Genomic DNA, 57,671 nt, shown 5'->3' with positions numbered 1-57,671 from the left:
GACACACTCCTATTAAATTTTGACAAATAAAAAAATATCCGTCCCTTTACCTACCAGTCTACTGATAAATAAAGGGACGAATATTTTCGCGTTACCACCCTTATTCGTATTACCCTTTCAGATAATACCTCAACGGTACTTACATACCCGGCGAAGTAACGGTCGCTTTCCGTTCAATTTGCGTGAACAAACTGAATGCTCAGAGCTCATCTTCATTAACTTTCCACGATCCCTCTTTTCACCAGCCGAGGGTCTCTTTAATCGTTTCGTGATTAATTACTCTTCTCTTCAATGCATACGTATAGATTGGAATTAGTCTAATACAAATCATTCCAAATTGCAATCAAAATATTATCAAATAAATAAATTATATACGCAAGTCCTTTTATTTGGACTTATGAAAGGCACTATTCGACCATAAACGGGTTATTGATAGTCCTACTCAATAACTTCTAATTCGTTTAAATTGATAAAGTCTACATCGTCTTCCGCTACAACTTGTCCAATTGCTTTTTCAATATCCAATTTATTCTGCAATTCCTTTTTCTTGCTCTCTTTATTGATCATCTTTATCAGTATTTTTTCGGGAAAACTCAATTCTTTATATGACAATCGTCCTCTCATATAGAAAATCTCTGCCTCCGGAAAAGTTTCAATAATTCCTTTACGAATTTCAACCATTTTTTCTTGGTCATTTTTTGAAGATAAACCGACTGGTACTACTGTGATTTCTATTCCTTCTCTGCATTTTTCTTTCAACTTGTTTAACTGAAAAACTCTACCAGCGTATACACTGCCAAAATAGTATAATTTTTTTGAACCCGCGAAGTCTTCTGAAGGCACCCTCCCTTGTTCATAAATCGGATAGCCATGCTTTTGTGCAAATACCTCCGCATATTTTTTAGAACTTCCTCTTTTCGTGGCATAAATAACAAGCTTTTCCATTTTATTCATCTTCTCCTTCTTATTCAGTGATTTCCAATTTCTCGACACCTTGGTACAATTTCATAAAAATATCAAAAAAGTTCGATAACTCCTTATCAGAATACCCATTGAAAATGGTTGCCAAAGCATGGCTGTGCAATGTTTCAACCGAATGAAAATAGTGTTCCCCTTTCTTTGTTAAGACGAGAATCGTCTTTCGCTTATCCTTTTCACTTCGATTCATTGCGATCAATTCCTTTGCTTCTAATGCAATCGCTAATTTTTTGATATTTTGCCTTGAACAGCCTAGCAATTTTCCGCAACTTGTTAAATCAATAGCTCTTTCAGACGATTGCCTTATCATAACTAAAACCATAAACTGCTTCATTGTCACAGACGGATCAATTTTATCGAAAGAGGTTTGAAGCCGATTTCCTAAAATGTATAGACTAGCGAAAATAGCGCGCTGCTGTTTATCTCTACTTGTTTGAAAGTCTTCAATTAACTGTTCGATATCCACTTTATTTTCTCCAGTCATTCAATATACGTAACTTGTTACCTATATTATAAATTTTTTTCTACTTTTTCGAAATAGGTCCTTAGTCGGATAATCTAATGTTCGAGTTGACATACTAAGCGACTGTTAAACAAAGTGCCGAAATGGATTCTTTTTTTATGTTCTATTTTGACTTAGCAAGTAAAATGAATCGATAAACTGATTCATATACATGCAATTAAAGACACTAAAAGACCTGGTCGCCATTAAGAAGCGATCAGGTCTTTGAAAAGTAAATAGATAAAAAACTTTCCATTTGTAAAGTAAAAATCGATTTGGCTTTTCATTTGTAAAGTTAAATAAAAAAATCCTTTCTCTCTTTGCTCAAATACACATTTGCTCCAGCAACCATACCAGCTAATATATCGCTAGCAGAGGACTCGCCTAGATTTTTTAATTCTTCAATTTTTACTTTCCAATTGCCATCGTTACCGACCAATCCATCGATTGCCGAATTGACGAAACTGCCAAATGTTCTTTTGCATGCATAATTTAGATAGGTATTCGATAGCGCTGTCGTCCATTTTTTTTGAACAAGAAAACTTCTTAGTAATAGATAGAAGTCGTTTGTAAAAATTGATACTACTTGATCAACCGCCATTAAGCCAATTAAGAAACAATCGCCAGAAGGAAAAATGCCTTCTCCTCTCCCTAAATAATATAAAATCCCTTTTGCACGGTTTGTTGGACTTAAAGAAAGCAATTTTTGAAAAGCCGGAACCGTTCCTTCTCTTTCACCTTTGAATTCAGAGCCAAGAAGTAGCTCCTCTCGCTCTAATTGGAAAATTTTTTGCTTTAATTGTACTGAATTTACAGTCATTGGTTTTGGTGTTCCATGATAAAAAATTTTTTCTGAAATCATAACTTCAAAGAATGAATCAATTAAATATAATTGATCCTTCTGCCTTTCAAACTGACAATTTCGTATTTTTTTCGCACAAATTGCCTGGTAATCTGAATGATTCAGATGAATCCCGAAAGGAAGCACCCCTTTTTTATCATTCCCCACATAGAGCAACTGCTCCTTATTAGTCAACGTAAACCCATTTTCAAATTGGCGATCTACACTAAAGCTTTTCGAGGAATTGGTTGAAACAATATTTTCTACTTCAGCGCCAGCTGCTATTGCTCGATATATCATTTAATTCCCCCCTTTTAAAATTTGCCCCTCAATGTAAACGCTAACATTTTTGTGTTTATTTTTCAATCAAAAACCTTATTTATCTTTTATCCTTTTTTTTAAGCACCTACGGCGAATCATCTTAAGCGTCACTATTTTTTAAACGATCATAGTATAATTGTGAACGAATTCGTAAGTTATTAATAAAAGACTATTTTTAACAGTTCTTTTATTGCTAAAATAGAGGAAGAAGGTATTTGGAGGAGGAAATTATGAGAGGAACAATTTCTAATGATTATCGAGTTTACCACTATGAATCACCTTTTTTAATGCAAGGCGAAAATGGACTTTCTTTAAGTCAGCTGCGAGCTCTTTTTATTACAACCTTGTTAAATAATTCTCGCGCAAAGTATACTTCTGAAAATTATGCGCTTGAAAAGGAACAAAGACATATTCGTATTTGGCGAAAGGATGGAAAGACTCTCACTGAGGGTGAAGTACTAAAAATTGATGCCATCATTCCTCGGATTTTTGAAACAAATTGAGACACTCAATCAATTGTCTTAATCCTCGATCTACTCGTCTAAATGAGTATAAAAAAATAGAATAGCCGACCGCAACAATTGAAAAAGTAACTAAAAGGAGAGAAAATAATTTCTCTCCTTTTTGTACTCCTTACATTGCTAACAATAGTTAGACCATCATTTTTGTAGGTCTCAAAATAATTTCATTAATAGCTACTTGCTCTGGTTGCTGCAAGGCATAAAGCAAGGCATCTGTGATGGCTTCAGGTGTTAGAATTTGATACTCATCCGTTGTTTGATCCAATTTTCTTCCCATGTCAGTAGCCACGTTTCCAGGAGAAATTGATGTAAATCGTATTTTGGTATCTGCTTCTTCTTGTCGAGCCCCTTCCATAATTTTTAATACTGCTGTTTTTGATGCTGCGTATGTGCTCATTGCTGGTCCAACTACATGTGCGCCAATTGAAACCATGGTGACAACATGACCTTTATCGACTTTTCTAAATTCAGGCAAAACCGCTGATAAACCATTCAAAACACCTAAAACATTTACTTCGATCACTTGCGTGTATTCTTTGCTAGGCATTTCTCGATTCAACCCTATATTTAGCACACCCGCACTATTAAAGAAAACATCAATTTTTCCATACTTTTCCTTCGTAAAAGCGACTAATTTCTTCATATCTTCACTTTTCGTCACATCGACTTTAAAGTATTCCACAGCACCTCCTTCCGCTCTCAATTCTCCAGCTAAGCTACGTAAGTGCTCCTCATCGATATCAGCCAAGACTACTTTAGCGCCTAAAGAAGAAACTTTTTTTGCGGCATTTATTCCAATACCACCACCTGCTCCAGTAATGACGACCACTTCATTTTCTAAATTCATACTAAAACCTTCCTTTCGTTTAAATACGTCATCACCTTACCAGAGGAAGAATCCTTTTTTGCTAATCTTGCTCATCACTTTTTTACAAACTAAAAATACTTTTCCTTTTAGATTGAAGATAATACATGGTTAAATTATTTTTATTTCCATTCATGTTATTTAAATTCAACTAATTGGATGTAAGAATCCATACTAAAACAACGCATTATTGGCAAATCGTTATTTATTTTTTAATTGATTTTATCCAATACATCCTTACTGCTTTACAATCAATTTTGTTTTAGTGATTCCAAAAAAATACTTCTCAGCCTTATTTCAGTCACGATATAAGCGGTACCCTTTTTTGAAATCTCACAGATTTTTTGATCACAAAAAAAGTACGCAGAGAGTACTTACTCCGCATACTTGACTATCTTTTATTCAGTGTTGTTTGAACATTACCTTTTTTTAAGCGCTATTCTTTTTGAGTCGTGATTGGCTGCTTTAAATAGTACTAGTTTTCTAGTTTTATTGACTACATGTCTCTTTCCAAATACATCATAGTTTCCTTCACGTATCACAGACAAAATCTCTCTATAAAGATAAATTGCTGTCAGTAGAGGAATCCTGCATTCTTCATCAATTTCAGCGATCATTTCCAATCCCTTTTTGTAACTTTCCTCTGCACGATGCGCTTCAAACTCCCATAAGTCAATAAATGCTTGACTCATATGATGTGTTCTAATCGCTTTTTCCGTCACACCATATTGATCCATCAGTTCTTTTGGAAGGTAGATTCTACCTTCATTCAAGTCTTCGCCGATGTCACGCAAGATGTTCGTAATCTGCATTGCCCGACCTAAATCCTTGGCTTCCTCTATAATACTTTGCCAATTTGCCGAGAGAATGGGCAACAACATTAATCCAACAGATCCTGCAACATAATAACTATATTCCTCTAATTCTTTTTGCGTCTGAGGTTGTTCAAAATGAGCATCTCGACGTTGCCCCTCCAACATATCATAGAAGAACTTGATGTCTAAAGGATAATGATCAAAAACCACTGCTAATGTTCGCCACATCGGCTCTTCTGGACAATTTCCCTTTTGAAACTCATCCAATTGGTCACGCATTACCTCTAATTTCTCAGGTTTTTTTTCCACATCAATGATATCATCCGCCCTTCGGCAAAAAGCATAGATCGCATAGACACTCATCGCTTTTTGTTCCGGTAATTGAGAAAAGGCCGCATAGAAGCTTTTTGAATGATGTTTGATGATCTTTTTACAGTAATCAAAATCGTCTTGATAATGAACAAAATCGTTAGAAAGCTTATTGGTCATCGCGAATCAGCTCCTCTACAGCCAACTTAGCACTTTGCATGACAATTGGAACTCCCGCTCCTGGATGCGTGCTGCTCCCGCAGAAATAGAGATTGTCAGCATAATCAAATTTATTATGTGGTCGATAATAATTACTTTGCTTCAACGTCGGTTTTAACCCGAAAGTTGCTCCTCGATAAGCATTGAAGTTTTCACTAAAATCTCTTGGTGTGTAGTGTTCTTCAAAAACGATATGCTCTTCAATATCAGTGAATACTGTTTCTTGCTTGATTTTCTGCAGCACATGGTCGCGGTATTTTTGAATGGTCTCTTCATTCCAATCAGAGAATTTTGATAATTCTGGTACAGGCACTAACGCATATAATGCTTCGTGCCCCTCTTTTGCCATGTCAGGATCTAAGAATGATGGCACGTATAAATAATACGAGGGGTCATCTGGAAGTACACCTTGATCGAAAATATCTGTAATATTCTTTTCAAAATCCTTTGCGAAGTGAATTGAATGCAACGCCTCTACTTCATATTTTTTGTCTAAACCTAGATAGAGCAAAAAACAAGAACATGAATAGTCCATTTTATCAATTTTCTTATCCGTATATTTCCCACGATCTTTTTCGTTTGGCACTAAATGCTTCATAGCATAAGGAAAGTCCGCTCCGCACACCACTGCATCAGCCAAAACATTCTTTCCGTCAACTTTTATTCCTACGGCTTCCTTATTCTCAATCAGTATTTCCTGCACCTCCGTATTACAGAAAACTTCCCCGCCTAATTCGATAAATAATCGCTCTAGACCTTGTGCTAAGGTATACATTCCACCTTTCATAAAATGAATGCCATAAAGCAGCTCGATCATGGGAATGATCGTATACAATGACGGGCCCTGATAAGGAGAAATGCCAATGTAAAGTGTTTGAAACGCCAATGATTTACGAAGGCGATCATCTTTAACAAATTTTGAGATGGAGCTGTACGCATCACCAAAAGTCTTCAACTTTAGTCCATTCAACAATGATTTTGGATTGTAAAAATCCCAAAAAGATCGAAATGAGCGCATAATGAATGCTTCTTTTGCAACTAAGTAACGCTTATAAATATCTGCTAAGAATGCGAAATAGCCTTGAGCATCTTCCTCAGATATTCCTTCTAATGTTTTCGTTAGTTCGACCAAATCGGATGAAAAGATCAAGGGATCATCGTCAGAAAAATACAATTTCAACATCGGATCAATCTTCTCCATCGGAATATAATCATCGGGATTCTTCCCACAAAACTCAAAGACTTCTTTATAAATATCCGGCATCATGACAATCGTCGGTCCTACATCAAAAGTAAAGCCTTCTTTTTTGATCTGGTTCATTTTGCCGCCTACTTGACTAGCCTTTTCATAGAGTTGAACAGCATAACCTAGTTTTTGTAATCTTACTGCTGCAGTAAGCCCTGCGACTCCTGCACCTATTACTATTACCTTCTTCATAGTCACTCTCCTCATACTATAATTCTATTATTTATCAGTTGATAAGTAAAAAAATAAGTCTGCGAGCCTGCAATCGTTGCTTTTTAGGATAAAAAAAATAGTGATCAAGGAATTAATTTTTGATCACTATTTCTCTGCTCTATTTCTCATTATTTCAAATTTAAAAATTAATAATTGGAAATCATTTTAGTTTTCTTTTTTTAATAGAGTTAAGAACTGTTCCCCATAATTATCAAGCTTACTTTTTCCCACACCTTTTATTTGTAAAAATTCTATAGATGTTTGAGGCAGTTTCTCAGCTAATTCTGTCAACGTCTTATCTGAAAAAATGACGTAAGGCGGCAAATTCTTTTCTTGTGCAATCTGAGAGCGTAAGCTTCTCATTTTTTCAAATAGTTCATCATCTGCTACTAACTGTTTCACCGGCGCTTGCTTCCGATAGACTTCTTGTTTGCCCATTAAAACTAAGATGCCTTGCTCAGATACAGACAATAAAGGGTATTGCCCTTCAGAGGGAATTAAATAATGTTCAGCTATCAGGTAGTCGATCAAATTAGCAATTTCCTTCTGAGAGTAGTCTTTCATCAATCCATAGGTTGGTAATGTTTCAAAATTCCATTGCTTTATCTTTTGATCATTTGATCCGGCTAATACTTTTGCTACTAATGCCTTTCCAAATTTTTCGCCCATACGTTTTACACAAGACAGTACCTTTTGTGTGTCAGTCGTAATATTCACCTGTTCCCGGTCATCTAAACAATTGCTGCATTTCCCGCAATCCGCCTGATCTTCACCAAAATAATTCAGAATGTAACGCTGCAAACACATTTGTGTATGGGCATATTGGTTCATTTCCCTTAACTTTGTATATTCATTTTGCTGATAGGCTAATTCAGATTGAGACTGCTCCACAAAGAATTTTTGAATTTGAATATCTTTGGGCGAGTAAAACAAAACAGCCTCACTTGGTAATCCATCTCTTCCAGCACGTCCTGCCTCTTGGTAATAAGATTCTAAATTACCAGGAATCTGTGCATGTATCACAAAGCGGACATTGCTTTTGTTGATTCCCATACCGAAGGCGTTCGTAGCAACCATTACTTCAGTCCGATCAAATAGAAAGTCTTCTTGGTTTTGTAGCCGTTCCGTGTCTTTTAATCCGCCATGATACATACCAACTGAGAATTGATGATGCTTCAATAGATGATACAATCGTTCAACTTCCTTACGCGTAGAAGCATAGATGATTCCAGATTGTCCATGGTTTAGTTTCAGATATTCCAACAAATAAAGATCCTTTTGATCCTTTACAACTTGAAAAGCTAAATTTTCGCGAGCAAAACCCGTTTTGACTTCATTTTCCTTTGAAATATGTAATAAGTTAGAAATATCCTCAGCTACTTGAGGGGTCGCAGTGGCTGTTAAAGCTATAACCGTCGGCTGTTGATTAAAATTTTGAATCGTTTCTGCCAGTTTCAAATAGCTAGGGCGAAAATCGTGTCCCCACTGGGAAATACAGTGTGCTTCGTCAACGGCTAAAAGCTCAATCGGTACGTATCTCAATAACTCACGAAAATCTGAGGACTCTAACCGCTCTGGTGCGACATACAATAATTTTATTTCCCCACGCGCAGCTCGTCGTACACGATCATTCATCTCTACATTAGACAACGTACTATTGATAAATGCTGCCGGAATTCCTAATTCATTCAAACTGTCAACTTGATCTTTCATCAAGGAAATTAACGGAGAAATAACTAAGGTTAAACCTTCTAAAACTAGCGCGGGCAATTGATAACAAATAGACTTTCCTCCGCCAGTTGGCATGATCCCTAAGACATTTTTCTTTTGTAGAACTCGTTGGATAATGTCCTCCTGTCCGTTTCGAAATTGCGTAAAACCAAATTTTTCTGCTAATAAGTGTTTCATTTGTTCCATAGTGAGACTCCTTCTTGCAACTGCTGTTAATTATACTAAACTTTTCTATTTTCAATGATAAGTATTGAAAAACTTTAGCTCTTACATATTGAATCTTAAAGAACATGGGTTATCAATGTTCTCTATTGCATTTTAAAAAAATAAGGCGAAGGACTTTCTTATCCAACGCCTTATGAACTATTCGCAATATGAAAGAATTGCTCTTTATTTTTTCTTAGGTTCATCCTCGTCCATTTTCAGAACAGCCATGAACGCTTCTTGAGGTACTTCTACGGAGCCAATTTGTTTCATCCGCTTTTTCCCTTCTTTTTGTTTTTCAAGCAGTTTACGTTTTCGTGAAACATCGCCGCCATAACATTTTGCTAACACATTCTTGCGTAATGCTTTGATATCCGTACGTGCAACGATTTTTGTTCCAATAGTGGCTTGAATAGGTACTTCAAACTGCTGGCGCGGAATCAATGTTTTTAGCTTGTCAACAATTGCCCGTCCACGTTCCTGAGCAAATTCACGGTGAACGATAAAGCTTAACGCATCGACTTTTTCAGCATTTAACAGAATATCCATCTTAACTAAACGACTTTCACGGTAATCAGCCATCTCGTAATCCAAAGAAGCGTACCCTTTGGTGCTTGACTTTAACTTATCGAAAAAGTCAAAAACAATCTCAGATAACGGAATATGGTAAACAACATTTACGCGATAATCATCTAAATAATCCATTGTGATAAATTCACCGCGTTTCCGTTGAGAAAGCTCCATTACAGCACCCACGTATTCATTTGGCACCATAATATTTGCTTTAACAAAAGGCTCTTCGACGTTCTGAATTTTTGATGGATCAGGAAAATCTGATGGATTGTCTACAATTAATTGTGTGTCGTCAGTCAAATTCACATGGTAAATAACTGACGGCGCTGTAGTGATCAATTCTAAATTAAATTCACGCTCTAGGCGTTCTTGTACGACATCCATATGCAGCAACCCTAAAAATCCGCAACGGAAACCAAATCCTAATGCTTGGGAAGTTTCTGGTTCAAATTGAAGTGCCGCATCGTTCAATTGTAATTTTTCCAATGCTTCTCGTAAATCGTTGTATCTTGATGTATCAATTGGGTACAACCCGCAGAACACCATTGGATTCATTTTTCGATAACCTGATAATGCTTCTCCTGCTGGATTGTTAGCAAGTGTTACCGTATCCCCAACACGTGTATCTTGGACAGACTTGATGCTAGCTGTAATATAGCCCACATCTCCCACCATTAAGTAATCACGTTGAACGGCTTTCGGTGAAAATACACCCACTTCAGTAACATCAAAGGTTTTTCCATTGCTCATTAACTGAATTTTATCTCCAGGACGCACAACGCCGTCTGTGATTCGAACATTCAAGACGACACCACGATAGCTGTCGTAAACCGAATCAAAAATCAGTGCCTTTAATGGCGCCTCCAAGTCACCGCTTGGTGCAGGTACATTCGTTACGATTTGTTCCAAAATATCCCCAATACCAATACCGGTCTTAGCACTGGCAAGAACCGCATCCTCTGCATCAATTCCGATTACGTCTTCGATTTCTTTACGAACGCGCTCCGGATCTGCTGCTGGCAAGTCGATCTTATTGATCACTGGTAAAATTTCCAAATCGTTATCAAGTGCCAGATAAACGTTTGCTAAGGTCTGAGCCTCGATCCCCTGGGCCGCATCTACTACTAAGACTGCTCCTTCGCAGGCAGCTAAGCTCCGCGAAACCTCATAGGTGAAATCCACGTGCCCTGGTGTATCAATCAAATGGAAAATATATGTTTGTCCATCGATTGCGGTATAGTGTAATTCAACGGCATTCAATTTAATAGTAATCCCGCGTTCACGTTCAAGATCCATTGAATCTAATAGCTGTTCTTGCATTTCTCGGGAACTTACAGTATTTGTTTGTTCTAAGATTCGGTCCGCCAAAGTGGACTTCCCGTGATCAATATGCGCAATGATTGAAAAGTTTCGAATCATTTCTTGGCGTTTCTTCATTTCTTCTAAATTCATTAAAGTTCCTCATTTCTTTTAGTCAGCACTGTCAATTATACCAACGTTTCCGGTAGAAAAAAAGTCTTTTCCCCTATTTCCAATGTCTGTAAGAGAAAAATAAACCTGCTTTTGCTATACTAAGGTTGTAAACTAAAAATGGAGATGAAAGAATGGAAAATGACTTTAAGCAACAATTAGTCTTGAAGCCAGTCGGTGAAGAATATTTAGCTCAATACGACGAACTACTCAGCTATGTTTTTCAAGTCACCGAAAGTGATATTGAAAATAGCGGGTACGAAAACAAACGTGAAATGGTTCGGGCAAAAAAGCCTGTTTTGGAACAATCAAAAGTTTTTGGCTGGTTTCATGACGAAAATCTCATTTCACAAATCGCGATCTATCCTTGTGAAGTAAATATTCACGGAAAGCTTTTTGACATGGGAGGGATTACTGGAGTTGGGACTTATCCTGAATATGCGAACCACGGGCTTATGAAAGATTTGATCGAAAAAGCGCTGATTCAAATGCGTCAGGACCAACAGTGGATTTCCTATCTATATCCTTACAATATTCCTTATTATCGACGTAAAGGTTGGGAAATTATGTCCGATAAATTAAGCTTCAAAATAAAAGACACGCAATTACCCAAACAAGTTGATCTACCTGGAATTGTTGAACGGAAAGAGGTTGACGATCCAGATGTTTATAAGGTATACGATGAGTTTGCTTTAAATAATCACGGGGCTATGATTCGGAAAGAATTAAATTGGGAAGAATACTGGCGCTTTGAAAATGAAGAAGAACGGATTGCGGCGGTTTACTATGATGAGCATAAGAAACCAACCGGTGTTCTCTTCTACTGGATCTCTGATGAAGTTTTTCATATCAAAGAAATGTTCTACTTAAATCAAGAAGCACGAAACGGATTGTGGAATTTCATCAGTGCACACTTTTCAATGATTTATTGGGTAGAAGGTGATATTTACAAAAATGAACCTTTATCTTTTTTACTCGATGATAGCGAAATAACCGAAACGATTGCCCCTTTTTTTATGGCACGCATTGTTGATGTAAAACAATTTTTATTGGAATACCCGTTTGAAAAATCTGTGGAGCCCTTCTACTTTGAAGTGACTGATCCAGTTGCAAAATGGAATAACAGCATCTTTGCTTTGAGTTGGGACGACAAGGGTGCTTTGGATATCTCAGATCAACCAAAAGGGAAACGTATTCGTTTGACCATTCAAACTTTGACTTGTTTATTAATGAATTACAGACGTGCGACCTATCTTGCCCGGATCGAGCGAATTGAGGCGGATAAAAAAGCCGTTGAATTATTAGAATCAATCATACCGGATATGGAGGCTTATTTCAGTGACTACTTCTAAACATATATATTTTGCTGCTCCTTTATTTGCGCAGAGTGACTTATTCTACAATGATTATTTAGTTAAAAAAATTCGCGAAATTGATAAAGAGTTAACAATCTATTTACCGCAGGAAAATGCGGGAATCAATGACAAATCAGCATATGCCGATAGTAAGATGATCGCCTTGGCTGATACTGAGGAAGTTTTAAAAAGTGATTTGATGGTCGCTTTATTAGATGGCCTGACGATTGATGCTGGTGTTGCCTCAGAAATCGGTGTTGCCTATGCTAAAGGAATTCCAATCATCGCGCTATACACAGATTCGCGTCAACAAGGCGCCGACAACCAGCAGAAAATAGCGGCATTACAAACACCCGCAGAAAATCAATTTCATTATTTGAACCTTTATACAGTCGGGCTTATTAAATTGAATGGTGTCATTGTCAGCAATGAACCTGCCCTGCTGGAGAACATCAAATCGTTTTTAGAAGGTAGTGATTGGCGTGACTTATAAAAAATATAGAACAGCATTAGTAGTTTTTGGTATTCTCTGTCTTGCGTATAATATCTTTGAATTTGTTATTGGCAAATATTCGACAAAGCAAGGAGTGATTTTTGTTATCGAATGTTTGGCAGGTATTGGTCTCATCTTTTTACCTGAACTCATTTCTAAGTTATTCAAACTTTTCATACCAGAAAAAATCATTTATTTTTATTGGTTTTTCTTAGTGATTTCTGTTTTCTTGGGTACTTCATTACACATGATTTCAATTGTATCTTTTTGGGATAAAATTTTGCACACTGTGAGTCCTATGGTATTAACTGCCTTAGGATACGGATTGATTGGATACCTCATGAAGGATGCGAATATCAGCAAAACCTCCCCGTGGCTTTTCCTATTGTTTGGTTTTGCCTTTGCAGGAGTGTGCGGCGTTTTTTGGGAGTTTTGGGAATTTCTATGCGATACAGTGGCGGATATGAACCTACAGCGTTATGCCACCTCAGCAGGAAAATTATTAGTCGGTCGTGCTGCATTAATGGATACCATGGGTGATTTACTAACGAATACAATTGGTGCTGTTCTGATGGGTATTTATGCTAGAGTCCAAAGCCGAGGTAATGCTTCTTACTTTGAAGAATATCGATTAAAAAAACTGCATAAATAGAAAAGGCCCCAAATCTCTCTAAGAGGTTTGAGGCCTTTTTTTATATATTATTTTTCATCTGGATGGATATTTTCCTTCATTGTATAGGAAGCTAGCGTTATTTTGATAATGCCCGTACGTTTCAACATAGCTTCTGGTATTTCGTCAAAACTGGCCCCTTTTGCTGCATGATCCATTAAAACATGAAGTGCCTGTCTTTTCTCTTCCAAATCCTCTAAAAAGCTTGCATGGCCAAAACCAATAAAACTCTGATATGCATAAGAATAAGTAGCCGCATTACTAGTTCCTTCGATCAGTCTATGATGACCATCCATTTCTACTGCAACATGGGGATCATTTTTAATCATGTTTACCTTTTTTCCTTCGGCAGCACCATGAATAAAAAGCGTTAGCTCTTCCTCGTTCCATTCATATCCAAAATTTACTGGTACAACGTAAGGATATTTTTCTCCATTCAATGCAATTCGTACAACTTGTGTTTTTTCTACAAATTTCTTGATTAATTCTAAATCAGTAACCTGTCTTTTTTTTCTACGCATCTCTTTTCCACCTATCCGTTTTTATATCTTAATCATAATAGATTAGAATTTAAAAAGAAATCTTTTTTTGAGTCTCAGTTACTGAAAATTGATAATATGCGGTTTGTCTTTTTTAGTATCAAAAACCTTTTCTAATCAACGATTTACACTTTTTTTGTGTAATTTTTTATACTAAAATAGCTACTGTAATTAACAGAAAATTTGCTGAAAAATGAAAGGCGTGTCGAATTTGATTGAAACTGTCGTATTTGATATCGATGATACAATTTACGATCAACAAGAACCATTTCGAAAAGCAGTCCAAAAATTGTTTCCTTTAGTTACTGAAGAAGATATGCTCCCGCTTTATACCCGTTTTCGTGTGCATAGTGATGCAAACTTTAACAAAGTCATTACTCAAGAATGGACACTGGAGTATATGCGTTCTCATCGTATCAGTCAATCATTAAAAGATTTGGATTATCCGCATATTACTGATGACGAAGCGCTGCATTTCCAAGAGGTTTATGAGGCTGAATTAGATGCTATCACCATGCATCGAGAAGTTGAAAAAACACTGGATTTTTTAAAAAGAAAAAAAGTACCCGTTAGTATCATCACCAACGGTCCAACGGATCATCAATACAAAAAGATTTTACAATTAGGTCTGTTGAATTGGGTTAATGAGGAAAACATCATCATCTCTCAAGCGACCGGCTATGAAAAACCAGACGTTGAAATTTTCGATTTAGGCAAGAAGCAGTTCTCCTTAAATCCTGAAAATTCTTTATATGTCGGAGACAATTTCAACAACGACGTGATTGGTTCTAAACGTGCTGGCTGGCAATCGCTTTGGCTCAACCATAGAAATCGACAATTACCAAAAGGAACAACCCAAATTCAAGACATAGAACTTAAATCATTTGATCAATTATTACCAACGTTTAAAACTATTTTTGCATCGTAGTTTCCCTCAAAACATTAGCTAATAGATAAAAAAAGGATGCCGAAATCGTTTATGATTTCGACATCCTTTTCCTTTTTATTGATGGTCTTCGTCGTATTCCATCTTACGGTATTTCTCCATCTTCTTGCTAAACAAGACTCCGTTTGATGGTGGCGTGTAGGTGATTGCATTCGCTCCAGCTGTAATCGTTGCTTCGATTGTCTCTTCATCAGGACCTCCAGTAGCAATGATTGGAAGATCTGGGTACATTTGACGAAAATGCCTCACTGCTTCGACTGTTTCTTTCCCAGCACTGATATTGATAATATCAACGCCAGCCGCCAATTTTTCTTCAATCTTAGAGTACTTTGATGTTACCGTAGCAATAACGGGGATATCCACTACATCATTCACTGCTTCAATTGTTTCTACTGGCGTTGGACCATTTACGACAACCCCTAAGCTTCCTTGAGACTCTGCGAACATCCCCATATATGCAGATCGGGCGCCATGAGTCAATCCTCCTGCTACACCAGAGAAGACAGGAATATCTGCTGCTTCAATAATACTCTTAGTAATAGCCGGATGCGGCGTAAAAGGATAGACGGCAATCACCGCGTCCGCATCTGTATTTCGAATGATTGCAATATCCGTGGTAAAAATAATTGAACGGATTTTCTTACCGAAAATGATTATTCCGGAAGCTTTCTTGATTACTTTGGGTACACGTACGATATCTTGCCGTAATTCTGTCATAATTTCAGGCACATTGTTTTCTGACATTAAACCATCTCCCTAACGTATTTCTTAAATTAATTTTACTATGAATGATCGTATCTATCCAAGCTATACGTTTCAATCACGGATATAATTTTATTTGCATAATCGGGATCTGTCGCATACCCAGCAGTTTGCAATGCTTGAGCCGCCTGTTTATAATCCGTCGCTGTTAAAACACCCGCGTAAAGTTGAGGATTCCAATTTGTCCCATTTACAAAAAGCATGGTATGGTCATCTAAGGATTCTTCCCATGTAGAATAAACTTTAAAATCTCCTTGGATAGTAATCCACTGCTCATTCATATATTCCTTTGTTTCAAGGCTGATTTTTGGTTGATTTCCAGAGGCTTTAATACCAAATAGATTTTTGTATTCACTTGCCAATTGTGATTGTCCCCAATTAGATTCTAGAATAGCTTGACCTAAGATGATACTTGGCAGGACACCATAGCCTTGTTGCAATTCCTTCGCATGTGGTGCCAGCTTTTCAACAAATTCTTGCCGAGACAAATTTTCTTCCTTTTGAGTATCCTCTACGCCAAAATCTGATAGTGAATGTAAAGAAAAAACGAAAGCTACCCCAATAATCAAGATTCCCGCAAAAATCAGCGGGATCGATAGATTGGACTTCCGTTTTTTATAATTTTTCTTAGGCATAATGCCTCCTTATTTAGCTGATAACTGTTTCAAAAATTCTTCTAAAGTTAAATGATGTTCCGTGATATATTCCGCATTTTCCTTGCCTACATATCGAATATGCCACGGCTCATACGTGATACCAGTGATGTCTTGGCGATCTTTTGGATAGCGAATGATAAATCCATATTTTGGTGCGTTCTCAGCGATCCATTTTGCTCCAGGTTGATCCCCGTAAGAAGCATCTAATACTTGAGTTGAATAGGAGTTATACCAATTTTGATCGACGATATCTACTGCAAGACCCGTATGGTGCTCACTATAGCCAGGTTCGGTAATGGTTTCCTTGGTTTTCGCAGTTGCTTCTTCTTCGCTCATCCCATTACCACTCACCAATCCATTGACATTTGTCTCAAAAACCTCTTTTTGAGACTCCACAGAACGAAATGCTGAGACGATGACTAAAGGGAATCCTGCTTTTGTTGCCGCTTCGGAAAAAGCTTCATAATCTTTCGCGATACGACTGTCGACTTGATGACTGTTATCTGATAATGTAGCCAACTGACTTTCAGGAACTTCCTTCTCTATTTTATTTTTTGGGCCTACTAACACAAGATTCCAATCTTTTGAATTAGAATCAGGCAGCGCTTTTTGCACAGCATTCTTCTTAGCAGCCGTTTTCTTTTCGAATGAATAGGTCGTTGCCGTCGCTTTTTGAGCATCTGTCTCAGCAGGTGCACTATAAAAAAGTGAATACGCGGTCATTCCGATCATAATTATGACTGAAAGTAGTCCTACTGTTTTTTTCAATTTAAAAATCCTCTCGTTAATCGTCTAATGACGTGTATGTTTCCGTTAACTTTTCGTTTACCCAGTCAAGCAGTGCAGTTTTCTTGTGTGCACTGGCAATTTGATTTTGAATATGTGCCGGCAAACGAAAACTCAGTATATCACTATAGCCCCAATTGTCATAATCGATCGTTATACGTAAATCGATATAATCATGATTCTCTTCTTCATTTTTGTTTTTGAATGGGATCATTTCGACTTGAGCCAATCCGCTGGCAATCCACTGCTGCGCAATAATCGTCTTCATCTCACGATATTCAGCAACTGCCGTCGGGCGCTTTTCGGGGAACAAAAACGTTTGTCGAATGACTTTTTGACTTAACATCCATTCATAATCACTGAATAAGTTTTTGATTTTTTGATTTGCTTCCGGTGATAAATTGTTCTGACCAGCCTTCCACTGTTGCCATTGAACGTCATTGACTCCTAAGTAATCTTGATAAAAATCTTGTTCTGAATGAAATTGTTCAAAAATCGCACTCATTACTAAATCCAAATAAATTTGATTCACGAAAAATCCCTCCTTATCTATTCTACTGATTTTTCAGAAAAAATACACCACTTTGGCAAATGGATTGAACTATTTTAATATTTACTGCTATAATTTGAGAAAAGCTTCAATCTTTTTTCTATTTTTATACACACTTCATCAAAAAATAAGTTGAACACGGCTTTATTTAATTGATAGTTCAACTTGCAAAATTAAAAAGAGACTATCTTAGGAGGACCAATATGACAGAATTACAATGGGGAATCGTTGGACTTGGCGATATCGCACACGATTTTGCTGAGAATTTTAATCAAACTACGAGCAGCTTGACTGCTTGTGCTTCACGGACGCTTGAAAAAGCAGAAAAATTTGCGAAAGAATATGGCATCGCGAAAGCTTATGGTAGTTATCAAGAAATGTTGGCTGATGAAGCTATCTCTATTATATATATAGCTGTGCCAAATCGCCAACATCATCAACATATTATTCAAGCTTTAGAGGCTGGAAAACATGTATTATGCGAAAAGGCGATCACTATGACCCTTGCTGAACTACAAGAAGCGATTGCGTTAGCCGAAAAGAATCAATTGATTTTGGCAGAGGCAATGACAATCTTTAACATGCCTTTGTACCAAGAACTTCATACGTTAATGGACAGCGGGAAATTAGGAAAATTAAAAATGATTCAGGCTCCTTTTGGAAGCTATAAAGATCCTGATCCTACCACCCGCTTTTTCAATCCAGAATTAGCCGGCGGAGCATTACTGGACATTGGGACCTATGCCGTTTCATTTGCACGTTGGTTCATGTCTGAGCAGCCAACCGTGATCGCCTCAACGATGGTTCCTTTTTCCACGGGTGTAGATGAACAATCGGTAACGATTTTACAAAATGAGAAACAAGAGCTTGCCTCGATCAGCTTAACCTTCCAAGCGAAAATGCCTAAAAAAGGAATCGTTGCTTTTGAAAATGGCTACCTCACTGTCGAAGATTATCCACGCGCTGATAAAGCGGAACTAGTTTTTAACGATGGAACAAAAGAATGGATTGAATCTGGCTTTACCAGTAATGCCATGAACTATGAAATTGAGAACATGGTTCAAATGATTCACGGGGAAAGACCAAATAAGTCCCTCTTTTTTACGAAAGATGTGATTGACATTCTAGATCAGATGCACCAAAAATGGCAAATAGAGAAATAATTTCGAACAAAAGGCATTGATTAGTCGATGCCTTTTGTTTTTTTGCCAAATTTCGGCTAAACTATTAGATATAAAGAAAAGAAAGTGGGAGGAAAAATTGCATATTGGTCGTTTTCGTTTAGGAATGCGAACGATGAAAACTGCATTAGCTGTTATGCTGTGCATTCTATTATTCCACGTAACAGATCGTGGATCACCGTTGATCGCCGCGTTAGCTGCTGTTTTTTCTCTGCGTCAAGATTTGACTACCAGCATATCATTTGGCCGTTCACGCGTTTTAGGAAATTCGTTAGGAGGATTATTGGCGTTAATTTTCTACTACGTACAAGCCTTTTTTAACAATGAATTTTTCGTAGAATTATTTGTCTTACCACTATTTGTTATCTTAGTCATCGTAGTTTCTGACGGAATCAATAATAACTCAGGAATCATTTCAGCGATCGCTACCATGCTGTTGATCGCTTTGAGTATTCCTCAAGGGGAATCCTTTCTTTACGCGCTAAATCGCGTTTTGGATACATTTATTGGAACAATCATAGGCATTTCCTTGAATGGTGCAATCACACCCCAATCAAATGAGAAGGAAAAACAAATAAAAGAAGATTTAGTGGAGCTGAGAAAAAAAGAAGCAGACTTGAATAAAATGCTCTATGATGTACGAAAACAAATAAAGGACCATTCTCTTAAATGAGTCTGGTCCTTTATTTTATCCACTTAAGTGGATGGTCCGGATAAAAAGCGAATTTGTTGTTCGAGTACAGAATACATGTTTTTGAAAAATTACCATTGAATATCTTCAATTGATTGAGGGGCATCATTTAATTCCTCACTGCGTACACGTGCATCATTGATCCGAATGACACGATCTGCCATTGGAGCGATCGCTGAATTATGCGTTATGATCACAACTGTTGTTCCATTGTCCCGAGCCGTGTCTTGAAGAATCTTTAAAATTTGTTTTCCTGTTTCAAAATCTAACGCTCCTGTCGGCTCATCACATAATAATAGTTTTGGTCGCTTCGCTAATGCTCGCGCAATGGTTACCCTCTGCTGTTCACCGCCAGATAATTGGGCAGGAAAATTATCCATCCGTTCCCCCAGTCCAACTGAATGCAACACTGACTCAGGCTCTAATGCATCGGTAACGATCTGAGAAGCCAGTTCGACATTTTCTTTAGCCGTCAAATTCGGAACTAAATTGTAGAATTGAAAAACAAATCCCACATCATTTCTCCTATACGTGGTCAATTCTTTATCGCTAAAAGCAGCAATGTCTGTCCCATCGACAATGACTTGCCCTTCATCACAATTATCCATTCCACCTAATATATTAAGCACAGTCGATTTTCCTGCACCACTTGGGCCGAGAATGACTGCTACCTCACCTCGTTCAATTGAAAAATTTATTTTTTCATTGGCCTTGATGACGGTTTCGCCCATTTTGTAATGTTTACTCTCATCAATCACATGAATATATGACACACAGCGTTCCTCCTCATTTTTCCACGCTAATCTAAATAGCGGCTTCTTTTCCATTTTAGTTTAACATAACCCGAACAAAAGCCAACCAAGGATGCCATAAGCCAGCAAAAATAATCGCCCAATTTTAATAAGTAAAATTGAGTTGTTGTTTAGGAATGCTTTCTTTCACAGGCTTCAAAAAAAGCTTTCATTATCGCTTGATTTACCGATGTTGTTGCTGAAAAGAATTCAGGATGCCATTGGACCCCTAAAGCAAAACTTGCTTTAGGAAGGAACACTCCTTCTGCTAGTCCGTCAGGGGATAACGCAGTTACCTTCAATTCCTTTCCCAATTTCTTTATAGCTTGATGATGATAACTATTTACTCCTAAATAATGTCTCTCTAAAATTTTATGAAGCAGACTGTTCTCAATTAATTCCACTTGATGCTGTGTTCGATTATAAGGAGCTTTCATATGGTGATCCAGATTCATCGTTTGAGGATTATCGCTCATTAAATCTTGGTAGAGAGTTCCGCCAAGGAAGACGTTCAGCAACTGCGCCCCTCTGCAAATAGCCAAAAAAGGCTTGTCACGCACAATCACTTCTTCCATAAGTTGGAATTCCATTTTATCTCTTAGCTGATTTACTTCGCCACAAGCATCTGTTGTTTTTTCATTATATCTTGCAGGTGCGATGTCTTGTCCGCCAGTAAAAATAAACCCATCGCATAGGGACAAAAAAGGTTGCCATGTTTCTTTGTTCGCGGTAAGTGGCAATACTAACGGAATACCTCCATTTTCTTCAACGAGATTGAGATATCCTGGAAGCATCCAAATACTTTCATGTACTTCGTCATATAAGGGCAACACACCGATTATTGGTTTCATAAAATTCCTCCTATGATGTTTTTCATTCAAGTTACCTTCAAACAGTAAAAGACTTTGATAAAAATTTTACCATAAAAAAACTCGATCATCAGATGACGATCGAGTAAGGGAATTATTTTTTAAGCATGGTAACGTTCTTTACCATCTAAGTATGTCGCTGCAAGTTCCATATTAGGTTCTAAAACAATAAAGTCTGCTGCACGGCCTTCGGAGATCATGCCGCATTTATCATCAATTTTACAGCTTACTGCTGGAACATAAGAGGCCATCATAATCGCTTGTTCTGGAGTGGCAATATCCCAATCCACAACATTTTTGATTGCTTCTTTCAATTTCAAAATACTACCAGCCAAATTACCAGATTCAAGACGAGCAGTTCCTTCTTTTACAACTACTGGAAATTCACCTAAATTGTAGTTACCGTCTGGCATGCCGCCTGCCATCATACAATCAGTAATCAACGCCACATGATCATGCCCTGCCTTTTCCATTAACACTTCGGCAGCTTGCGGATGAACATGATGACCGTCACAGATCAACTCTGAAAAGACATGCTCCAAGGTCAATAACGCACCAACCATCCCAGGTTCGCGATGATTTAAACCGCGCATGCCATTGTATGCATGAACGAAAACACTTGCTCCCGCTTCAACAGCCTCTTGCGCTTCTTCCAATGTCGCATTTGAGTGTCCTAATGAAACAACTACGCCTTCATCAGTCACTGTTTTTACGAATTCTTTGACGCCTTTACGTTCAGGAGCTAAAGCGATTTTTTTGATCAAGCCGCCTGAAGCTTCCTGCCATTCGTGAAAGGTATCCAAATCTGGATCACCAAAATAGCTAGGGTTTTGCGCGCCCTTGTGTTCTTCTGTAAAGAAAGGTCCTTCAAAATAAATACCTTGTATTTTTGCACCTTCGACATCTTGATAAACATTGCCGATTGTTTCAGCAACATCCTTCAACCGCTCTTTTGTAGAAGTTAATGTTGTTGGCAAGAAACTTGTCACACCGCAAGATAGAAGTGCTTCAGACATCACTTTGATTCCTTCAGCATCATTGTCCATCACATCGTGGTTTTTATACCCATGAATATGTGTGTCTACAAGTCCAGGAGCGATCCATTTTCCACTTTGGTCAATGATCTCTGCGCCTTCTGGTTTTTCCTTCGTATATGTTCCAAAAATGCCATCAGTGACATCTAAATAGCCTGTGCCCTTCACACCAGAGTTTAAAAAGAATTTGTCAGCATAAATAAATGTTTTCATTGTGAATTCTCCCTTTTTTCATAGTAACTTAAAGTTACTCCTGAATCCTCAATAAGTCAAGAATGGTGTAGACCATTTTACAGATCTTTTATTTTTTCCAAAGCGCGTAGCATTTTTCTATAATTGATTACCGTATGAAGGTCATCTCGTGCCTCCAGCATAAGAATTTTTAATTCGACCAATTCTTTTAATTTATAATAGCTGCATTGCTGACGATTCCATTTCAACCCAATATCCACGACCTTCTCAGCCAAGTCAAACCGTTCCTGTTTAACTAAAAACGTTCCATAATTAACAAAAAGATTGCTTAATTCACTTCGCTCCGAATAATCCGCCATCATCGTTTGGAATAGTTCAAAGCTTTGATTGTAATAGCCTTGCGCCTCATTCATTTGACCCAAAACGGAACACATTTTCCCAGCAAAACTCAACAGTAAGATTCGACTATCAAAATAGCCATCATATTTTTTGGATACACAAATTGAAAGGCCAAGATTTATTTTCTCCAAAGCAGTATGTGGGTCACCATCAATAAAATAGGCACAAACCCCTTTAAAAAAGCAAGCCAATTGACGGTCCTTATCAAGATGAGTGATTTGGCGTTCATCTAAATAATCTAATGTTGTTCGAATCTCAAGATATTTCCCAACGCGCAAATACATAAACATCTTGTTAAAATATTTTCGCAAAAATAATTCCTCAGGTAAAAAATCAAGCATCAACTGGTCAATGGTGATTCCAAGACGGTGACAAAGCTGCTGGATTACAATAATATTGGGAATTTCTTCATCGTTCTCAATTCGACTCAAAACACTCTGGGAACAGATTCCTTGAGAAAGATCTTTTTGTGTCATGCCGTGTTCTTTTCTGAACTCCTTTAAGACTTGACCGATCGCTACCATTGCCGCATCCTCCAAAATATGCAAATTCACATTTTTAATAATTTAATTTTATACGATGACTTCTTTACAAGCAACTTCTATGTTCGAAATCCATAAACAGAGTGAATCAAAATGATCTTAAATTAGCTATCCATCCTTTTTTAGATAAATTAATTCATCATGTATATAGCCTATACAAATTTGGAAACAAAAAAAGACAACAAACACTGTAAAAAACAATGTTTGTTGCCTTTTATGCGGCGAATGGGACTCGAACCCACACGAGATTGCTCTCACATGATCCTTAGTCATGCTTGTCTGCCAATTCCAACACCACCGCATAGAGCCTTTCTTATGATAGCGAGTCAGCATAAAAAAGTCAATAGTCTAAACAATCGTTGTATCGTATACATATATGATCATTCCTTTAAGTCCGGCAATTCCTCGAAAAAATTTTTTATCTTCTTGTTTAAGCCAAACTTCTCGGAATAGGAAAAAGTCTTCCCGGGAAACTTCAAATCTCTCAATTTCTCCCGCCCGCAATTGACGAATTTTTTCTTCAAATGGATTCATGTTTCCTTCTCTCCCATCATCGTAAAACAACAGAAGAATGCCTGAAGGCACCTTCTGTCTTAATCATGAAAATATTTGCTGTTCTCAATTTGTGAATTGTCCTCTTGCATAATGCCTCGTAAAGAACGATCTAAACGTTGTCTAGAATTCTTTCTTTCAATCACTGGCTGCTTTTCGTCATTTTCAGATGCAAATAGTAGATACGACTGTTTTGCCTTTTCCATTCGCTGCATGAGTTCCCTTGGGTGAACTGCATTTTCCGGTTCATCAGGGATCAATGAAGAAGGGACATATTTAGGAGCAAAGGGTGTTGCGCTGCGTCCGTTTCGAGAATTGAACGTAGCTTTAGGCTTGACTGTTTCTTTTGGCTTCCGTTCTTCAAATAGATTCACTTTTTTAGATTCTCTATGTTCATTCTCATACATCGGCAAATTCGCTTTATGATGATCGAGTTCTCTGCGTGGTTCTTCATCTAAGTTCACACGCCGTACACGTTTTACTTTCGAAATTGGACGTTCAAAGATATCTTTTGCTTCTAATCGATAACTCGTGATTAAGTCATCCTGACCATCAAACAATACCCGCTGATTGGTTTGAACTAATTTGACCCCTGCCTCATCATCAAATGCAGGAAAACGACTCTTTTTTCTGCTATACGTTTGCATAAAATCATCCTTATTGTTCTGATATAGCATAGTTTAGCACAAATACTAAAAAAATGCTTTTAAATTATGACTAACAAGAACTTGTACCTATCAGATTGAACCGGAGACAAATAAACTTCCATTTGGTGCCAATACTTCGTCCTCTAGAATACGATCGAGCACTTCATAATCTCCTTGATACGCAAGAGGACTTGATAATTCTCCTATTTTGATGTGTTGCTCATGCTCGGATAAGTTAAGTGCATAAATTACATACGAATGATCCAAATAGCGAATGATCCCAAAAATTTGCTGCGCTTGAGAATAGAACGGGAAGAAATGCCCCTTTTTCAAAACATCATATTTTTTTCTTCTTTCTACCCATTTTTGACAGTTTTTAAATAGATTTGAGTCTATCGATTGCCAAGGGAAAAACTTACGATTGTCTGGGTCTTTTCCTCCTGTCAAACCAGCTTCGTCTCCATAGTAAACACAAGGGATACCTGGCATCATAAACATTAGTCCCCAAGCCTGATCCATTGCTTCAACAGAACCGTTCAGCATGGTTAAAATACGCTCAGTATCATGTGTGCCAATATTGTTTAATTGATTGTAGTAGAAATCAACGGGATAATTTTCTTGGTAACGCACCATTTCTTCGCAAATATCTTTCAATGATCGCGAATGTTTTAGTAAATCTAAAATTTGCTGACGTAACGGGTAGTTCATGACTCCTTGCAAATGATCACCAAAAACATATTTTCTCCGCGTATCATAAGCAACCTTATTCGACGCATCCTCCCAAACTTCACCTATTAGAACTTTTTCTTGATATGCCAAGAGATTTTTACGAATGCCTGCAATGAAATCATCTGTTAATTCATCCGCCACATCTAAACGCCAGCCATCCACGCCCATTGATGTCCATTTAGACAGGACGCTGTCATAATCACCATAGATGAATTCTTGAAAATGAGGATTCTCTTTTTTCACCTCTGGAAGATCAGCCACCCCCCACCATGCTTTGTAATCGTCTGGATAATGGTTAAAAGTGAACCAATCAAAGTATTTACTGTCGGGATTTTTAGCAGCTCCTACAGTCTCGCCATAAAAACCAGACTTGTTAAAATACACACTGTCCTTTCCTACATGGGAAAAAACACCGTCCAACAAGATCGCAATCCCTGCTGTATGCAGAGCAGCTATTAAACTACGAAAATCTTCCTCTGTCCCCAAAACACTGTCTACTTTGAAATAATCATTTGTGTCGTAGCGATGATTCGACGTTGCTTCAAATATTGGATTTAAATATACCGCTGTGATTCCCAATTCTTTTAAGTAAGGTATTTTCTTTTCAATTCCTTTAAAATTACCGCCAAAAAAGTCCCATCGCACGATCTCATTTTTTTCATTTCTAATGTAATAGGGCGTATCTTCTTCTGTTCCATAAATGAATGAATTTTTTTTTGGCTGATTGATTTTCCGATCTGCGTTCCCATTTGCAAAACGATCGGGAAAAATTTGATAGAAAACAGCGTCGCGATACCAGTTAGGAGCTGTCTCTGGTTTTTGATAACAAGTCAACTGGTAAGGAATAACCTCATTCTCCGCCCCATAAATTTGCCCTTCACCACCGTTACCATTGAATCCATAATACTGAACAGTTTCGTACCCTTCAGATTCATGAATGATTTTAAAGTAGTAAAAATACAGTCCCCAGCCTTGGTCCATTGTTGTTTGAAAGTGAAATCGATCCTCAGGAACAGCCTCCATAGGGAAAATTTTCTGTCCTGCAGAACTTCCTTCTTTACGGACGATCAAAAAAACTTTTGCTTGTTTTTGTTCTGGGACGGATATCCAAATATCGACTTTTGTCCCTTCCTGAACAGCCCCAAAAGGTCGTTTATATCTTTCTAGCCAAGAATTAAAGTAAATATGAGTCATGTTGGATCACTCCTCGATCATCTTCGTGAGCAAAAACGGGTTCAATTTGCCAAATGTCTTCAGCATAACGCTGGACAGTACTGTCTGAAGAAAAACGTCCGGCATGAGCAATGTTATTTAGACTTATTTTTTGCCAGCGGCGTTTATCTTTATACGCCTCATTAATCGATTCTTGTGCCAGACAGTAATCTTCAAAATCGCGTAGTACAAAGAATTCGTCGTTGTATTTAATGAGTGAATCAAATATCTCTTGACCCTCTGCGAAAATATTTGGAATTGTTCCATCGATTAATGCCTTCACTACTTTGTGTACATTGGCATTTTCTTTGTAAATATTCGTCGCTGAATAATTCTTATTTTCATAGTATTGATAAACTTCCGATTCCGTCAATCCAAAAATAGCGATATTTTCATCGCCCACTGCATCACGAATCTCGACATTTGCGCCATCCAGCGTAGCAATTGTCACTGCGCCATTGAGCATCAATTTCATATTTGAGGTTCCTGAAGCTTCTTTTGAAGCCAATGAAATCTGCTCACTCACATCCGCTGCCGGAATAATTCGCTCAGCTAAGCTGACGTTATAATTTTCTAAAAAGACTATTTTTAGTTTATCTTTAATCGTAGTATCCTGATTAATCAAACTAGCGGCCTCATTGATGACCTTGATAACAGACTTCGCATAATGGTAGCTAGGTGCTGCCTTTGCTCCGAAAATAAAGACCCGAGGTTCAATCGCTTGCTCAGGATCTTCTTTAAGATCCAAATATAGTTTTATGATGTGGAGTAAATTCAACAATTGTCGCTTATACGCATGCAATCGTTTAATTTGGACATCAAAAATCGCATGAGGATTCACTTCAATATTACAGTGTTCCTGAATATAGCTGGCCAGGCGTTTTTTATTCTTTAATTTTGCTGATGCTAGAGCTTCGAGAACTTGATCATCTTCTTCATAATTCAAAAGTAAGCGTAGATTCTTTGGCTGTTCTCGCCAAGAATCTCCAATTGTATCGTCTAACACTTTGCTCATCGTCGGATTAGCAAGCTGTGTCCAGCGGCGCATAGCGATACCATTTGTTTTGTTATTAAAACGAGCTGGATAAATACGGTAGAAATCGTGCAAAACCACTGACTTCAATAAATCTGAATGCAATTTGGCTACACCATTTGTTGAGTGAGAACCGATGATTGCAAGGTGGGCCATGTGTACCTGATCGCATTGAATGATTCTGGTTCGCTGAATTAAATCAAAGTCATGAACCCCCGTCATTTCTTCCACAAAGCGTCGATCAATTTCTTCGATGATTTGATAAATTCTAGGACAAACACTTTTCATCATACCGATTGACCATTTCTCTAAGGCTTCTGCCATGATTGTATGGTTGGTGTAACTCATTACTTCCTGGGTTAAGTTCCAAGCGCGTTCCCAACCTAGTTTTTCATCATCAATCAAAAGCCGCATAAACTCAGCTACACACATCGCTGGATGGGTATCATTAATATGGATCGCAATATATTGATTGATTTTATCCATTGGTTTTTTCAGTTGCTTGTAATAACGCAAGATACTTTGAACACCGGCTGATACAAAGAAATACTCTTGTGATAAGCGTAGTTTTCTCCCTGCTTCACTAGAATCATCCGGGTATAAAACAGAAGTGAGGTCCTCTACTGCACGCCGATCTTCAATACTACGATAGCGATCCTCTTCTTCTGGCGGAATTTCAACCGACCATAAGCGCATTGTATTCACAATGTCATTCTTATAACCAACCATTCCGGTATCGTAAGGAACGGCTCTTAAAAGCATGCCATCTTGATAAATAGGTGTCAGATTGCCGTATTCATCTGGACTTAAGTAAACATCTCCGCCAATTCGCACATCTACTGCTTTGCTCTCTTTTCGAACTTCCCATAAGTTTCCTTTTTGAAGCCACTCATCTGGCAATTCAACCTGATAATTATCAACAAAACGCTGCTTGAATAGACCATACTCATAGCGAATACCGTTCCCATTTCCAGGTAATCCAGTTGACGCGATGGAATCCATAAAACATGAAGCCAAACGACCTAAACCGCCGTTTCCGAGGGCCATGTCAGGCTCTACTTCCGCCAAATCATTTAAATGAATGCCTAATTCTGCTAATCCTTCGCTCACCATCTCTAACCAGCCCATATTTAAAAGGTTGCTTTTTAGCATCTTCCCTGGTAAGAACTCAATCGAAAAGTAGTACGCTTGCTTCTGTTCCGCTTCACGATAATCTTTCCATGTTTGCTGCCAGCTTTGGGAATACTCTGAAGTCATCAATGAGCCTAGGGTCTGATATAGTTCATCTGGTGATGCATCTGCGACATCCATGGCGAATTTTTCTGCCAAACGACGACTGAATTTCTTTTTAAATTCTATTTTATTCATTTTCTCATCTCCAACCTATGATTTCATAAAAATTGAGTAATAATTACTATCTACAATATATCATTTCAACGAAACAATGATAGAAAAAGCCAAAATCCATAGCCTAAGGCTTTAGATTCTGGCTTTTTCGAATCCTACATTTGCTTGTATAGTTCTAAATATTTTTTACTGGATTCATTCCAGCTAAAATCTCGAGTCATCGCTTCTTCCATCAACTCTTTCCAAATATCTTGGTGTTCTTGGTAAAGAGTAATGGCTTGTTTCATCGCATTCATCAGATAGAAGGATTCAAAATCATTAAATCCAAAGCCCGTTCCCTCATTTGTTAGAGGATTGTACGGCTGGACTGTATCCTTTAATCCACCGATCTCATGTACGATTGGCAAAGTTCCGTAGCGCATAGAGATCATTTGAGATAATCCGCAAGGTTCAAATGCTGACGGCATTAAGAACATATCCACCCCTGCATACACTTTTTGAGCCAACGTGACATCAAAGGCTATATGAATACTTGTTTTTTGAGGATATCTCTCACTGAAATGAACAAACTGATTTTCAAAATCTGGATCTCCCGTCCCGATCAGCACTAATTGCACATCGAACTGCATAAGATTTTCCATTTCTTGCAATAACAGATGAAACCCTTTTTGATACGTTAAACGACTCACGATACCTATCACAGGAACCTCTGGTCGAACAGGCAATTCTAACAGCTTTTGCAGTTGTACTTTGTTTTCGATCTTTTTATCCAAATGATTTTTATCATAATTAGCAAAAAGGGCTGGATCAGTTGCTGGGTCAAATGCTTCGTAATCAATACCGTTCAATATTCCGTGCAGCTTCTCGCTTTCCATACGTAAAATCACATCTAAACCCGCTCCGAATTCAGGTGTTTTAATTTCTTCAGCATAAGAAGGGCTAACTGTCGTTACGCGATCCGCATAAAGAATCCCTGCCTTCATAAAATTCACGCAATTATTAAAACGTATGGTTCCATCGTCGTACCGCTCGCCTCCCATATCAAATAAATCATACAAGACTTCGCGGCCATATTGACCTTGAAACTCAATATTGTGAATTGTTAAGACTGTTCGTATGTCACTGAACTTCTGTATCCAGCGATACTTTTCCTTCAATAAAAAAGGAATGAATGAGGTGTGATAATCATTTACGTGCATCACATCAGGAATAAAGTCGATTTTTTCCATTAATTCAATAACCGCCTGCTGATAGAAAGCAAAGCGCTCTCCGTCATCAAAATACCCGTATAATTCTGGACGGTCGAAATAATAAAGGTTGTCTAGAAAATAATAATCGATCTCATTCAAGCGAAGATATTTCACACCACAATATTGTTTGCGCCAACCAACGTGTACATCAAATGAAAACAAGTCTTGCACCTGTTCTTTATACCGTTGGGCCATCTTTGTAAAAAATGGCAGAACAACTTTTATATCTGTTCCTTTTTCTTTCAGCGCCTTTGGCAAAGCCCCTGCAACGTCACCCAATCCCCCTGTTTTGAAAAAAGGAGCACATTCAGCTGCTACAAATAATGTTTTCAAGCTTATTCGCCTCCGTATACATCGCTTAATACGTGTGTATTTTTCTTAATTACTACAGGTTTTTCAGCTGAACCGATGATTTTTACGCCTGACTCTACTACGACATTTTTATCTAAAATTGCGTGCTTGATGAACGCATTTTCACGAATAGTACAACTGGCCATAACTATTGAATCTGAAATATCAGCACCTTTTTCAATTACCACACTTCTAGAAAAAAGAGAGCTGTGGGCTTTCCCATCAACAATACATCCTGTTGCAAATTGGCTATTCGTCACTTCTGATGAAGGTGAATAATACGTTGCAACCTCATTTTTTAATTTTGTATAGATTTTTTGTTTTGAATAAAGCAATGAAGTGAATTTTTTAGGATCAAGCATTGACATATTCGCATCATAATAAGATTTAATATCAAAAATATTACTTAAATAACCCGTATATTCATAAGCAGAGGTTTTCACTTTACTCATAATCATTGTCAAAAAGTCTAAAATAGCGACTGGACCACCATTTTTTTGCCCTTCATTCAATGCATCAATCATCCAATCCGTCCGACAGACAAATATCTTCATGCCAAGATTCAGCATTTCGTCCCCAGTCGTGTCTTCCAAGAAATTATGATGTCCTTGGACAATCCCATGATTATCTACTTCGATGATTTCATCTTGTCGATAAATATGATCTTTGGACATTTTTTTATAGACGACGGTCATAACGCTATCGCTTTGTTGATGAATTTTCAGAACTGCTTCTAAGTCGATGTTGCAGAGCATACGATTCCCCATAAAGACGGTATATTCTGATTTTGACTTATTCAAATAGTCGATTACAGATTCAAAGTACGGACGACCTTCTGCTTTCTTTTTTAAAAAATCCTGATAAAAATGGATAAAATAGCGACTATCAACACTATCCAAATGCCATTCACGGCCACCGCCAATATGATCGAAAACAGATTTTGTTGTTCCTTGATTAAAGACCATATAGACAGATTTAATATTGGCATTAATTGCATTCGACAGATTGAAGTCGATCAGACGATACTTGCAATCGAAAGGCAGCGTTGCTAGTGGTCTTTTTTCAGTTAAAGGTAATAATTCTGGGCATTCGTATACATTACCCATAATGGCACACATTTTATTCGCTCTCACTTGTCAACACTCCAATCACTTCTGAATATCCCACAACCGCGATTTCATCTGATCCATCAACGACAGCATCGTCTCCGATAATTGCATTTTCTCCGATGATCGCTTTCGTAATTTGTACATTTTTGCCAATTGTTGCACCAGGCATGATGACACTATCAATGACTTTTGCACCTTCTTTGACTTGAACATCGTTCGACAAAATACTATGCTCCACTTTACCAGCAACATAACAGCCATCAACAACTAATGAGTTCTTTACATCTGCGTTTTCCGTCAAGAAATGTGGTGGAGAAATTGTATTTTTTGCTAGAATACGCCAGTTTTTATCGCGAATATTTAGGCTATGACCCGGATCGATAAATTCCATACTTGCTTCCCAAAGCGAATCAATGGTACCGACATCTTTCCAGTAACCGTCAAAACGATAGGCAAAAACATTTTCGCCGCTTTCAAGATACGCCGGAATAACATGTTTACCGAAATCCAACATTTGATCATCTTTTTTGTAGCTGTTTAACAGGACACTCCGTAAACGACTCCAGTTAAAGATATAAATACCCATCGAAGCTAAGTCACTCTTAGGCTCCTCCGGTTTTTCTTCAAACTCAATAATCCGATCGTTATCATCCGTATTCATGATACCGAAACGCGAAGCCTCATCAATAGGGACTTCGATCACAGCAACTGTCAATGAAGCATTGTTTGCTTTATGATCCTCCAACATAGACTCATAATCCATTTTGTAAATATGATCCCCTGATAATACCAGAACGTATTGCGGGTCCATTTGATCGATATAATCCATATTTTGATAGATAGCGTGCGCTGTTCCTTCAAACCATTTACTTCCATCATTGCTTGAATACGGCTGTAGGATAGTGACGCCAGAATTAAGTCCATCAAACCCCCAGCTGGAACCATTGCCAATATGATTGTTTAGTGCGAGTGGTTGATACTGTGTTACTACACCGACATTGTTGATCCCTGAATTGATACAATTACTTAATGTAAAATCGATAATCCGATAGCGACCGCCAAAAGGGACAGCAGGTTTTGCAATTTTTTGTGTAAGTTTGCCTAAGCGAGAACCTTTCCCACCGGCTAAAATCATTGCTAATATCTCTGTTTTCATTTTATTTGATGAAGGACTTTCCTTCATCGACCTCCCCTCTATTTCTTACGTATATTGATTGACTCTGGTTTTAAAATAATTGCTCCTAAGGCAGGGACTGTCGTTTTAATCGACTGTCCGTACTCTTTAAATTCAATTGATTCACTTTGACAATCTGCGTTGTGTTTTGTCCATGTTCCGCCAAATTCTTCCATTTCTGTATTCCAAACTTCAGTATAAGCTCCTGGGTATGGAACACCGATACGAAAATCTCTACGTTCAATTGGGGTCATATTCAAAATGACAATCAAGAAATCTTTCTTTCGTTTTCCTTTGCGAATGAATGACAAAACGGACTCCTCGGTATTATCTGCATCAATAATTTCAATTGTTTCATAGGAATCTTCCATTTCCCATAAAGCCGTTTGTTTTTTGTAAAAATGATTTAGTTCTGAAGTGAACTGCAACATTGAATGATTCTTCGCATCCTTCAAATCGTCCCACTCTAAACCTTCGTCAAACTTCCACTCTAGAAACTGCCCCCATTCACCACCCATAAACATTAATTTTTTCCCTGGGTGGGTCATGAAGTACGTGTACATATTTCTTAACTGGGCAAATTGCTTGTACCGATCTCCCCACATTTTATGCATCAGGCTCTTTTTACCATGAACCACTTCGTCATGTGACAGCGGCAATATAAAATTCTCCTGCATCATGTACATGAATGAAAAAGTAATCAAGTTAAAATTGTCTTTTCGGTATACTGGGTCCATCTCGTAAAAACGCAAAATATCGTTCATCCATCCCATATTCCATTTGAAATCAAAGCCTAAAGAACCGCTTTCGATCATGCCAGTCACTGGAGTTTCAGAAGAGCTTTCTTCCGCGATCATCACTACGTTGGGATGTGCTAATTTAATTACAGCATTCAATTTTTGTAGAAAATAATAGCCTTCAAAATTACGATTTCCGCCCTCATGATTCGGCGTCCATGGACCGTCATCATAGTCCCGATAGATCATACTGGAGACCGCATCCACACGAAAGCCGTCAATATGAAACATCTCGATCCAAAACATTGCACTGGAAATCAGAAAGCTTTGAACTTGTGGTTTCCCGAGATCAAAGTTAATCGAACCCCAACGATTGTTTTTCGCCCGATCAGAATCCGTATATTCAAATTGAGGGGTGCCATCGTAATAAGGCAACGTGTCATCGTTGATACAATAGTGACCAGGTACCCAGTCAACGAATACACCAATGTTATTTAGATGACAAGCTTCGACAAAATCTTGAAATTCTGCTGGTGAACCATAATATGAACTAAACGCAAAATACCCAATCAATTGATATCCCCAAGATCTGCCTAACGGATGCTCCATTAGCGGCATAAATTCAATGTGAGTATAATTCATGCTAACTAAATATGGGATGAGCTCCTCTTTTAACTCCGTGAAACTATAAGGGGTGCCGTCTTCGTGATGCTTCCAAGAACTCGCATGAACCTCATAAATACTCATAGGTCGTTTAAAAGCATTGGAACGCTTACTGCGCCCTCGCCAAAGACCATCTTTCCATTTTTTTTCAGGGAAAGTATATAGTTCTGCGGCATCTCCAGGCCTTTCCTCAAATCGAACAGCAAAAGGATCAATCTTTAAAATTTCTCGACCATTTGCCTGTTGCACTTTGAATTTGTACAATTCTCCTTCTTTCGCACTGTTCGTGAACACTTCCCAAATCCCACTATCTTCGTCTTTCTTCATCGGGAGATCTTGCCAATCGTTAAAATCACCTACTAGAGATACTGCTAATGCATTGGGTGCCCATACTCGAAAAACGTAGCCGTCCTGCACTTGATGCGCTCCTAATAAATGTTGCGCATAAAAATTCTCGCCAGACAAAAATGTTCTCTTAGCATCTTCCACATGTTGCGTTCCAACTTGATTATAATTTTCCATGAGAACCACCTTTTCAAATGAACGGCGAAGCGTTCTTAGATTACATTTCGATGTGCAAAGTCTAATAATAAAAACATTCTTTGTTCTATTATAATAACACAAAGACTTAACAAACAACTCGTTAAGCGTTCTATTATTCTGGCTCCACATTATTAAATGTCCCTACCTAATATTATATTATAATAAGAATTAAAATAGAAGACAAAAATTTCAATTCCTTAAAATAATTCAATTTTTCTCCAAAAAATAACAATCATTATATATATTTTTCGCTTTTTTGACCACTAACAAAAAAAGATTTTAATCTTTTTTTCCTTCTATTTGCGTTTTAGAAAAATAATCGTTAGGCTAGTACCCATAGAAAAAAGAATTGGATAAATGATTGACTATAGAATAAATCACATGAATTTGGAGGTTTTATAATGATTGACATAAAAATGCTGCTGATGATCTTTGTTATCAACTTTTCCTACGTCACCTTGAACACCCTTCGATTTATGCTCACGATGAAGGGCTACCGAGTGTTGGCCCCATTGATGAGTATGGTTGAGATCACGATTTACATTCTTGGCCTGTCGATGGTATTGAACCGTTTAGACAATCCTCTTAATTTACTTACTTACGCTTTAGGCTATGCTATTGGCATAAGCGTCGGAATAAAGATTGAAGACAAGTTAGCACTTGGCTATATTATGGTTACTGTCATTTTGCCGACAAATACAGACCAAGAAGCGAGCTTACCACGTATTCTTCGTAACAACGGCTATGGGGTCACACAATCTTACGGTGAGGGACTAGAGGGTGGACGAATGGTTCTTGAAATCTTATCGCCTCGTAAAACAGAACGAACCCTCTATGCGTTGATAAAAGAAGTCGAAGACAGAGCCTTTATCATTTCCTACGAACCCAAATATATTTCTGGTGGATTTTGGACAAAAAAAGTGCGCAAACGTCAAAAAAGCAGCATGAAGCCTTAACTTCATGCTGCTTTTTTCCAAATAAAACGGATCAATTCATTTTTCAACTCCGCGCTTTTCGTAATTGATGAGTGTCCTGCGCCTTTCACAATTAATTCTTGATAACTTTTAGCATGCTTTTTAAATAGTAACCGTAACGCAAATGCACTATGTGTCGAAACGGAGCCATCGCTAGCGGATCCGTCGCCTAAATCTCCAGCGACGCTTAACACGTTTAAATTTGACGGCAGTTTATTCATCGCCTTATCAAAGTATTGATAAATCGGGGTTTCGCCAGTGGGCCCCCCATCAGTCATTTCATAAGAAAATACATCCTCTGTATCTTCAGCAATTTCTAGATCATTAAACGGTGCCGAAATTGCGACAAACCTTTCTACTGAAGGCGTTCTATCTCCTGCATATTCCAACAAGTATCGAAGAGAAGAGACACCTCCCATTGAATGGCTCACTAAGTTTACTCTCGTAATTTTTTGTTCGTATAAATAGCGCATCACTTTATCAATCCATTGACTTTGAGTGATTTCATCTGGAACATCTTTTGAAAAAAGAACCATAATTGTCGGATTATCATTCATATTCTTTAACTTGCCTTCTACAGACAACTTGCCGTCCGCCTGAACAACAATCGTCATTTCACGTTTTGCAATGTTGTCTCTTTCAAGTTGACGAAGTAATGGACCAAACGAAAAAGAGTTTCCTTCGTAACCATGTATAAAGACTGTTGGTACATTGGAATAATGAACGTCTCTCTGCTTAGGCAAGGTTCCAGGTCCAAAATATCGGAACTTCGCATAATAAATGCCTCCGAAAACCAATAAGAAGCTAATAACTAAAATGATGCCTTTTATGATTCGCTGCATGGATCAGGACCTCTTTTTTATCAAATATGTAAAACTTTTTTGCTCCTTCAATAAAGAATCCGCTAATTGACGCGCAAAGAAAAATTGCAGGTCCTTAGTCATTTCTGCTGGAAAAGGAACTGAAGGAACGTTCTCAAACACCGGCACAATCAATTGCCAGTCAGGATCAGAAGTTATCGTTTGACTTGTTAATAGACTTTGAAGAAAAATTGAATCACGACGCGGTTTTTTTCCTGAAATTACTCGTTCAAGAATCAACTCCAATTGATTTGTAAAAAATTCAGCATGAACGTCTCCGATTAATTTAGCTAAATTTGGAAATAGTGCAGGTTGGTCGATATGCTCAAAATAGTTTGGTAATGTTTCTGGCAACTCTCCACCACGATTAATAGTCACTAATCGAACATTTTTACTGTCTAACCTTTCACGCGTTGGCATCGGAAAATCCACTGCAAGAACCTTATCTACTTCATCACTCCAAAAATTTTCTCCCAGCCAAACCAAAAGTTCTTCTCTTGAGAACTTGGTTGCATATTCCTGAATAAAGTCACTGATTTCTTTATCCAACGGATACTCCTTTGTTATCTCTAAACGAAAATAATATCGCCGATCTTTCCTTGAAATAAAACCATTATCAATTAAAAAATCCAAATGCTTATCCAAATGTTTCATATCAGGGAATTTTTTCCGGATTTCTCTTAAAATCACGGGTTCATGTAATTGCTCAAAATAATTGAGTAATTTCTTTACTTCTAATTGTCCAACTAGTTGTTCCGTCTTTCTATTATTTGTATAGATTTGCATAGCTTCCTACTTTCTTGAATGGATATCTCCAATGATTATATTCCTATTTGAAAATTTCCACAAAAAAGTGGACTTACAAAAGTCCACTTTATATACGTTAATTTATTTTTCAAATGCTTCCGTCAATTGAGGAACGATTTGTTTCTTCCGTGATACTACTCCTGGTAAGAAAGCACGGTCATTTTCAAGCTTCACCTGAAATGCTTCTGTGACCATTTCTCTCGGCTCTCCTGCTACCAAAAGTTCCGAATCAGAATCCAATACATTCGTAACAAGCAATAAGAATAGATCATATCCGTTTTTGACGTTTTCTTCTAACATAGCATCCCGTAGCGCTTCCTGACGTATAAACACTTCTGCAAGATCAACAGTATTTACTTGAGCAATACGAACTGTTTTGTCAGCCATCGGGAATGATTTAGCATCTAAGTCTAACAATTCTGCTTCTGTTTTAGTGCCTAAGTTCGTTCCTGCTTTTAATAAGTCAAGTCCATAACTATTTAAATCGACTCCTGAAACTTCTGCTAATTCGTTAGCTGCATCAATATCTTCTTGCGTGCATGTTGGTGATTTGAATAGCAACGTGTCAGATACAATTGCTGATAACATCATACCTGCAATTTTCGCTGGAACAGCAATATTGTTTTCTTTATAAAGCTTTAAAACAATCGTAGAAGTACAGCCCACAGGCTCCGCACGGTAGTAAAGAGGATTTGCTGTTTGGAAATTTGCGATCCGGTGATGATCCACTACTGCCAATATATTTAATTCTTCAATATCAGCGGCACTTTGCTGGAATTCATTATGGTCGACTAGCATAACGTCACTTGCTTCAACTGCCATTTTTTCTACCACACGAGGAGCCGTCAAACCGAAGTGGTCCAAAGCGAATTGCGTCTCTTCATTTGGTGTTCCTAGCGCCACTGCTTCTGCATCGACACCTAATTCTTTTTGTAAGTTGGCGTAAGCAATCGCTGCTCCGATTGCATCTGTATCCGGATTTTGATGTCCAAAAATTAAAACTTTTCCCATAGTTGATTCGCTCCTTTAAATAGGTTCTTCTTTATCATATCAAAAAAAAGCAAAAGAGCAACCAGATGCTGCCTTTTTCAAAAATAATACCTGTAATTTTCAATCTATTAACTATTTACATAAATAAAAAGGACAACAATTTCTCTTGTCCTTTTCCTTCAAGTTATCTAATTTTTACGTTTTAAATAGCCTTTGTAATCCTCTGTATGCAATAATTTTTTTGCATTTTCTACACGATCATCTGTTGGTGATTCGATGCCTTCTAAGGGATATTTTAGTCCCATCTCTTCCCACTTATACTTACCCATCGTGTGATAAGGCAAAATTTCTACTTTATCAACATTATTCAAGCTCTTAATAAATTTATCTAATCGAATTAAAAATTCGTCGTAGTCACTTCTAAAAGGTACTAATACATGTCGAATCCAAACAGGCTTATTAATATCTGAAAGATATTTCGCCATCTCTAAAATATTGTCATTGGTGTGACCAGTTAATTCTTTGTGTTTTTGATTATCAATTTGTTTAATATCGAATAAAATTAAATCAGTGTATTCCATTAATTCTTCAAACTTGGAAAAGAACGGCTCTTCAAAGGTAAACGGCTTGCCACAACTGTCTAAAGTCGTGTTGATTCCCATTTCTTTCGCTTTTTTAAATAAATCAATTAGAAAATCAATTTGCAGCAAAGGTTCTCCACCACTTACAGTTATTCCACCCTTTTTCCCCCAGTAGCTTTGATAATTCAACGCTTCCTTTAAAATATCGTCAGCGGTTCTCTTTTTTGCCTTCGGATCATTGATCTTCCAAGTATCTGGATTATGACAAAATTGACAGCGCATGCGGCAACCTTGCATAAATACAATAAAGCGCACCCCTGGACCATCTACAGATCCGAAACTCTCGATTGAATGGACATTTCCGACAATAGGTTGTTCAGCCACAGTAGACATAAACAGTCCTCCCTTATATATAAAACTTCTTCCGAAATTTTTAATCGTTCCTTATAAAACCATGATAGTAAGTAAGGCGAATAGACCTCCGTCCATCCGCCCTTACGAACCACTTCATTTATTGAATCAGTAATTACATTTTTGCGTGGAATGTACGACTGATTACATCTTCTTGTTGTTCACGTGTTAAATCAATAAATTTAACAGCGTAGCCAGAAACTCGAATTGTGAAGTTAGCATATTCTTCTTTTTCTGGATGTTCCATTGCATCGACTAATTTTTCTTTTCCAAAAACGTTCACGTTTAAATGATGAGCCCCTTGATCAAAGTAGCCGTCTAAAACGTTTGTCAAGTTTTCAATACGTTCATCTTCATCGTGACCTAAAGCATCTGGATTAATACTTTGTGTATTTGAAATACCATCTAACGCGTATTCATAAGGTAATTTTGTTAACGAGTTAAGAGATGCTAATAGTCCGTTTTGCTCAGCACCGTAAGAAGGATTTGCTCCAGGAGCTAGTGGTTCGCCTGCTTTACGTCCATCAGGCATTGCTCCAGTTGCTTTTCCGTAAACAACATTTGAAGTAATTGTTAAAATTGATGTTGTTGGTTCTGAATTACGGTAAGTATGATAGTGTTCTAATTTCTCCATGAATGTCTTCAATAGCCAAACGGCTAAATCATCTGCACGCATGTCGTCATTTCCGTATTTAGGGAAATCACCATCTATCTTAAAGTCAGTAACGATACCATCTTCATCACGAACTGGGAATACTTTCGCATACTTAATTGCAGCCAATGAGTCAACAACATGAGAGAATCCAGCAATTCCTGTTGCAAAAGTACGTTTCAAGTTCGTATCCATTAAGGCTAGTTCAGCCGCTTCATAATAATATTTATCATGCATATAGTGAATCGCATTTAAAGTATTCACATACATTCCAGCTAACCATTCTAACATATCATCATATTTAGCCATCACGTCATCGAAGTCCAATGCTTCATCTGATTCAATTGGACGCAGATCAGGACCGACTTGCGTTTTAGATTTTTCATCGACCCCACCGTTGATCGCATACAACAATGCTTTTGCTAAGTTGGCACGAGCACCAAAGAATTGCATTTCTTTCCCTGTCTGTGTAGCAGACACACAGCAGCAGATCGCATAGTCGTCTAACCACACTGGGCGCATAACATCGTCATTTTCGTATTGAATCGAAGAAGTATCGATCGAGATCTTCGCTGCGTAATCCTTAAATCCTTCAGGTAAACGAGAAGAATATAATACAGTCAAGTTCGGTTCTGGGGATGGTCCCATGTTTTCCAACGTGTGTAGGAAACGGAAATCATTCTTAGTAACTAAAGTACGTCCGTCCATACCCATACCTGCGATTGAAAGTGTTGCCCAAACTGGGTCGCCAGAGAACAATTCATTGTATGAAGGAATCCGAGCAAATTTAACCATACGTAATTTCATTACTAAATGATCAATTAATTCTTGCGCTTGTTCTTCAGTCATTGTTCCATTTTCAATATCGCGTTGGATATAAATATCCAAGAAAGTAGACACACGTCCGATTGACATTGCAGCACCATTTTGTTCTTTAATAGCAGCTAAGTAGCCAAAATATGTCCATTGTACAGCTTCAGTCGCATTTTCAGCTGGACGAGAAATATCAAACCCATAGGCTTCTGCCATTTCTTTGATACGTTTCAATGCTTTGTATTGATCGCTGATTTCTTCACGTAAACGAATGTCTTCTTCTGTGAACTGACCGTGTCCAGAATTTGCATGATCTTTTAATTTCTGTTCCATTAAATAATCAATTCCGTATAGAGCTACACGACGGTAATCTCCAACAATTCGACCACGTCCGTAAGTATCGGGAAGTCCCGTAATAATTTTCGCACGACGAGCTGCACGAATCTCAGGCGTATATACATCGAAAACTGCTTGATTGTGCGTTTTGTGATAATCATTAAAGATTTCAGTGTATTTAGGATTTGGAGTGTAACCGTATCTTTCAAGCGATTCTTCTGCCATACGAATACCACCATAAGGCATGAATGCACGTTTTAATGGTTTGTCTGTTTGAATACCGACGATTGTTTCTTTCTCTTTCATACTCTCATCGATATATCCAGCACCATAAGCATTGGCTGCAGAGACAATATCTGCTTCCATATCCAATACGCCGCCGTTTTCACGTTCTTGTTTTTGAAGTTCTTGTAGCTTGCCCCATAATTCGTTTGTTGATTCTGTTGGATCTGCTAAGAAATCGGCAGCGCCTTCATAAGGTGTGTAGTTTGCTTGAATAAAATCACGAGTATTGATTTCACTCTTCCACAGATGCCCCTTAAAGCCTTCCCATGCAGACTTCTCAGTGTTTTTCATCTTTTCTAGTTCATTTGTTGCAGTTCCCATTCAAAAGGACCTCCTTAGAATATAAAAACTTCATTGCTACAGCTTTACGAACAAAGTATAACACATAAATTCTTTTATGCAAGCCTTTCCTTGTGAAAGATTAATTAGAAAATAATTTCTATTCTGAAAAAGCCTACAACCATTGGTGTAAAAGCATTTAACTATATTTATTCTTTATTAAATATTAAATTTAAAGACCAGAAACTCGTAAATTTGTGATTAAAAAAACGGGTATCTGTTTTAAAACAGATACCCGTCTGTAACATAATCATATAGTACAGAACATTATTCTTCGGTCAATTCTTGCGGATGATACGCAGAGAAAAGCGCGCCATCTTGTTTTTCGTCAATTGTGAATGTTCCGTTAGAGATTCGATCACTAATGGCTACTTTAGAAATTTCCAACTCTTTCTCAATTCCTTTATTGGTAGTCAAAATGAGTGTTCCCTCTATATCCGTAGTCATGTACACCAAACGATGCGGATTCTTTTTCAACTCGCGGAAAATCATCAGGCCACGTTTTGCTCTGCCTAACTGCGGCAACTCTTGGGCAAGCATCCGTTTTGCGGCTCCTCGTTGACTAAGTAAAAGAATTGGCGAGTCGCCTTCCGATGGTACCAACGCACCAGATACGACATAATCCCCTTCTTTTAGGTTAATTGCCTTGACTCCAGCAGCCTTCGCCCCAACAACTGGAACTTCTTCTAAAGGATACCGTAATCCAAACGCACGATGTGACGCGATGAAAACATCTACGTTGCGAACATCGCTTGTCAAGAAGACAGAAACAATTTGGTCGGAATCATTTTTCATTTTCATTGCTGCGGTTGGTCGACTACGATACGTCCTCCAAGGAGAAAATTCAGACATACGAGTCTGTTTGATCATCCCCTCTTTACTCATAAAGATGAAGAGCTTATTGGCATCGATTTCTTTGTAAGGAAATGCGGCAATGATTTCTTCGCTCATTGATAAATTAGTAATTGTTTGCGAAATATGTTCGCCAACGTCTTTCCACTTCAATTCGGTGATTTCGTGAATTGGTCGATAAATCATATTTCCATGATTTGTGAGAATCAGTAAATGGTCCAGAGTGCTTAATTTATCAATAAATATAATCGAGTCGCCATCTTTCATTCCATGCTCATCTGGACGCGAAGCATTATACGAACGCACACTGCTTCGTTTTAAGTAGCCTTCTTTTGTGAGTGTCACAATGACATCTTCTTGAGCTATCAGTACTTCTGTCTCAATTTTAATTTCACTAATTTCATCTTCGATTTTTGTTAAACGAGGATTGCCATAATTCTTTTTAATTTGACGCAACTCTTGTTTCATTACCTTGTGTAATTCTTTCTCGCTATTCAGAATCAAGTGTAATTCTTTAATCTCAGAAGCTAATTCATCTGCTTCTTTTTCTAATTGAGTAATATCTGTATTTGTTAATCTATAAAGTTGCAACGTCACAATTGCCTCAGCCTGTTCTTCACTGAAATCAAAACGTTCAACTAAGTTGCTTTTCGCATCTTTTTTATCCTTACTTCCGCGAATGGTTGCAATCACTTCATCAAGAATCGATAAAGCTTTTATCAATCCTTCAACAATATGTTGTCGTTTTAAAGCCTTTGTAAGTTCATATTGACTGCGCTTCGTGATCACAGATTTGCGATGCTCAACATAGCTCTCTAAAATATGTTTTAAGCCGACTTGTTGCGGCGTCATATTATCAATCGCTACCATATTGAAATTATAATTAATTTGTAAGTCCGTGTTCTTGAATAAATAATTTAAAATACCTTCTGCATTGGCATCTTTCTTTAACTCTACAACTACCTGCAATCCGGTACGATCAGACTCATCACGTACTTCAGCTATGCCGTCGATCTTTTTATTCAATCGAATTTCGTCCATTTTTTTAACCAAAACTGCTTTGTTAACTTCATAAGGAATTTCATGAATAACAATTTGCTGTTTACCGCCCTTTAGTGGCTCGATAGACGTTTTAGAGCGTAAAATAACTTTTCCTTTACCTGTTTCATAGGCTTTTTTTATTTCAGCCTTCCCTTGTAAAATTCCACCTGTAGGGAAATCTGGTCCAGGAATATAATCCATAATCTTATCTAAAGATGCATTCGGATGATCGATCAAATAAATCGCACCATCAATTACTTCAGACAGATTATGTGTAGGTATCTCAGTTGCATAACCAGCAGAAATACCGGTTGACCCATTCACTAATAAGTTAGGATAAGCTGCAGGTAAAACGGTTGGTTCTTTTTCTGTATCATCAAAGTTCCAAACAAAATCAACGGTTTCTTTCTCGATGTCATTAAGCATCTCGCCGCTTAATTGTGATAATCTCGCTTCTGTATAACGCATAGCCGCCGGCGGATCTCCGTCCATTGAACCATTATTTCCGTGCATTTCAATTAAAACTTGACGAAGCTTCCAATCTTGGCTCATCCGAACCATTGCATCGTATATGGAACTATCCCCATGCGGATGGTAATTCCCCATAATATTACCGACAGATTTAGCTGATTTTCGGAACCCTTTATCATAAGTGTTCCCATCTTTATTCATAGCAAACAAAATTCGTCGCTGTACAGGCTTCAAACCATCACGAATATCAGGTAGTGCTCTTTCTTGAATAATATATTTTGAATAGCGGCCAAAACGGTCCCCCATTACTTCTTCCAATGTTAATTCTTGAATTGAACTTTTCGTATCCATTCTTTGACCACCTCCTACTCATCAAACAAGCTGATTACTTTTACATCGTCCGCTTCTTTTTCTGATTCTTGTTGTTCAGATACTCCGCCAATAGACGCTTCTTCTTTATTGTCCAATAAACTTCCATCTTCTTCTAAAGTAAACTGAACATGATTTTCGATCCATTTACGACGCGGTTCAACTTTGTCTCCCATTAAGGTCGTTACACGACGTTCCGCTTGGGCAGCATCGTCAATTCGTACACGAACGAGCGTACGGTGTTCAGGATCCATAGTGGTTTCCCATAATTGCTCTGCATTCATCTCTCCAAGACCTTTGTAGCGTTGCAACATGTACCCTTTTCCAACTTGTTTTGTCACATCTTTTAATTCGTCATCTGTCCATGCATATTCAATGATTTGCTTTCGTCCAGTCCCTCTCGAAACTTTATATAAAGGCGGCAAAGCAATATAAATCTTTCCTGCCTCAATCAACGGCTTCATGTAGCGATAAAAGAATGTTAATAGTAATACTTGAATATGAGCACCATCGGTATCCGCATCGGTCATAATAATAATTTTGTCGTAATTGCAGTCTTCAATTGAAAACTCAGGACCGACACCCGCACCAATCGTATAAATCATTGTATTAATTTCTTCATTTTTTAGAATATCTTGCATTTTTGCTTTTTCAGTATTAATAACTTTTCCTCGCAACGGTAAAATTGCCTGGAATTTCCGATCTCGTCCTTGTTTGGCAGATCCTCCCGCAGAGTCTCCTTCGACTAAGAAGAGTTCATTTTTTGCAGCATTTCGTGATTGCGCTGGCGTTAACTTACCAGAAAGTAGCGATTCGCCTTTTTTTCGTTTTTTCCCATTTCGACTTTCCTCACGTGCCTTGCGAGCAGCTTCACGGGCCTCACGGGCTTTGATCGCCTTACGAACCAACATTTGACTATTTTCACTGTTCTCTTGAAGATAAAAACCCATTTGCTCACCAATCACGCTATCAACTGCTCCGCGGGCTGCTGGTGTTCCCAGTTTTTCCTTCGTTTGACCTTCAAACTGCAATAAGTTTTCTGGAATACGAACAGACAAAACAGCAGAAAGGCCCTCACGAAAATCTGTTCCTTCCAAGTTTTTATCCTTTTCCTTCAATAACCCAGATTTTCTAGCGTATTCGTTATACGCCTTAGTCATAGAAGTTTTCATACCTGATTCATGAGTACCGCCATCTTTTGTTCGTACGTTATTTACAAAGGAAAGAAGATTTTCTGAATAGCCATCATTGTATTGATAAGAAAACTCAACTTCGATGCCCTCACGTTCTCCTGAAAAATAGACGACAGGTGTCAACGTATCTTTATCTTCATTTAAATACTCAACAAATTCCTTAATACCTTCTTCAAAATGAAAGACTTCCGATACTTTTTCTTCACCACGTAAGTCCGTTAATGTAATTTTCACTCCACGTAATAAGAAGGCGGACTCTCTTAGACGTTCGGATAACGTTTCATAAGAAAAATTTAATGTCGAAAAAATTTGAGCATCTGGCAAAAATTGTACAGTTGTTCCGTTCGGTTTACGAGTCTTTCCGATTTTTTTTAAGGTTCCTTGAGGCTTACCGCCGTCTTTAAATTCTTCGCGGTACTCAACACCATCCCGAACAATCGTGACGTTTAACCATTCAGATAACGCATTTACTACACTGGCACCTACACCATGTAGTCCTCCTGAAGTTTTATAGCCGCCTTGACCAAATTTACCACCAGCATGAAGAATCGTAAAGATTACCTCAACAGTTGGAATTCCTGAAGCATGCATCCCAACAGGCATTCCTCGTCCTTTGTCGCTAACTTCAATACTATTATCAGAATGAAGTGTCACATCAATTTCATTTCCATACCCTGATAATGCTTCATCAACTGCATTGTCTACGATCTCATAAACTAAATGATGCAAGCCACGACTATCAGTCGATCCAATATACATTCCTGGACGTTTTCTAACCGCTTCTAATCCCTCTAGCACTTGGATCGAAGCGTCATTGTATTCATTGTTCATCTTAGCCAATCCTACAGCTCCTAACTTCTAAACGTAATGATCTATTTACATAGAAATAAATTTGTTCGTACCATACTATAGGCCATTTAACTATGCGACTCACTCTCGCGTAAAAAGTTAAACTAGCTTTCTTATCCAAAGTACATCATTTGTATGATACGCTAAAAAAGCGCAAAAAAAAAGCCTCTCCTGCTTCCGAAAAGGCATTTTAAGCTTTTTTTTTAAGAAAATCAACTCATTGATCACGCTTTTTTGTTCAATTCAATCTTGATACAACGATCCATGACAATATCCGTAAATCCTTTTTCTTGCAGGATTCTTGCCGCCTCATCGCTACTCAAACCCAACTGTGCCCAGAAAACTTTTGCATCCGCTGTTAAAAAATCTTTTGCGACGTCTGGTAAAAATTCACTTCTTCTAAAAACATCTACAATATCAATTGTTTCTGGAACCGCCGATAAATTCTCTACAACTGGAATATCATTAATTATTTTTCCAGCCAATTTAGGATTAATGCCGTATAATTTATACCCATGCGATTTTAAAACATCTGCGATTTGATAACTGGTTTTTTCAGGATTATCACTCAAACCAACTACTGCGATCACTTTCGCTTCATCTAGATACTGAAAGATTTTTTCTTGACTAGGATTCTGAAACGTCATTAGTTTTCCCTCACTCAGATTATTTTTTTGTCATTCTATGATAAATAGTATATCACGTGATTAGAATTTGTTCACTCTTTTGAAATCTGCTAAAATAGCCTTACAAACAGAGAAATGAGGATTCATATGAAAACCGCGATACTTTTAGTCTTAGCCTATCTTTTAGGTTCTATCCCCTCTGGTATTTGGATCGGAAAATTTTTCTTTAAGAAGGACATACGTGATTTTGGCAGCGGCAATTCGGGGACTACCAACACCTTTCGTGTATTAGGCAGAACAGCAGGACTTGTTGTTTTCGCAATGGACTTATTGAAGGGAACCTTAGCAACATGTTTGCCAGTCATTTTTCATTTAGATGTGAATCCGCTGTGGTTTGGTTTAGTAGCGGTCATTGGGCACACGTTGCCTATTTTTGCAGGATTCAAGGGAGGAAAGGCCGTTGCCACCAGTGCGGGTATGCTGCTAGGCTTTGCTCCACTATTTTTCTTTTATTCGCTAGTATTTTTTTTAATCATTCTTTTTATCACCAGCATGGTCAGTGCAGCTAGTATTACTTCGGCAATCTTCGTAACTATTTCGTCCATTATCGTGCCTTTTGTTTGGCCTACGATTTTACCATCCTTTAATTGGCTACTGACGCTCGTGTGTTTTGCCTTAACTTGTTACATTATTTATCGCCACAAAGAAAATATTCAGCGAATCAAGGCCGGGACTGAAAACCGTGTTTCTTTTGGATTAAATAAAAAGGAGAAATAAATGGACGAACAATTATTAGATTGGGCCATTGAGATTCAAGCACTTGCACAAGCTGGTCTGACTTATACAAAAGATCCATTTGATCAAGAGCGCTTTGAACGACTTCGTACCATTGCCACTGAGATGCTGTCTGTTCAATCACCTATTCCCATTCCACATTTAAGGCAATTATTTGCGGAAGAAGTTGGGTATCCTACTCCTAAGTTAGACACCCGAGCCGCCATATTTTCCGACAACAAGATTTTACTTGTTCAAGAAAAAAATGGACTATGGTCTTTGCCAGGCGGATGGGTAGATATTGATCAATCCATCAAAGAAAACACTGTGAAGGAAACATTCGAGGAAACTGGATTGACAGTTGAACCTTTAAGAATCACCGCTGTTCAGGATAGGAATAAACATAATCTTCCTCGCTATGCCTATAGTGTATGTAAAATATTTGTAGAGTGCCGCTTAATCGGCGGACACTTTGTCAAAAATATCGAAACAACACAAATTGATTGGTTCTCTTTGTCTTCGCTCCCTTCATTAGCAGAAGAGAAGAATACAAAGAAACAAATTGAAATGTGCTTTGAAGCGCATAATCATGCTGCTTGGGATGTTTTATTTGATTAATAATACGAGGTGCAATCCAAAAAAGTCGCCTACGAAAACTAGATTTTTGGTCTAATTTTCGCAGGCGATTTTTATACTTTTCTACTATTTTATAGTCAAAATTTTTAACTAACTGTAATTGAGAATTCTGTATTGAATTCCCCATTTGGAACCAGGCGATTCATTCCTTCTTTATCTTCTAAACGACCTGTACTATCAACGGTATCAGCAAATCCCCACCAAGGTTCAATACAGACAAAAGGTGCCTCAGACGGATACGGTGACCATAACCCGACATAAGGAATATTATTGTACGCTACTGTTACGCTATGTGAAGATTCTTCACTGCCCAAAGTATACGCGTTCAATCCTCGAGTTTCATAGATCAGCGCATCTTCTTTAAAAAGTTCACGACTCAATTGAATATTTGTATTCGTTTGTCCAATTGTTTTTTGATCCAAATTGGTAAAGGGTCCTTCAAGAGGGATTTTTACTCGTGATTTTTGAGGAGAAAAAGCAATAAAGTAATCATCAAAACTTAAATCCTCCGTCAAAGGAATATTGAACGCTGGATGTCCGCCTAATGCAAAAATCATTTCTTCTGTCCCAGTATTTTCGACATTAAATCGGATGCGAATCCCTTCACCCCAAACCTCATAGCTAATCCTCAAAGAAAAATCAAATGGGTATATTTTTTTCGTGTCTTCATCACTTTCAAGCAAGAAGATTGCTTTGTCCTGTGCATGTTCAACAACTTTAAAATCTTTGTCACGAGCAAAACCGTGTTGTCCCATTGGATATGTTTTTTCTTTATACGTATACTCATCATTCTTCAATCGACCGACAAAAGGAAATAGAAACGGCGCATGCCGTCCCCAATATTTAGGATCTGCTTGCCAAATATATTCAATATCGTTAGCGCGCAAACTTGTTAATTCGGCACCTCTCTCGTCTATTGTTGCTTCCAAGAAATCATTACTGATCGTCACTGACATGGTATCCACTCCTACTCTTACAATCAAATTTTCATTTATTTAGTCTTAGAACAAGCTCGGATTCCCCTTATTCTTTCTTATTTATGTTTTACCAACTCGTCTTTAAATAATGGATTTAAGACTTTTAAATAGGTCCCTTTCATTCCTAAAGACCGTGATTCAATGATTCCTGCTGATTCTAATTTTCTTAGAGCATTCACAATCACTGAACGAGTAATTCCGATCTTATCAGCTATATTTGATGCAGTTAAACGACCTTCATCGCCTTCCAATGCATCAAAAATTGCTTTTACAGCCTTTAATTCACTATATGAGAGGGTGCTTATCGCCATTTGAACAGCCGTTTGGCTGCGGATCTTTTCTTCAACATTCAAAAACTGTTGATATAAAACTTCCATTCCGATTACTGTAGCACCGTATTCTGCTAAAACGAGATCATCGTCGTCAAAGGCTCCTTCTTTACGAGCCAATACAATTGTCCCCAGACGTTCACCAGACCCAAAAATCGGAATGACCGTCGTCAAACCATTTGGATACAGTTCTGCTCGTTCCGTTGGGAAAGCAGTTAGTTCATCCGCAACGGGAATGTTTGCTTCAGTTTTTATAACTTCCTTCATTTCAGCCACATAACTGTCAGGAAATTGGCGATCTACGAGAAAAGAACGAACACGATCCGTATTTATATCGATCTTCTCATTTAATCCCAACAACTCTCCTTCAGCCCCAATAACATACGTCAAAGAGCCTAAAATATCCCCTAAAATGCGCGCCATATTATTATAAGGCAATTCCGCAGCTGGCTCAAAAGCATTTTTCTGCTGCATCAGCTTATTAATTTGACGTGTTTTTTCTAATAAAGTTTCCATTTTTCCCCTCCATTTTTAAAGAATGAAACGACTTAAATCTTTATTTTGCGCAATCGAAGCTAATTTTTCATCTACATAAGCTTCGGTAATCTTAATTTCTCCCATTTGCATATCTGGAGCTTCAAATAAAAGATCTTCTAATAATTTTTCCAAAATTGTGTGTAATCGTCGCGCACCGATGTTGTCCGTCTCACGATTAACATCAAAAGCGATTTGTGCGATGCGTTCAATTGCTTCCTGTGTGAAAACAATCTCAACATTCTCAGTGCCAACTAAAGCAATATATTGTTTGATCAATGCGTTATTCGGCTCAGTCAAAATTTGAACAAAATCTTCTGCCGATAAATCACTTAATTCAACGCGAATTGGGAACCGACCTTGCAATTCGGGAATCAAATCACTCGGTTTCGATAGACTAAATGCACCGCTTGCAATGAATAGAATATGGTCTGTTTGAATCGCACCATATTTCGTATTTACTTGAGAGCCTTCAACGATAGGCAGAATATCTCTCTGCACACCCTCACGAGAAACCTCACCCGAATTTTGCTGTGACTTAGAAGTGATTTTATCGATTTCGTCAATAAAAATTATACCTGAACTCTCGGCTAATTTAATAGCTGCCGTGTAAATATCCCCCTCATTGACTAATTGTGCTTGTTCCTCTTTTATTAATAGTTCTTGCGCTTCTTTCACCGTTACAGTGCGTTGAACTTTTTTCTCAGGGGTCAAAGCACCAAGAGTATCCGATAAATCAATTCCCATTTGTTCTAATCCGTTGTTCATTGGCATTGATTTTTTGGGTTCTGTTACTTCGATCGTCACTTCACGTTGATCTAGTAAGCCTTTCTCTAATTGATCTTGTACCGTTTGACGATTAACTTTAATATCTTCTGTGACCTCTTCTTTGGCTTCGGTCTGTGCTTGATTAAAGATATTCATCATCTGTTCGTAAGGATTGCTGCTTTGCTTTTGTTCCTTTTTGATTCCTGGAACCAAGATTTTCACTAAGCGCTTATTTGCTCGCTTCAAAGCTTGCGAATAGACTTTTGAATATTGATCTTTTTCAACAATCGTAATTGCATTTTCGACTAAATCACGAACCATTGATTCTACATCTCGACCTACATAACCAACTTCTGTAAATTTCGTAGCCTCAACTTTTACGAATGGTGCTTTGACAATCCGAGCTAAACGTCGAGCAATTTCTGTCTTACCAACACCAGTGGGCCCAATCATTAAAATATTTTTTGGCGTCACTTCTTGTTGCATGGATTCTTCCAATTGCATGCGACGGTAACGATTCCGTAAAGCGATCGCTACAGAGCGCTTTGCTTCATTTTGTCCGATTATATATTGATCTAAATCACTCACAATTTCTTTTGGTGTTTTATTTACTTCAGTCATCTTGGATTCTCCTTATTTAGATTATTAGAGGATAAATGTTTAAAAATTTAATGGACCATCTTAATATATTACATTTCCTCTACGATAATATTGTGATTTGTAAACACACAAATATCAGCTGCAATATTCAATGCACTTTCAGCGATTTCCTTAGCACTCATTTCAGAGTTGTGCTTCTTCATGGCACGAGAAGCTGCCAATGCATAGTTTCCACCTGATCCAATAGCCAAAATACCATCATCTGGTGCAATGACCTCTCCGTTTCCTGATACTAAGAGCATTTCTTCATCGTTCATAACGATTAATAATGCTTCTAAATTTTTCATAGCTTGTTGTGTACGCCATTCTTGCGCTAATTCAACTGCTGCACGTTGCAAATTTCCATTGTACTCGTTTAATTTCCCCTCAAACTTTTCTTCCAAAGTAAATGCATCGGCTACACTTCCAGCAAATCCTACGACCACTTTGCCGTTGTATATACGACGAACTTTTCGAGCTGTTCCTTTCATGATTACTTGTTCTCCCATAGTGACTTGACCGTCACCTGCCATTGCTAATTTTCCATCTTTTTCGATCGCGCAGATCGTTGTTGAATGAAATTGTGATTCAGACATCTTGTTCTCTCCTTCGTTTTGCATTGAATTTAAGCTCTTGGGTGAAAAGAGCGATAACTTTTTTGTAAACTTTCTTTTGTTACGTGTGTATAAATTTGTGTTGTCGATAAATTAGCATGCCCTAAAAGCTCCTGAACCGTTCGTAAATCTGCTCCATTATTAAGTAAATGTGTGGCAAATGTGTGCCGAAGCATATGCGGATGAATGTCGCTAGTTAAGCTGCTTTTCTTAATAAGCTGATTAAGAACATATTCGATTCCGGTGGAGGTAATTTGCTCTCCTCGATGATTAATAAAAAGGTAATCATGCTCCTTGCCAAAATGATCCATTAACTTTTTCCGTCCGTCTTGAATAAATTCTTGGATCGCATCCGCAGCATAAGAACCTATCGGCACATAGCGATCCTTGTTTCCCTTACCATGAATGAGCATCACACTATTATCTAGATCAATAACTGACAGTGTCAGGTTTGCACATTCACTTACTCGAAGCCCTGATCCATATAGCACTTCTAATAGTGCGCGATTTCGTTGATCCAATGGTTTTGTCCCGTTAACACTATCAAACAAAAGCTCAATTTCCTTCTCGTAAAAAAAACGTGGAAGTCGTGCTTGCTTTTTTTTAAGGTGTACATAAGAAAAAGGATTCTCTTTGATTTTTTCGTGTTTCAATAAATAGTGATAAAAAGATCGCAAACTGGCAATTTTTCGACTAATCGTATTACGACTATATTTTTGATCATTTAAGAAGGCTAGATAAACACGTACATCCAAATGGTCTACTGCTATTAAAGAGGCTTCTCCAGAGCTTTCTAGAAAATGAGAAAAATCATCTATATCTTGTTGATACGCATCTTTTGTCTTTTCTGAATATCCCCGCTCCGTTATTAAATAGGTCATAAATTCTTGTATTGCGGCTTCATTTTCCAAACTTTTTCCACCTCACAAACATATCACAAATGTAGCATAAGAGCTTTTTAATTACAATTGAATTGTCAGAATTTATTGATTTTTCACGAATATACTAACAATTATTTGCAGATACTTCACAATTACTTTCAATATAGACATGGATACGCCATATTTTTTTAAAATAAAAAATCCCATTGCAAGAAGCAACGAGATTTCTATTAGATAGTCATAGCTGATAAAGCATTTAATGCCCGTTCTGCTAATGTTTCATAACGCAATTTTTTGTCACGAATGCGTTCTGGTAAAGCGGGAAACAAACCAAAATTAGCATTCATCGGCTGAAAATGCTTGCCCTCAGCGTGGGTAATATAATAAGCCATTGAACCTATTGCAGTTTCCCGTGGAAACTCAAGCAACTCTTCTCCCTTAGCTAATCTTCCGGCATTAAGACCTGCAACAAGACCACTTCCTGCGCTTTCAACATACCCTTCTACTCCTGTCATCTGACCGGCAAAAAATAAATCGTTACGCTTCTTGCTTTGATAAGTGGGCTTTAATAGTTCTGGAGAATTCATAAAACTATTTCGATGCATTACACCATAACGCAGGAACTCAGCATTTTCTAAACCGGGAATCATTCGAAATACACGTTTTTGCTCGCCCCATTTTAAATGCGTTTGAAAACCGACGATATTGTACATGGAGGCCGCTGCGTTATCCTGTCGCAATTGAATTACCGCATAAGGGCGTTTGCCCGTTTTTGGGTCCTCTAAGCCTACAGGTTTCATTGGTCCGAACAGCATCGTCTTTATTCCACGCTTAGCAAGAACTTCTATAGGCATACACCCTTCGAAAAATTTCTCTTTCTCAAATTCTTTTTGTGGAGCAACTTCCGCTTCGATCAACGCGTGATAAAAACGCGTAAATTCTTCTTCTGTCATTGGACAGTTAAGGTACGCTGCCTCTCCCTTGTCATAGCGAGACTTCAAATATACTTTTTCACGGTCTATTGTAGAACTGTCTATAATCGGGGCAGCTGCATCATAAAAATAAAAGCCATGTGAACCATTATAGTCAGCGATTTCTTCTGCTAAACTTTCTGATGTTAGTGGTCCGGTAGCAATAATTGTAATCCCTTCAGGAATTTTTTTTATTTCCTCAAGTACAACAGTCACCAATGGATGCTCTTTGACCTTCTTTGTGATAAGAGCAGAAAAGTTATTTCGATCCACCGCAAGCGCACCACCAGCGGGTACTGCCGTTTCGTCAGCAGAGGTGACAACAATAGAGTTTAGACGTCGCATTTCTTCCTTCAAAACACCCACTGCATTCGTTAATCCATTGCCACGCAATGAATTGCTGCAGACAAGTTCTGCAAAATCCGCAGTGTGATGTGCCGGTGTAGATTTCACCGGTCGCATCTCATATAAATTTACAGGAACACCCGCTTCTGCTAATTGCCATGCAGCTTCGCTTCCAGCAAGGCCTGCTCCTATTACATTCACTGTTTTTACCATTTATTCCTCACTTGTAAGGTTATTTTTGTACGGTTTCTTCATAATCGCCATTGATACAAACGACTTGTTTACCGCCTTTAACTTTTTTCTCTACTAAATAGCCATCACATTTTGGACAATTACGGCCGATTGGTTTATCCCATGAAGTAAAATCACAATCAGGATACCGTGAGCATCCGTAAAACAAACGATTTTTCTTTGACTTACGTTCGACAACTTGTCCTTTATGACAAACTGGACATTCTACACCGATTTCTTTAATTATCGGCTTCGTGTTTCGACAATCCGGGAAATTGCTACATGCATAAAATTTTCCGTAACGACCAAGCTTAATTACCATTGGATGACCACAAACGTCGCAATCAAACCCAGCAGGTTCGTCCTTGATCTGGATTTTTTCAATCCCTTCCTCGGCTTTTTCTAATTCGACCGCAAAAGGTTTATAAAAACGATCAACGACCTTCGTCCATTCTTCTTTGCCTTCTTCAATTTTATCTAAATCATTTTCCATTTCTGCCGTAAAATTGACATCGATGATTTGCGGGAAGAAGTCGACAATCAATGTATTGACGATTTCACCAAGTTCTGTTGGCTCAAAACGACGTTGCGTCAATTTTACATAATAGCGGCGTTGAATCGTGTCTAATGTTGGCGCATAAGTTGAAGGGCGACCAACACCGTTTTCTTCTAACGTCTTAATCAGTGTTGCTTCACTAAAGCGTGCGGGTGGTTGAGTAAAGTGTTGTTTCGGTTCAATATTGACAGATTGAACGATGTCGCCTTTTTCAAGTTCAGGTAAGATGTTCTCTTTGTCTTCTTTTCCATCATCGCGACCTTCAATATAAACTTGCATAAACCCTTTAAACTTAATTTTTGAACCATTCGCTATAAAAATTACACCATTTTGTTCTAACGTTACTTTCATTGTATCTAAAATCGCTGCTGTCATTTGACTGGCAACAAAACGTGACCAAATTAACGTATATAATTTTAATTGATCCTTATCTAAATAATGTTTCATCTCATCGGGTGTACGATGCACACTCGTAGGGCGGATTGCCTCGTGAGCATCTTGTGCTCCTTGAGGATTTTTTACCTTACGTGCATGATGCTGTGAATATTCTTTACCATATTTTTTCTCGATGAATTCAGCCGCTTCAGTTTTAGCTGTGTCGGAAATACGAGTCGAATCGGTACGCATATAAGTAATCAAACCTACCGTTCCTTGCTTCCCTAATGCTATTCCTTCATACAACTGCTGTGCAACCATCATAGTTTTTCGCGTTCGGAAATTAAGCTTACGAGCAGACTCCTGTTGCATATTACTTGTTGTAAATGGCAACGCTGGATTACGTTTGCGTTCCTTTTTCTCAACCTTGGTAACTTCATAATCTTTACCATTGATTTTCGAGGTAATCTCTTTTACAGCTTCTGCATCAGATAATTTTTTCTTTTTCCCATCAATTCCCCAAAAATTGGCTTTGAATTTCTTCGTTTTCTTTTTGAAGTTTCCATCAATACTCCAATACTCTTCAGGAATGAATTTTCGAATTTCTTGTTCACGATCAATGATGATTTTTAATGCAATGGACTGAACACGACCAGCGCTCAACCCTTTTTTTATTTTCTTCCAAAGGATCGGCGAAATAGAGTAGCCAACGAGGCGATCCAGAGCACGACGCGCTTGTTGAGCATCCACCAAAGAAACATCGATTGATCGAGGCTCTTTAAATGCGGCTTTAACGGCCTCTTTTGTAATTTCATTAAAAACTACCCGGTTTTTGTCTTTTAGGTCTAACCCCAATAAATAGGCAAGATGCCAAGCGATAGCTTCCCCTTCTCTATCCGGGTCACTCGCTAGATAAACTTTTTCTGCTTTTTTTGCCGCTTGCTTCAATCCTTTAATGACATCACCTTTGCCGCGGATGGAAATGTAATGGGGTTCATAATTGTTCTCAACATCAATCCCCATTTTGCTTTTTGGTAAGTCGCGAACATGACCGACGCTTGCCACCACTTTGTAGTTTCTTCCTAAATATTTCTCAATGGTCTTGGCTTTCGCCGGTGATTCAACGATAACTAGGTATTTATAGGCCAAATGTTTTTGCCTCCTCAATTTTTTCTACTATTATATATCGGTAAGTACTGACAAATCGTAGCCTATAATACGCTATTCATTTTTTGTTTGTCAAGTCAGGTCTAACGAATTTTCTTCCACAAATCATAGGAATCAAAAATATCTTGGGCCTTTTCAACGCAGATTGCACCATCTTGAATCAATTGGTGGCACCCACTAGAACGACCGTCCAAAATGGATCCTGGAACAACAAAAACATCTTTGCCATAGTCCAGAGCCTGTTGCGCTGTAATCAGTGAACCGCTCCGTTTCTTTGCTTCAACCACCAATACACCACTACTTAATCCGGCAATGATTCGATTACGCATGGGGAAATGAAATTTAGCTGGCGAGGTGCCATTGGGGTATTCACTTAATACTAAATGCTGTTGACTCATTTCGATTTGCAAATTCCCACTACTTTTAGGATAACAAATATCTAAGCCGGTTCCAACTACACCAATCGTTTTTCCTTGATTGCTTATAGCAAATTGATGAGCAAAACTATCAATCCCCTTCGCTAAGCCACTAACGATAACGAATTCTCTTTTAGTCAGCTCGGGCATCAACTCTTCTAATACTTGATACCCATACTTCGTTGCTTCTCGAGCACCGACGACAGCAAGCATATCTCTCTTTAATAATTTTATGTTCCCTTTGTAAAAAATGACTAAAGGAGGTGTTGGGACATGCCGCAACGTCTCTGGATACTCTTCATCTTCAATTGTAATATAGTGATGGGTAGAGTTGATCTCGTGCAAAAAATCATCTGTTAATTCGTTCCAATTATTGGATTTTGTTGTTTGGGCCAATA

Annotated in this window: 51 protein-coding genes, 1 tRNA gene and 1 other annotated feature (1 of these 53 only partly in view); of the genes, 10 read left to right on the top strand and 42 right to left on the bottom strand. The window is 37.9% G+C overall.

The genetic code is table 11. From position 1 onward, the window contains the following. Positions 1-69: 69 nt before the first annotated feature. Positions 70-301 (bottom strand) — a binding site (T-box leader). A gap of 137 nt (positions 302-438) precedes the next feature. From IGI66_RS06450 to IGI66_RS06440, 3 genes are all read right to left on the bottom strand, one after another. Beyond that, positions 439-954: a flavodoxin domain-containing protein gene (locus tag IGI66_RS06450; protein WP_438848120.1), complete on the bottom strand. Its 516-nt coding sequence runs from the start codon at positions 952-954 to the stop codon at positions 439-441. Between the two features lie 10 nt (positions 955-964). Next, positions 965-1,444, bottom strand: a complete 480-nt coding sequence (locus IGI66_RS06445) for a MarR family winged helix-turn-helix transcriptional regulator (RefSeq protein ID WP_114524352.1) — start codon at positions 1,442-1,444, stop codon at positions 965-967. A gap of 331 nt (positions 1,445-1,775) precedes the next feature. After that, complete coding sequence (locus tag IGI66_RS06440; RefSeq protein ID WP_288227240.1) at positions 1,776-2,621, bottom strand: oxamate carbamoyltransferase subunit AllH family protein; 846 nt, start codon at positions 2,619-2,621, stop codon at positions 1,776-1,778. Between the two features lie 251 nt (positions 2,622-2,872). Here IGI66_RS06440 and IGI66_RS06435 point away from each other — a divergent pair, with 251 nt between their 5' ends. Continuing rightward, positions 2,873-3,145: a hypothetical protein gene (locus IGI66_RS06435; RefSeq protein ID WP_438848118.1), complete on the top strand. Its 273-nt coding sequence runs from the start codon at positions 2,873-2,875 to the stop codon at positions 3,143-3,145. Positions 3,146-3,293: 148 nt separating this feature from the next. On the opposite strand, the gene IGI66_RS06430 is transcribed toward IGI66_RS06435, so the two are convergent. The 5 genes from IGI66_RS06430 to lepA all read right to left on the bottom strand — a co-directional run bounded on the left by IGI66_RS06430 (position 3,294) and on the right by lepA (position 10,790). Continuing rightward, a complete protein-coding gene (locus IGI66_RS06430; protein WP_114524350.1) occupies positions 3,294-4,010 on the bottom strand; it encodes an SDR family oxidoreductase in 717 nt (238 codons plus the stop codon). A gap of 437 nt (positions 4,011-4,447) precedes the next feature. After that, entirely contained in the window at positions 4,448-5,332 is an 885-nt protein-coding gene (locus IGI66_RS06425; RefSeq protein ID WP_438848115.1) for a phytoene/squalene synthase family protein, read from the bottom strand. Beyond that, complete coding sequence (locus tag IGI66_RS06420; RefSeq protein ID WP_316406214.1) at positions 5,322-6,809, bottom strand: phytoene desaturase family protein; 1,488 nt, start codon at positions 6,807-6,809, stop codon at positions 5,322-5,324. Before IGI66_RS06420 ends, IGI66_RS06425 begins: the two co-directional genes overlap by 11 nt. Before the next feature lie 186 nt (positions 6,810-6,995). After that, positions 6,996-8,747: a DNA helicase RecQ gene (gene recQ / locus IGI66_RS06415; RefSeq protein WP_438848113.1), complete on the bottom strand. Its 1,752-nt coding sequence runs from the start codon at positions 8,745-8,747 to the stop codon at positions 6,996-6,998. A 204-nt stretch (positions 8,748-8,951) separates the two neighbouring features. Beyond that, positions 8,952-10,790 carry a translation elongation factor 4 gene (lepA, locus tag IGI66_RS06410; protein ID WP_010780897.1) on the bottom strand — a complete coding sequence of 613 codons (1,839 nt, stop codon included), beginning with the start codon at positions 10,788-10,790 and terminating at the stop codon, positions 8,952-8,954. Between the two features lie 152 nt (positions 10,791-10,942). Between lepA and IGI66_RS06405 the strand changes: the two genes are divergently transcribed. From IGI66_RS06405 to IGI66_RS06395, 3 genes are read left to right on the top strand one after another with little or no spacing between them, the layout of a single operon-like run. Then, positions 10,943-12,160 carry a GNAT family N-acetyltransferase gene (locus tag IGI66_RS06405; RefSeq protein ID WP_010780898.1) on the top strand — a complete coding sequence of 406 codons (1,218 nt, stop codon included), beginning with the start codon at positions 10,943-10,945 and terminating at the stop codon, positions 12,158-12,160. Beyond that, complete coding sequence (locus IGI66_RS06400) at positions 12,147-12,656, top strand: nucleoside 2-deoxyribosyltransferase (protein WP_010780899.1); 510 nt, start codon at positions 12,147-12,149, stop codon at positions 12,654-12,656. Before IGI66_RS06405 ends, IGI66_RS06400 begins: the two co-directional genes overlap by 14 nt. Further along, complete coding sequence (locus IGI66_RS06395; protein ID WP_010780900.1) at positions 12,646-13,308, top strand: hypothetical protein; 663 nt, start codon at positions 12,646-12,648, stop codon at positions 13,306-13,308. Before IGI66_RS06400 ends, IGI66_RS06395 begins: the two co-directional genes overlap by 11 nt. A gap of 47 nt (positions 13,309-13,355) precedes the next feature. On the opposite strand, the gene IGI66_RS06390 is transcribed toward IGI66_RS06395, so the two are convergent. Continuing rightward, complete coding sequence (locus IGI66_RS06390) at positions 13,356-13,847, bottom strand: pyridoxamine 5'-phosphate oxidase family protein (protein ID WP_316406169.1); 492 nt, start codon at positions 13,845-13,847, stop codon at positions 13,356-13,358. Between the two features lie 211 nt (positions 13,848-14,058). Between IGI66_RS06390 and IGI66_RS06385 the strand changes: the two genes are divergently transcribed. Beyond that, positions 14,059-14,793 (top strand): HAD family hydrolase, encoded by a 735-nt coding sequence (locus IGI66_RS06385; RefSeq protein ID WP_010780902.1) that lies wholly within the window; start codon positions 14,059-14,061, stop codon positions 14,791-14,793. Positions 14,794-14,868: 75 nt separating this feature from the next. Here the strand turns inward: IGI66_RS06385 and IGI66_RS06380 are convergent, their stop codons facing one another. Genes IGI66_RS06380 through IGI66_RS06365 form a run of 4 tightly spaced genes read right to left on the bottom strand, consistent with a single transcriptional unit; the run spans position 14,869 to position 17,547 of the window. Continuing rightward, the gene (locus tag IGI66_RS06380) at positions 14,869-15,555 is read right to left on the bottom strand and encodes a hypothetical protein (RefSeq protein ID WP_010780903.1); all 687 of its coding nucleotides are present in this window, start codon (positions 15,553-15,555) and stop codon (positions 14,869-14,871) included. A 38-nt stretch (positions 15,556-15,593) separates the two neighbouring features. Beyond that, positions 15,594-16,208 carry a glycoside hydrolase family 73 protein gene (locus IGI66_RS06375; RefSeq protein ID WP_438848108.1) on the bottom strand — a complete coding sequence of 205 codons (615 nt, stop codon included), beginning with the start codon at positions 16,206-16,208 and terminating at the stop codon, positions 15,594-15,596. Between the two features lie 9 nt (positions 16,209-16,217). Continuing rightward, a complete protein-coding gene (locus IGI66_RS06370; protein ID WP_438848106.1) occupies positions 16,218-16,997 on the bottom strand; it encodes a M15 family metallopeptidase in 780 nt (259 codons plus the stop codon). A 16-nt stretch (positions 16,998-17,013) separates the two neighbouring features. Next, positions 17,014-17,547 carry a hypothetical protein gene (locus tag IGI66_RS06365; RefSeq protein ID WP_010780906.1) on the bottom strand — a complete coding sequence of 178 codons (534 nt, stop codon included), beginning with the start codon at positions 17,545-17,547 and terminating at the stop codon, positions 17,014-17,016. Between the two features lie 221 nt (positions 17,548-17,768). Between IGI66_RS06365 and IGI66_RS06360 the strand changes: the two genes are divergently transcribed. Together IGI66_RS06360 and IGI66_RS06355 are read left to right on the top strand one after the other, a co-directional pair. Beyond that, the gene (locus tag IGI66_RS06360; RefSeq protein WP_438848104.1) at positions 17,769-18,728 is read left to right on the top strand and encodes a Gfo/Idh/MocA family protein; all 960 of its coding nucleotides are present in this window, start codon (positions 17,769-17,771) and stop codon (positions 18,726-18,728) included. 97 nt (positions 18,729-18,825) lie between these two features. Further along, on the top strand, positions 18,826-19,419 hold the full coding sequence (locus IGI66_RS06355; protein ID WP_431379092.1) for an FUSC family protein: 594 nt from the start codon (positions 18,826-18,828) through the stop codon (positions 19,417-19,419). A gap of 89 nt (positions 19,420-19,508) precedes the next feature. Here the strand turns inward: IGI66_RS06355 and IGI66_RS06350 are convergent, their stop codons facing one another. The 13 genes from IGI66_RS06350 to glgB all read right to left on the bottom strand — a co-directional run bounded on the left by IGI66_RS06350 (position 19,509) and on the right by glgB (position 34,590). After that, the gene (locus IGI66_RS06350; protein WP_114524279.1) at positions 19,509-20,210 is read right to left on the bottom strand and encodes an ABC transporter ATP-binding protein; all 702 of its coding nucleotides are present in this window, start codon (positions 20,208-20,210) and stop codon (positions 19,509-19,511) included. Between the two features lie 149 nt (positions 20,211-20,359). Beyond that, positions 20,360-21,079 carry a gamma-glutamyl-gamma-aminobutyrate hydrolase family protein gene (locus tag IGI66_RS06345; RefSeq protein WP_438848101.1) on the bottom strand — a complete coding sequence of 240 codons (720 nt, stop codon included), beginning with the start codon at positions 21,077-21,079 and terminating at the stop codon, positions 20,360-20,362. Between the two features lie 119 nt (positions 21,080-21,198). Continuing rightward, entirely contained in the window at positions 21,199-22,344 is a 1,146-nt protein-coding gene (gene nagA, locus IGI66_RS06340) for an N-acetylglucosamine-6-phosphate deacetylase (RefSeq protein ID WP_086304268.1), read from the bottom strand. Between the two features lie 77 nt (positions 22,345-22,421). Beyond that, positions 22,422-23,246: a helix-turn-helix domain-containing protein gene (locus tag IGI66_RS06335; protein WP_010780912.1), complete on the bottom strand. Its 825-nt coding sequence runs from the start codon at positions 23,244-23,246 to the stop codon at positions 22,422-22,424. A gap of 235 nt (positions 23,247-23,481) precedes the next feature. Next, positions 23,482-23,565: transfer RNA gene (locus IGI66_RS06330), tRNA-Leu, on the bottom strand. 47 nt (positions 23,566-23,612) lie between these two features. After that, positions 23,613-23,798: a hypothetical protein gene (locus IGI66_RS06325; protein WP_010780913.1), complete on the bottom strand. Its 186-nt coding sequence runs from the start codon at positions 23,796-23,798 to the stop codon at positions 23,613-23,615. A gap of 59 nt (positions 23,799-23,857) precedes the next feature. Further along, positions 23,858-24,463 carry a hypothetical protein gene (locus IGI66_RS06320; protein WP_010780914.1) on the bottom strand — a complete coding sequence of 202 codons (606 nt, stop codon included), beginning with the start codon at positions 24,461-24,463 and terminating at the stop codon, positions 23,858-23,860. Positions 24,464-24,553: 90 nt separating this feature from the next. After that, positions 24,554-26,386: a glycoside hydrolase family 13 protein gene (locus IGI66_RS06315; protein ID WP_431380506.1), complete on the bottom strand. Its 1,833-nt coding sequence runs from the start codon at positions 26,384-26,386 to the stop codon at positions 24,554-24,556. Further along, positions 26,367-28,805: a glycogen/starch/alpha-glucan phosphorylase gene (locus tag IGI66_RS06310; RefSeq protein ID WP_438848097.1), complete on the bottom strand. Its 2,439-nt coding sequence runs from the start codon at positions 28,803-28,805 to the stop codon at positions 26,367-26,369. The genes IGI66_RS06315 and IGI66_RS06310 overlap by 20 nt, the downstream gene beginning before the upstream one ends. 134 nt (positions 28,806-28,939) lie before the next feature. Then, entirely contained in the window at positions 28,940-30,367 is a 1,428-nt protein-coding gene (gene glgA, locus IGI66_RS06305; protein ID WP_438848096.1) for a glycogen synthase GlgA, read from the bottom strand. 2 nt (positions 30,368-30,369) lie between these two features. Next, on the bottom strand, positions 30,370-31,518 hold the full coding sequence (gene glgD / locus IGI66_RS06300) for a glucose-1-phosphate adenylyltransferase subunit GlgD (protein WP_010780918.1): 1,149 nt from the start codon (positions 31,516-31,518) through the stop codon (positions 30,370-30,372). After that, positions 31,505-32,650, bottom strand: a complete 1,146-nt coding sequence (locus IGI66_RS06295) for a glucose-1-phosphate adenylyltransferase (protein WP_044926495.1) — start codon at positions 32,648-32,650, stop codon at positions 31,505-31,507. Before IGI66_RS06295 ends, glgD begins: the two co-directional genes overlap by 14 nt. A gap of 38 nt (positions 32,651-32,688) precedes the next feature. After that, positions 32,689-34,590, bottom strand: coding sequence for a 1,4-alpha-glucan branching protein GlgB (gene glgB, locus IGI66_RS06290; protein ID WP_438848094.1), 1,902 nt, complete (start codon positions 34,588-34,590; stop codon positions 32,689-32,691). 422 nt (positions 34,591-35,012) lie between these two features. Here glgB and IGI66_RS06285 point away from each other — a divergent pair, with 422 nt between their 5' ends. Beyond that, complete coding sequence (locus IGI66_RS06285) at positions 35,013-35,567, top strand: DUF2179 domain-containing protein (RefSeq protein ID WP_010780921.1); 555 nt, start codon at positions 35,013-35,015, stop codon at positions 35,565-35,567. A 2-nt stretch (positions 35,568-35,569) separates the two neighbouring features. Here the strand turns inward: IGI66_RS06285 and IGI66_RS06280 are convergent, their stop codons facing one another. The 8 genes from IGI66_RS06280 to IGI66_RS06245 form a co-directional block, all read right to left on the bottom strand. After that, positions 35,570-36,427: an alpha/beta hydrolase gene (locus tag IGI66_RS06280; protein WP_438848092.1), complete on the bottom strand. Its 858-nt coding sequence runs from the start codon at positions 36,425-36,427 to the stop codon at positions 35,570-35,572. A gap of 3 nt (positions 36,428-36,430) precedes the next feature. Continuing rightward, positions 36,431-37,231 (bottom strand): DUF1803 domain-containing protein, encoded by an 801-nt coding sequence (locus IGI66_RS06275; protein ID WP_438848090.1) that lies wholly within the window; start codon positions 37,229-37,231, stop codon positions 36,431-36,433. A gap of 102 nt (positions 37,232-37,333) precedes the next feature. Further along, positions 37,334-38,263, bottom strand: coding sequence for a manganese-dependent inorganic pyrophosphatase (locus tag IGI66_RS06270; RefSeq protein WP_010780924.1), 930 nt, complete (start codon positions 38,261-38,263; stop codon positions 37,334-37,336). Positions 38,264-38,430: 167 nt separating this feature from the next. After that, on the bottom strand, positions 38,431-39,216 hold the full coding sequence (pflA, locus tag IGI66_RS06265) for a pyruvate formate-lyase-activating protein (RefSeq protein ID WP_086304284.1): 786 nt from the start codon (positions 39,214-39,216) through the stop codon (positions 38,431-38,433). 133 nt (positions 39,217-39,349) lie between these two features. Next, a complete protein-coding gene (pflB, locus tag IGI66_RS06260; RefSeq protein ID WP_086304286.1) occupies positions 39,350-41,641 on the bottom strand; it encodes a formate C-acetyltransferase in 2,292 nt (763 codons plus the stop codon). Between the two features lie 285 nt (positions 41,642-41,926). Beyond that, complete coding sequence (gene parC / locus IGI66_RS06255) at positions 41,927-44,374, bottom strand: DNA topoisomerase IV subunit A (protein WP_367377855.1); 2,448 nt, start codon at positions 44,372-44,374, stop codon at positions 41,927-41,929. Positions 44,375-44,388: 14 nt separating this feature from the next. After that, complete coding sequence (parE, locus tag IGI66_RS06250) at positions 44,389-46,416, bottom strand: DNA topoisomerase IV subunit B (RefSeq protein WP_086304470.1); 2,028 nt, start codon at positions 46,414-46,416, stop codon at positions 44,389-44,391. 242 nt (positions 46,417-46,658) lie between these two features. After that, a complete protein-coding gene (locus tag IGI66_RS06245; RefSeq protein WP_438848087.1) occupies positions 46,659-47,081 on the bottom strand; it encodes a CoA-binding protein in 423 nt (140 codons plus the stop codon). A gap of 126 nt (positions 47,082-47,207) precedes the next feature. On the opposite strand from IGI66_RS06245, the gene plsY reads away from it, so the two are divergent. Then, entirely contained in the window at positions 47,208-47,837 is a 630-nt protein-coding gene (gene plsY / locus IGI66_RS06240) for a glycerol-3-phosphate 1-O-acyltransferase PlsY (protein WP_086304292.1), read from the top strand. Next, complete coding sequence (locus tag IGI66_RS06235) at positions 47,838-48,452, top strand: NUDIX hydrolase N-terminal domain-containing protein (protein WP_301516858.1); 615 nt, start codon at positions 47,838-47,840, stop codon at positions 48,450-48,452. 104 nt (positions 48,453-48,556) lie between these two features. Here the strand turns inward: IGI66_RS06235 and IGI66_RS06230 are convergent, their stop codons facing one another. The 8 genes from IGI66_RS06230 to dprA all read right to left on the bottom strand — a co-directional run. Next, complete coding sequence (locus IGI66_RS06230; RefSeq protein ID WP_438848084.1) at positions 48,557-49,426, bottom strand: aldose 1-epimerase family protein; 870 nt, start codon at positions 49,424-49,426, stop codon at positions 48,557-48,559. Between the two features lie 77 nt (positions 49,427-49,503). Then, complete coding sequence (gene codY, locus IGI66_RS06225) at positions 49,504-50,292, bottom strand: GTP-sensing pleiotropic transcriptional regulator CodY (RefSeq protein WP_010780933.1); 789 nt, start codon at positions 50,290-50,292, stop codon at positions 49,504-49,506. 15 nt (positions 50,293-50,307) lie between these two features. Then, complete coding sequence (gene hslU / locus IGI66_RS06220; protein WP_316406158.1) at positions 50,308-51,699, bottom strand: ATP-dependent protease ATPase subunit HslU; 1,392 nt, start codon at positions 51,697-51,699, stop codon at positions 50,308-50,310. A 68-nt stretch (positions 51,700-51,767) separates the two neighbouring features. Beyond that, positions 51,768-52,313, bottom strand: a complete 546-nt coding sequence (gene hslV, locus IGI66_RS06215) for an ATP-dependent protease subunit HslV (protein WP_010780935.1) — start codon at positions 52,311-52,313, stop codon at positions 51,768-51,770. A 29-nt stretch (positions 52,314-52,342) separates the two neighbouring features. Then, complete coding sequence (gene xerC, locus IGI66_RS06210) at positions 52,343-53,242, bottom strand: tyrosine recombinase XerC (protein ID WP_438848082.1); 900 nt, start codon at positions 53,240-53,242, stop codon at positions 52,343-52,345. 200 nt (positions 53,243-53,442) lie between these two features. Beyond that, the gene (gene trmFO / locus IGI66_RS06205; RefSeq protein WP_438848080.1) at positions 53,443-54,741 is read right to left on the bottom strand and encodes an FADH(2)-oxidizing methylenetetrahydrofolate--tRNA-(uracil(54)-C(5))-methyltransferase TrmFO; all 1,299 of its coding nucleotides are present in this window, start codon (positions 54,739-54,741) and stop codon (positions 53,443-53,445) included. A 19-nt stretch (positions 54,742-54,760) separates the two neighbouring features. Continuing rightward, complete coding sequence (gene topA / locus IGI66_RS06200) at positions 54,761-56,839, bottom strand: type I DNA topoisomerase (protein WP_438848078.1); 2,079 nt, start codon at positions 56,837-56,839, stop codon at positions 54,761-54,763. Between the two features lie 101 nt (positions 56,840-56,940). Further along, positions 56,941-57,671, bottom strand: partial view of a DNA-processing protein DprA gene (gene dprA / locus IGI66_RS06195; RefSeq protein ID WP_438848077.1) — the 3' portion only. The gene runs 124 nt beyond the window's last position; only the last 731 of its 855 coding nucleotides appear in the window; its start codon lies off the right edge, out of view; the stop codon is at positions 56,941-56,943.

This window comes from Enterococcus sp. AZ048 (genome assembly GCF_051715125.1).
In the GTDB taxonomy this organism is placed as follows: domain Bacteria; phylum Bacillota; class Bacilli; order Lactobacillales; family Enterococcaceae; genus Enterococcus_A; species Enterococcus_A gilvus.
This window is presented reverse-complemented; position numbering and strand designations above follow the sequence as displayed.

What these genes read in the sequence shown, in the direction of transcription:
- IGI66_RS06450 (WP_438848120.1), bottom strand. Translation starts at nt 954, where the DNA reads ATGAATAAAATGGAAAAGCTTGTTATTTATGCCACGAAAAGAGGAAGT.
- IGI66_RS06440 (WP_288227240.1), bottom strand. Translation starts at nt 2,621, where the DNA reads ATGATATATCGAGCAATAGCAGCTGGCGCTGAAGTAGAAAATATTGTT.
- IGI66_RS06435 (WP_438848118.1), top strand. Translation starts at nt 2,873, where the DNA reads ATGAGAGGAACAATTTCTAATGATTATCGAGTTTACCACTATGAATCA.
- IGI66_RS06430 (WP_114524350.1), bottom strand. Translation starts at nt 4,010, where the DNA reads ATGAATTTAGAAAATGAAGTGGTCGTCATTACTGGAGCAGGTGGTGGT.
- IGI66_RS06425 (WP_438848115.1), bottom strand. Translation starts at nt 5,332, where the DNA reads ATGACCAATAAGCTTTCTAACGATTTTGTTCATTATCAAGACGATTTT.
- IGI66_RS06420 (WP_316406214.1), bottom strand. Translation starts at nt 6,809, where the DNA reads ATGAAGAAGGTAATAGTAATAGGTGCAGGAGTCGCAGGGCTTACTGCA.
- recQ (WP_438848113.1), bottom strand. Translation starts at nt 8,747, where the DNA reads ATGGAACAAATGAAACACTTATTAGCAGAAAAATTTGGTTTTACGCAA.
- lepA (WP_010780897.1), bottom strand. Translation starts at nt 10,790, where the DNA reads ATGAATTTAGAAGAAATGAAGAAACGCCAAGAAATGATTCGAAACTTT.
- IGI66_RS06405 (WP_010780898.1), top strand. Translation starts at nt 10,943, where the DNA reads ATGGAAAATGACTTTAAGCAACAATTAGTCTTGAAGCCAGTCGGTGAA.
- IGI66_RS06390 (WP_316406169.1), bottom strand. Translation starts at nt 13,847, where the DNA reads ATGCGTAGAAAAAAAAGACAGGTTACTGATTTAGAATTAATCAAGAAA.
- IGI66_RS06385 (WP_010780902.1), top strand. Translation starts at nt 14,059, where the DNA reads ATGAAAGGCGTGTCGAATTTGATTGAAACTGTCGTATTTGATATCGAT.
- IGI66_RS06380 (WP_010780903.1), bottom strand. Translation starts at nt 15,555, where the DNA reads ATGTCAGAAAACAATGTGCCTGAAATTATGACAGAATTACGGCAAGAT.
- IGI66_RS06375 (WP_438848108.1), bottom strand. Translation starts at nt 16,208, where the DNA reads ATGCCTAAGAAAAATTATAAAAAACGGAAGTCCAATCTATCGATCCCG.
- IGI66_RS06360 (WP_438848104.1), top strand. Translation starts at nt 17,769, where the DNA reads ATGACAGAATTACAATGGGGAATCGTTGGACTTGGCGATATCGCACAC.
- IGI66_RS06345 (WP_438848101.1), bottom strand. Translation starts at nt 21,079, where the DNA reads ATGAAACCAATAATCGGTGTGTTGCCCTTATATGACGAAGTACATGAA.
- nagA (WP_086304268.1), bottom strand. Translation starts at nt 22,344, where the DNA reads ATGAAAACATTTATTTATGCTGACAAATTCTTTTTAAACTCTGGTGTG.
- IGI66_RS06335 (WP_010780912.1), bottom strand. Translation starts at nt 23,246, where the DNA reads ATGGTAGCGATCGGTCAAGTCTTAAAGGAGTTCAGAAAAGAACACGGC.
- IGI66_RS06325 (WP_010780913.1), bottom strand. Translation starts at nt 23,798, where the DNA reads ATGAATCCATTTGAAGAAAAAATTCGTCAATTGCGGGCGGGAGAAATT.
- IGI66_RS06320 (WP_010780914.1), bottom strand. Translation starts at nt 24,463, where the DNA reads ATGCAAACGTATAGCAGAAAAAAGAGTCGTTTTCCTGCATTTGATGAT.
- IGI66_RS06315 (WP_431380506.1), bottom strand. Translation starts at nt 26,386, where the DNA reads ATGACTCATATTTACTTTAATTCTTGGCTAGAAAGATATAAACGACCT.
- IGI66_RS06310 (WP_438848097.1), bottom strand. Translation starts at nt 28,805, where the DNA reads ATGAATAAAATAGAATTTAAAAAGAAATTCAGTCGTCGTTTGGCAGAA.
- IGI66_RS06295 (WP_044926495.1), bottom strand. Translation starts at nt 32,650, where the DNA reads ATGAAAACAGAGATATTAGCAATGATTTTAGCCGGTGGGAAAGGTTCT.
- glgB (WP_438848094.1), bottom strand. Translation starts at nt 34,590, where the DNA reads ATGGAAAATTATAATCAAGTTGGAACGCAACATGTGGAAGATGCTAAG.
- IGI66_RS06285 (WP_010780921.1), top strand. Translation starts at nt 35,013, where the DNA reads ATGATTGACATAAAAATGCTGCTGATGATCTTTGTTATCAACTTTTCC.
- IGI66_RS06280 (WP_438848092.1), bottom strand. Translation starts at nt 36,427, where the DNA reads ATGCAGCGAATCATAAAAGGCATCATTTTAGTTATTAGCTTCTTATTG.
- IGI66_RS06275 (WP_438848090.1), bottom strand. Translation starts at nt 37,231, where the DNA reads ATGCAAATCTATACAAATAATAGAAAGACGGAACAACTAGTTGGACAA.
- IGI66_RS06270 (WP_010780924.1), bottom strand. Translation starts at nt 38,263, where the DNA reads ATGGGAAAAGTTTTAATTTTTGGACATCAAAATCCGGATACAGATGCA.
- pflA (WP_086304284.1), bottom strand. Translation starts at nt 39,216, where the DNA reads ATGTCTACTGTGGCTGAACAACCTATTGTCGGAAATGTCCATTCAATC.
- pflB (WP_086304286.1), bottom strand. Translation starts at nt 41,641, where the DNA reads ATGGGAACTGCAACAAATGAACTAGAAAAGATGAAAAACACTGAGAAG.
- parC (WP_367377855.1), bottom strand. Translation starts at nt 44,374, where the DNA reads ATGGATACGAAAAGTTCAATTCAAGAATTAACATTGGAAGAAGTAATG.
- parE (WP_086304470.1), bottom strand. Translation starts at nt 46,416, where the DNA reads ATGAACAATGAATACAATGACGCTTCGATCCAAGTGCTAGAGGGATTA.
- IGI66_RS06245 (WP_438848087.1), bottom strand. Translation starts at nt 47,081, where the DNA reads ATGACGTTTCAGAATCCTAGTCAAGAAAAAATCTTTCAGTATCTAGAT.
- plsY (WP_086304292.1), top strand. Translation starts at nt 47,208, where the DNA reads ATGAAAACCGCGATACTTTTAGTCTTAGCCTATCTTTTAGGTTCTATC.
- IGI66_RS06235 (WP_301516858.1), top strand. Translation starts at nt 47,838, where the DNA reads ATGGACGAACAATTATTAGATTGGGCCATTGAGATTCAAGCACTTGCA.
- IGI66_RS06230 (WP_438848084.1), bottom strand. Translation starts at nt 49,426, where the DNA reads ATGTCAGTGACGATCAGTAATGATTTCTTGGAAGCAACAATAGACGAG.
- codY (WP_010780933.1), bottom strand. Translation starts at nt 50,292, where the DNA reads ATGGAAACTTTATTAGAAAAAACACGTCAAATTAATAAGCTGATGCAG.
- hslU (WP_316406158.1), bottom strand. Translation starts at nt 51,699, where the DNA reads ATGACTGAAGTAAATAAAACACCAAAAGAAATTGTGAGTGATTTAGAT.
- hslV (WP_010780935.1), bottom strand. Translation starts at nt 52,313, where the DNA reads ATGTCTGAATCACAATTTCATTCAACAACGATCTGCGCGATCGAAAAA.
- trmFO (WP_438848080.1), bottom strand. Translation starts at nt 54,741, where the DNA reads ATGGTAAAAACAGTGAATGTAATAGGAGCAGGCCTTGCTGGAAGCGAA.